54 protein-coding genes and 1 tRNA gene (2 of these 55 cut by a window edge) are annotated in these 57671 nt (G+C 62.0%); 11 read left to right on the top strand and 44 right to left on the bottom strand.

Translation table 11 applies throughout. The features are described 5' to 3' along the window. The 4 genes from AC23D6_RS02220 to AC23D6_RS02205 all read right to left on the bottom strand — a co-directional run. Positions 1-480, bottom strand: the 5' portion of a protein-coding gene (locus AC23D6_RS02220) for a TetR/AcrR family transcriptional regulator (protein ID WP_487751216.1). Its footprint begins 123 nt before the window's first position; 480 of the gene's 603 nt are visible here — the first part of the coding sequence; it begins with the start codon at positions 478-480; the stop codon falls past the left edge of the window. Then, positions 480-974 carry a hypothetical protein gene (locus tag AC23D6_RS02215; protein WP_487751215.1) on the bottom strand — a complete coding sequence of 165 codons (495 nt, stop codon included), beginning with the start codon at positions 972-974 and terminating at the stop codon, positions 480-482. The genes AC23D6_RS02220 and AC23D6_RS02215 overlap by 1 nt, the downstream gene beginning before the upstream one ends. 75 nt (positions 975-1049) lie before the next feature. Next, positions 1050-2567 carry an MFS transporter gene (locus AC23D6_RS02210; RefSeq protein ID WP_487751214.1) on the bottom strand — a complete coding sequence of 506 codons (1518 nt, stop codon included), beginning with the start codon at positions 2565-2567 and terminating at the stop codon, positions 1050-1052. A 26-nt stretch (positions 2568-2593) separates the two neighbouring features. After that, positions 2594-3340 carry an SDR family oxidoreductase gene (locus tag AC23D6_RS02205; protein ID WP_487751213.1) on the bottom strand — a complete coding sequence of 249 codons (747 nt, stop codon included), beginning with the start codon at positions 3338-3340 and terminating at the stop codon, positions 2594-2596. Positions 3341-3556: 216 nt separating this feature from the next. Here AC23D6_RS02205 and AC23D6_RS02200 point away from each other — a divergent pair, with 216 nt between their 5' ends. Beyond that, positions 3557-4426: a LysR family transcriptional regulator gene (locus tag AC23D6_RS02200; RefSeq protein WP_487751212.1), complete on the top strand. Its 870-nt coding sequence runs from the start codon at positions 3557-3559 to the stop codon at positions 4424-4426. 73 nt (positions 4427-4499) lie between these two features. Here the strand turns inward: AC23D6_RS02200 and AC23D6_RS02195 are convergent, their stop codons facing one another. From AC23D6_RS02195 to AC23D6_RS02160, 8 genes are all read right to left on the bottom strand, one after another. Beyond that, entirely contained in the window at positions 4500-6101 is a 1602-nt protein-coding gene (locus tag AC23D6_RS02195) for a serine hydrolase (RefSeq protein WP_487751211.1), read from the bottom strand. Beyond that, positions 6098-7237: a YkvI family membrane protein gene (locus AC23D6_RS02190; RefSeq protein ID WP_487751210.1), complete on the bottom strand. Its 1140-nt coding sequence runs from the start codon at positions 7235-7237 to the stop codon at positions 6098-6100. The genes AC23D6_RS02195 and AC23D6_RS02190 overlap by 4 nt, the downstream gene beginning before the upstream one ends. Before the next feature lie 4 nt (positions 7238-7241). After that, positions 7242-8294: an N-acetyltransferase DgcN family protein gene (locus tag AC23D6_RS02185; protein WP_487751209.1), complete on the bottom strand. Its 1053-nt coding sequence runs from the start codon at positions 8292-8294 to the stop codon at positions 7242-7244. A gap of 60 nt (positions 8295-8354) precedes the next feature. Next, entirely contained in the window at positions 8355-10682 is a 2328-nt protein-coding gene (locus tag AC23D6_RS02180) for a TonB-dependent receptor (RefSeq protein WP_487751208.1), read from the bottom strand. Positions 10683-10817: 135 nt separating this feature from the next. Further along, complete coding sequence (locus tag AC23D6_RS02175; protein ID WP_487751207.1) at positions 10818-12515, bottom strand: N-acyl-D-amino-acid deacylase family protein; 1698 nt, start codon at positions 12513-12515, stop codon at positions 10818-10820. A 16-nt stretch (positions 12516-12531) separates the two neighbouring features. Further along, on the bottom strand, positions 12532-13812 hold the full coding sequence (locus AC23D6_RS02170; RefSeq protein WP_487751206.1) for a peptide MFS transporter: 1281 nt from the start codon (positions 13810-13812) through the stop codon (positions 12532-12534). Further along, positions 13809-14822, bottom strand: a complete 1014-nt coding sequence (locus AC23D6_RS02165) for a dipeptide epimerase (RefSeq protein WP_487751205.1) — start codon at positions 14820-14822, stop codon at positions 13809-13811. The genes AC23D6_RS02170 and AC23D6_RS02165 overlap by 4 nt, the downstream gene beginning before the upstream one ends. A 64-nt stretch (positions 14823-14886) precedes the next feature. After that, a complete protein-coding gene (locus tag AC23D6_RS02160) occupies positions 14887-16911 on the bottom strand; it encodes a serine hydrolase domain-containing protein (RefSeq protein WP_487751204.1) in 2025 nt (674 codons plus the stop codon). A 242-nt stretch (positions 16912-17153) separates the two neighbouring features. Here AC23D6_RS02160 and AC23D6_RS02155 point away from each other — a divergent pair, with 242 nt between their 5' ends. Next, positions 17154-17873: a helix-turn-helix domain-containing protein gene (locus AC23D6_RS02155; protein ID WP_487751203.1), complete on the top strand. Its 720-nt coding sequence runs from the start codon at positions 17154-17156 to the stop codon at positions 17871-17873. A 232-nt stretch (positions 17874-18105) separates the two neighbouring features. On the opposite strand, the gene AC23D6_RS02150 is transcribed toward AC23D6_RS02155, so the two are convergent. From AC23D6_RS02150 to AC23D6_RS02140, 3 genes are all read right to left on the bottom strand, one after another. After that, positions 18106-18181 (bottom strand) — tRNA-Ile (locus tag AC23D6_RS02150). Next, complete coding sequence (locus AC23D6_RS02145) at positions 18144-18842, bottom strand: tyrosine-type recombinase/integrase (protein WP_487752547.1); 699 nt, start codon at positions 18840-18842, stop codon at positions 18144-18146. The genes AC23D6_RS02150 and AC23D6_RS02145 overlap by 38 nt, the downstream gene beginning before the upstream one ends. Positions 18843-19333: 491 nt before the next feature. Further along, positions 19334-19873 (bottom strand): hypothetical protein, encoded by a 540-nt coding sequence (locus AC23D6_RS02140; protein WP_487751202.1) that lies wholly within the window; start codon positions 19871-19873, stop codon positions 19334-19336. A gap of 87 nt (positions 19874-19960) precedes the next feature. Between AC23D6_RS02140 and AC23D6_RS02135 the strand changes: the two genes are divergently transcribed. Beyond that, positions 19961-20425 carry a hypothetical protein gene (locus tag AC23D6_RS02135; protein ID WP_487752692.1) on the top strand — a complete coding sequence of 155 codons (465 nt, stop codon included), beginning with the start codon at positions 19961-19963 and terminating at the stop codon, positions 20423-20425. Beyond that, on the top strand, positions 20341-20661 hold the full coding sequence (locus AC23D6_RS02130) for a helix-turn-helix transcriptional regulator (RefSeq protein WP_487751201.1): 321 nt from the start codon (positions 20341-20343) through the stop codon (positions 20659-20661). The genes AC23D6_RS02135 and AC23D6_RS02130 overlap by 85 nt, the downstream gene beginning before the upstream one ends. 101 nt (positions 20662-20762) lie before the next feature. On the opposite strand, the gene AC23D6_RS02125 is transcribed toward AC23D6_RS02130, so the two are convergent. The 16 genes from AC23D6_RS02125 to AC23D6_RS02050 form a co-directional block, all read right to left on the bottom strand. Continuing rightward, the gene (locus tag AC23D6_RS02125; RefSeq protein ID WP_487751200.1) at positions 20763-22079 is read right to left on the bottom strand and encodes an amidohydrolase family protein; all 1317 of its coding nucleotides are present in this window, start codon (positions 22077-22079) and stop codon (positions 20763-20765) included. Positions 22080-22130: 51 nt separating this feature from the next. Then, a complete protein-coding gene (locus AC23D6_RS02120) occupies positions 22131-23402 on the bottom strand; it encodes a pyridoxal phosphate-dependent aminotransferase (RefSeq protein ID WP_487751199.1) in 1272 nt (423 codons plus the stop codon). A gap of 263 nt (positions 23403-23665) precedes the next feature. Then, positions 23666-25387 carry a hypothetical protein gene (locus AC23D6_RS02115; protein ID WP_487751198.1) on the bottom strand — a complete coding sequence of 574 codons (1722 nt, stop codon included), beginning with the start codon at positions 25385-25387 and terminating at the stop codon, positions 23666-23668. A 336-nt stretch (positions 25388-25723) separates the two neighbouring features. Next, positions 25724-25939, bottom strand: coding sequence for a hypothetical protein (locus AC23D6_RS02110; protein WP_487751197.1), 216 nt, complete (start codon positions 25937-25939; stop codon positions 25724-25726). Between the two features lie 546 nt (positions 25940-26485). Further along, a complete protein-coding gene (locus AC23D6_RS02105; RefSeq protein ID WP_487751196.1) occupies positions 26486-26983 on the bottom strand; it encodes an HNH endonuclease signature motif containing protein in 498 nt (165 codons plus the stop codon). Positions 26984-27384: 401 nt separating this feature from the next. Next, positions 27385-27936 (bottom strand): hypothetical protein, encoded by a 552-nt coding sequence (locus AC23D6_RS02100; protein ID WP_487751195.1) that lies wholly within the window; start codon positions 27934-27936, stop codon positions 27385-27387. 63 nt (positions 27937-27999) lie between these two features. Beyond that, positions 28000-28581 (bottom strand): hypothetical protein, encoded by a 582-nt coding sequence (locus AC23D6_RS02095; protein ID WP_487751194.1) that lies wholly within the window; start codon positions 28579-28581, stop codon positions 28000-28002. A 120-nt stretch (positions 28582-28701) separates the two neighbouring features. After that, positions 28702-29076: a hypothetical protein gene (locus AC23D6_RS02090; protein WP_487751193.1), complete on the bottom strand. Its 375-nt coding sequence runs from the start codon at positions 29074-29076 to the stop codon at positions 28702-28704. 73 nt (positions 29077-29149) lie between these two features. Beyond that, positions 29150-29542 (bottom strand): hypothetical protein, encoded by a 393-nt coding sequence (locus tag AC23D6_RS02085; protein WP_487751192.1) that lies wholly within the window; start codon positions 29540-29542, stop codon positions 29150-29152. A 333-nt stretch (positions 29543-29875) separates the two neighbouring features. Further along, the gene (locus tag AC23D6_RS02080) at positions 29876-30280 is read right to left on the bottom strand and encodes an SHOCT domain-containing protein (RefSeq protein WP_487751191.1); all 405 of its coding nucleotides are present in this window, start codon (positions 30278-30280) and stop codon (positions 29876-29878) included. Positions 30281-30375: 95 nt separating this feature from the next. Continuing rightward, the gene (locus AC23D6_RS02075; protein ID WP_487751190.1) at positions 30376-31047 is read right to left on the bottom strand and encodes a hypothetical protein; all 672 of its coding nucleotides are present in this window, start codon (positions 31045-31047) and stop codon (positions 30376-30378) included. 86 nt (positions 31048-31133) lie between these two features. Continuing rightward, the gene (locus AC23D6_RS02070) at positions 31134-34904 is read right to left on the bottom strand and encodes a CHAT domain-containing protein (protein WP_487751189.1); all 3771 of its coding nucleotides are present in this window, start codon (positions 34902-34904) and stop codon (positions 31134-31136) included. Positions 34905-35203: 299 nt separating this feature from the next. Beyond that, positions 35204-35602: an H-NS histone family protein gene (locus AC23D6_RS02065; protein ID WP_487751188.1), complete on the bottom strand. Its 399-nt coding sequence runs from the start codon at positions 35600-35602 to the stop codon at positions 35204-35206. A 228-nt stretch (positions 35603-35830) separates the two neighbouring features. Further along, a complete protein-coding gene (locus tag AC23D6_RS02060) occupies positions 35831-36160 on the bottom strand; it encodes a PIN domain-containing protein (protein ID WP_487751187.1) in 330 nt (109 codons plus the stop codon). Positions 36161-36267: 107 nt separating this feature from the next. Continuing rightward, on the bottom strand, positions 36268-36543 hold the full coding sequence (locus tag AC23D6_RS02055) for a helix-turn-helix domain-containing protein (protein WP_487751186.1): 276 nt from the start codon (positions 36541-36543) through the stop codon (positions 36268-36270). 125 nt (positions 36544-36668) lie between these two features. Further along, entirely contained in the window at positions 36669-36956 is a 288-nt protein-coding gene (locus AC23D6_RS02050) for a helix-turn-helix domain-containing protein (protein ID WP_487751185.1), read from the bottom strand. Between the two features lie 293 nt (positions 36957-37249). Between AC23D6_RS02050 and AC23D6_RS02045 the strand changes: the two genes are divergently transcribed. Continuing rightward, positions 37250-37702, top strand: a complete 453-nt coding sequence (locus AC23D6_RS02045) for a LysR family transcriptional regulator (RefSeq protein ID WP_487751184.1) — start codon at positions 37250-37252, stop codon at positions 37700-37702. 14 nt (positions 37703-37716) lie between these two features. Then, the gene (locus AC23D6_RS02040) at positions 37717-38139 is read left to right on the top strand and encodes a type 2 periplasmic-binding domain-containing protein (RefSeq protein WP_487751183.1); all 423 of its coding nucleotides are present in this window, start codon (positions 37717-37719) and stop codon (positions 38137-38139) included. A gap of 344 nt (positions 38140-38483) precedes the next feature. Here AC23D6_RS02040 and AC23D6_RS02035 read toward each other — a convergent pair whose 3' ends face one another. After that, on the bottom strand, positions 38484-40190 hold the full coding sequence (locus tag AC23D6_RS02035) for a hypothetical protein (protein WP_487751182.1): 1707 nt from the start codon (positions 40188-40190) through the stop codon (positions 38484-38486). A gap of 167 nt (positions 40191-40357) precedes the next feature. After that, positions 40358-40963: a hypothetical protein gene (locus tag AC23D6_RS02030; protein WP_487751181.1), complete on the bottom strand. Its 606-nt coding sequence runs from the start codon at positions 40961-40963 to the stop codon at positions 40358-40360. A gap of 124 nt (positions 40964-41087) precedes the next feature. Here AC23D6_RS02030 and AC23D6_RS02025 point away from each other — a divergent pair, with 124 nt between their 5' ends. Continuing rightward, on the top strand, positions 41088-41417 hold the full coding sequence (locus tag AC23D6_RS02025; RefSeq protein WP_487751180.1) for a helix-turn-helix domain-containing protein: 330 nt from the start codon (positions 41088-41090) through the stop codon (positions 41415-41417). Positions 41418-41458: 41 nt separating this feature from the next. Here AC23D6_RS02025 and AC23D6_RS02020 read toward each other — a convergent pair whose 3' ends face one another. The 4 genes from AC23D6_RS02020 to AC23D6_RS02005 form a co-directional block, all read right to left on the bottom strand. Beyond that, on the bottom strand, positions 41459-42385 hold the full coding sequence (locus AC23D6_RS02020; RefSeq protein WP_487751179.1) for a site-specific integrase: 927 nt from the start codon (positions 42383-42385) through the stop codon (positions 41459-41461). Between the two features lie 59 nt (positions 42386-42444). Next, entirely contained in the window at positions 42445-42957 is a 513-nt protein-coding gene (gene radC, locus AC23D6_RS02015) for a RadC family protein (RefSeq protein WP_487751178.1), read from the bottom strand. Between the two features lie 67 nt (positions 42958-43024). Next, on the bottom strand, positions 43025-44317 hold the full coding sequence (locus AC23D6_RS02010) for a hypothetical protein (RefSeq protein WP_487751177.1): 1293 nt from the start codon (positions 44315-44317) through the stop codon (positions 43025-43027). A gap of 190 nt (positions 44318-44507) precedes the next feature. Beyond that, positions 44508-45383: a hypothetical protein gene (locus AC23D6_RS02005; protein ID WP_487751176.1), complete on the bottom strand. Its 876-nt coding sequence runs from the start codon at positions 45381-45383 to the stop codon at positions 44508-44510. Positions 45384-45662: 279 nt separating this feature from the next. Between AC23D6_RS02005 and AC23D6_RS02000 the strand changes: the two genes are divergently transcribed. Further along, complete coding sequence (locus AC23D6_RS02000; protein ID WP_487751175.1) at positions 45663-45989, top strand: hypothetical protein; 327 nt, start codon at positions 45663-45665, stop codon at positions 45987-45989. Positions 45990-46019: 30 nt separating this feature from the next. On the opposite strand, the gene AC23D6_RS01995 is transcribed toward AC23D6_RS02000, so the two are convergent. From AC23D6_RS01995 to AC23D6_RS01980, 4 genes are all read right to left on the bottom strand, one after another. Beyond that, positions 46020-46574: a hypothetical protein gene (locus AC23D6_RS01995; protein WP_487751174.1), complete on the bottom strand. Its 555-nt coding sequence runs from the start codon at positions 46572-46574 to the stop codon at positions 46020-46022. A gap of 60 nt (positions 46575-46634) precedes the next feature. After that, complete coding sequence (locus AC23D6_RS01990) at positions 46635-47834, bottom strand: SHOCT domain-containing protein (protein WP_487751173.1); 1200 nt, start codon at positions 47832-47834, stop codon at positions 46635-46637. Between the two features lie 282 nt (positions 47835-48116). After that, complete coding sequence (locus tag AC23D6_RS01985; protein ID WP_487751172.1) at positions 48117-48980, bottom strand: DUF2971 domain-containing protein; 864 nt, start codon at positions 48978-48980, stop codon at positions 48117-48119. A 92-nt stretch (positions 48981-49072) separates the two neighbouring features. Next, positions 49073-49714 carry a hypothetical protein gene (locus AC23D6_RS01980; protein ID WP_487751171.1) on the bottom strand — a complete coding sequence of 214 codons (642 nt, stop codon included), beginning with the start codon at positions 49712-49714 and terminating at the stop codon, positions 49073-49075. 1233 nt (positions 49715-50947) lie between these two features. Here AC23D6_RS01980 and AC23D6_RS01975 point away from each other — a divergent pair. From AC23D6_RS01975 to AC23D6_RS01965, 3 genes are all read left to right on the top strand, one after another. Continuing rightward, positions 50948-51106 (top strand): hypothetical protein, encoded by a 159-nt coding sequence (locus AC23D6_RS01975; RefSeq protein ID WP_487751170.1) that lies wholly within the window; start codon positions 50948-50950, stop codon positions 51104-51106. Continuing rightward, the gene (locus tag AC23D6_RS01970) at positions 51103-51771 is read left to right on the top strand and encodes a hypothetical protein (protein WP_487751169.1); all 669 of its coding nucleotides are present in this window, start codon (positions 51103-51105) and stop codon (positions 51769-51771) included. The genes AC23D6_RS01975 and AC23D6_RS01970 overlap by 4 nt, the downstream gene beginning before the upstream one ends. Before the next feature lie 139 nt (positions 51772-51910). Next, a complete protein-coding gene (locus AC23D6_RS01965; protein ID WP_487751168.1) occupies positions 51911-52774 on the top strand; it encodes a hypothetical protein in 864 nt (287 codons plus the stop codon). A 160-nt stretch (positions 52775-52934) separates the two neighbouring features. Here the strand turns inward: AC23D6_RS01965 and AC23D6_RS01960 are convergent, their stop codons facing one another. The 3 genes from AC23D6_RS01960 to AC23D6_RS01950 form a co-directional block, all read right to left on the bottom strand. Beyond that, positions 52935-55073: a KAP family P-loop NTPase fold protein gene (locus tag AC23D6_RS01960; RefSeq protein WP_487751167.1), complete on the bottom strand. Its 2139-nt coding sequence runs from the start codon at positions 55071-55073 to the stop codon at positions 52935-52937. Between the two features lie 200 nt (positions 55074-55273). Next, positions 55274-55474: a hypothetical protein gene (locus AC23D6_RS01955; protein ID WP_487751166.1), complete on the bottom strand. Its 201-nt coding sequence runs from the start codon at positions 55472-55474 to the stop codon at positions 55274-55276. A gap of 1430 nt (positions 55475-56904) precedes the next feature. Then, positions 56905-57671, bottom strand: partial view of a hypothetical protein gene (locus AC23D6_RS01950; RefSeq protein ID WP_487751165.1) — the 3' portion only. 574 nt of this gene lie beyond the right edge of the window; 767 of the gene's 1341 nt are visible here — the last part of the coding sequence; its start codon lies off the right edge, out of view; it ends in the stop codon at positions 56905-56907.

Below are 57671 nucleotides of genomic sequence, written 5' to 3'. Positions count from 1 at the left end.
CGCCGCCGGCGCGTCGCTCAGGCGCATCACGCCCTTCGTCTCGCCCTCCACCAGGGTCTGGGCGAGCCAGGCCTGGAGATCGTCGAAGTGCCCCCTGACCTCCTCGGCGACCTCTGCCGGGATGCTGGGCAATTCGGCGGCGAGCAATGCGCAGATGCAGATCGGCGGATTCGACTCCTGAATGCAGTCGGCCCAGTACCGGCTGTAGGCGACCAGGCGCGCATAGGGATCAGGAATCGATTCCTTGAGTGACTGCAGTCCTTGCCGCATCGCCTGCCGGTGCTGGGCAACGGTCGCCTTGACCAAGTCCACCTTGGCCGGGAAATGGTGATGGATGCTCGCCTTCCTGACCTCCACCCGTTCCGCAATATCGGCGTAGCTGAAGCCGTTGTACCCACCCGAAGCCAGCAGCTCATTCGTCTGCTGGATGATCTCCTGGGCTTTGGGCGAATACGCGGGCCTGGCTTTTGCGGACGGCATCAACGGACTCCCTGCGCTGGATGGATGCGCTGCCTGTAGAGCGCTCGAACCTGCAACGGGATGCCCACGATCAGCGCCAGGAAGAGCGCGCCCTGGACACCCAGCAGCAGCGGATCCTTCAAGTCTGTCACCACCGGATCGCCGACCGGAAGCCTGCGCAGGGTCTCACTCACCGTGGGGACCATCAGCAGGAACACCGTGATGCTCAGCGACATCGTCTGGACGTACGCCCACAGTCGCTTCGCCGGCCGCCACAGCGCGATGCCATATCCGAGCACGAGAAACAGCAGGGTGATCGTCGCGATGATCGAGCTCACCGGCTGGTGCGCGATGGGATAGACGGTGAGGATGCCCAGCAGCATGAACCAGAAGTACGCGCGGCCGGGACCGGTCTCCGGAGCGATCCGGCCGTGCCTGACCAGCATGAAGACCGCAAGCGGGATCGCGGGGAGGCTTCCCAGCGTGTGAAGCCAACCGATTAGAGAGATGCCCATGAGATTTCCTTGCTAAAGTGAGGTGAGTCTACCTACTGGTAGGTATATAGTGCAATGGGGTGTCGTATGGACGACTCATGCCGACGAACGGGTCTTCTGTGCCGGGAGAGCCCGGCTTGCCGGCGGTGTCGCCGTTTGCGGTCGCTGTGCCATGCCAGACTCGCCTGCAGAGCCTGGCGCCCCGCTCGTGGTGGTCATCGCCAGCCTTCGGCCGAGAATGGCAGCAGTGGCCATCGCGCTGGCGATCATGAGGCAGGCGGCCGCGAAGCCGGATGCCACCTGTTCGACGCCTGCTCCGTCAGGCGCGAGCGAGAAGAAGACACCGCCCACCAAGGCGACCGAGAGCGCAGCGCCCAATTGCATCGCTGCGCTGACCATGCCCGCCGCCAAGCCCGCCCAACGGGGCGCCACGAGATCGACGTTCAGTCGCACCAGCGCCGGCAGCGCGATGCCCTGCCCGATCCCCACCACCAGCAAAGGAACCGGAAGCCAGGACGGTCGGCCGATCGCCACCGACCCGGCCGCCAGGACCAGGCCAAGGGCTTCCAGACTCATGCCGAAGGTCGCTGCGCTCGAACCCAGCCAACGCGAGAGGCGGAGGCCGCACGTCGGCCCCAACAGCTGCCCGATACCGAGTGGAAGAATCGCCAGGCCCGCTGCGAGCGCACCGCGACCCAGCCCGGCTTGTTGGTACACCGCGAACGTCAGGAAGAACGCCGCCAAGGCGTACAGCAGGACCGCCGCCAGCAGACCCAGAGCCAATCCACGAGTTGCCGAGATGACCGAGGGCGGAAGCAGCGTCGATGTACCCAAGTGCTCCCGATGCTTCTCGTAGCGCCAGAAGAGGACCAAAAGTGCTGGGCTCATTGCCAGCACGCCCAGGCTCCACCATGGCCACCCGTGTTCGCGACCTTCGATCAGCGGAACCACCAGCGCCAGCACGCCGAGGGCCAGCAGGATCGCGCCGCCGAAATCCATGCCGCACGCTTCCTCACCGCGGGTTTCGCGCACCAGGATCAACGCGGCCGGAATGGCCAGGGCGATGACCGGAAGATTGATCAGGAAGACGCTACGCCAGCCCATATCCCAGAGATCAGCGGAGACCAGCAGTCCACCCAGCAGCTGTCCGCCGATGGAGGCCAATCCGAATGTCGCCCCATAAAGACCGAGCGCTCGCCCCTTCTCGCTCATCGAAAACAGCGCGTGGATGGACGCCAGCGACTGCGGTGCCATGACCGCGGCCGAAATGCCCTGCAGCAATCTGCCGAAGATGAGCACACTGGGCGACGTGGCGAATCCACACAGAGCCGACGCCAGTCCAAACCCGAACATGCCGGCCACGAAGGTACGTCGGCGTCCATAGAGATCCCCGAGGCGACCGCCCAGGATGAGCGTGACCGCGTAGGCCATCGCATACACCGACACGACCAGCTGTGAGACATCCGCCGATGCCTGCAGATCGGACCGGATGCTGGGCAACGTCACGTTGACGATGAAAAAATCAAGCGGAGGCAACAGCGTGCCGGACAGGAGCACGGCCAAGGCAGGCCAGCGGCGCGGGTCCGCCGCGTTCGGAGTCGGATCGATGCTCAAGAGGTTCATCCTCGGCATACCGCAGGTCAACGCATGCCGCCCGAGCCGATGATGTGTTCCCCCGTGACCCAGCCTGCGTCGTGCGAGGCGAGGAACGAGACGATCGACGCGATGTCCGTCACCTGCCCGATTCGGCCGAGCGGTGTCTGCTGCTCGTTCCAGGCCTGGAACTCCGAGCCCATCACGCCGTTGGCGTGCGTACCGTCGGTCTCGATCAGTCCGGGGTTCACCGCGTTGACACGGATTCCCCGTGGACCCAGTTCCCGCGAGAGAACGCCGGTGATGGCGTCGATAGCGCCTTTCGTTCCACTGTAGATCGCGCTTTGGGTGGGCAGGATCCGGGTGACGAAGGAACTGACGTTGATGATGCTGCCGCCTTCGCCCAAGAAGGGCACGGCGGCCGCCGTGACGAGCAACGACCCGAGTACATTGAGGTCGAACTGCTGGCGATACAGATCCTCGGTGGTGTCCTCGATCCTTGCGAACTGGTACATGCCCGCGTTGTTGACCACGATGTCCAGCCGACCGAATCGGTCGACGGCCATGCGGACGAGCGCATCCGCCTCCGTCTTGCTGCGCACATCGGCGCGCGCGGCGACGGCGGTTCCGCCGGCGCCTTCGATCCCGGCCACCACCTTCTCCGCCTCGTATGCGCTCGAAGCGTAATTGACGACCACCTTGGCGCCATCGCTCGCCAGCCGACGCGCGATGCCCGCGCCGATACCTTTCGACGCGCCGGTAACGAGCGCCACTTTCCCGCTCAACTTGCCCATGTCGTTCGACTCCAGATGAGGCTGACCCGGGATGGGCCAACCCGCCAGGACGGCGTTTACCCGTCTACCGAGATCTCACGGGCTTCGCCGGGGATGCCCACGCGTCGCAGACGCCAGACCATCGATACAGGGGCGGGCATGGTGGACTTAACTGGATTGTTTGTGGACTGCCATTCCTGCATATTCCGCGTACATTTTTGAACGAGTAGTCGCGGGATGGAATGGAGTGATATCCGGATATTCCTCGCGGTCGTCCGCGGCAGATCGCTCGGCGAGGCGGCGCGCAGCCTGGGCGTGAGCCACCCCACCATCGGTCGCCGGATCAAGGCGCTGGAAGATGAGGCCGAGCAACCGCTTTTCCGCAGGACGAAGGACGGCCTGGTGCTCACCGATGCCGGCGACGCGGTGCTGTCGCTCGCCGAATCCATGGAAGCGTCGGCGCTGTCCATGGAAAGGCGCCTGGCGGGCAACCATGAGCGGCTCGAAGGCCTCTTGCGGATTTCCTCGGCGGACTGGTTCGCCGCCTATGTCCTGGCGCCGGTCTTTGTCGAGCTGGGGCGCCTTCACCCCGCCGTCGTGCCCGAGGTCATCGCGAGCTACCGTCTGCTCGACCTCTCCCGTCGCGAAGCCGATGTGGCCTTCCGCATCGTCCCGTTCAGTGAGCCGGACATCGTCCAGCGTCGACTGATGACCATGCCCTACGGACTCTACGGATCGGCGGCGACGGTGCACGCAGTGGCCAACGACCCCCGGTCGGTGAGTCTGATTCTCATGAACTCGGCCCAGGCCCACTTTCCGGATGTCGCCTGGCTGCTCGACCGATTCCCGCGCTCGCGGCGTGCCTTCGCCAGCACCAGCCGGAGCGTCCAGGCCCAGATGTGCCGTCGCGGCCTTGGCGTAGCGGTATTGCCGAGGCCCCTGGGTGAGGGCGTGGACGGGCTACATCGCATCGATCTGTTCGGCGAGCCTCCGAGCAGGGACGTTTGGGTGGGTTATCACCAGGACCTTCGCCACATGGATCGGCTGCGGGCGCTGCTCGAGCTCGCCGACAGGACGCTAGCGCATTCTGCGGCGCCTCCCGCGTGAGCAGACCGATCTGGGTCCCGGCCGAACGAGAGGATGGGCAAGCCGGCCAGATCGTTCGATCGAGAAAAGAGGACTAGCGGTGTGCCGTCTTCAAGGGCTCGAAGGTCAGGTCCTGATAGTCGTAGCTGAAGTCCGCCAGCGGCGACACCGCCTTCACCGTGATGCGCGCCACTCGACCGTCCGCGTCGAGCGCGAACGTCATGTAGGCGGGCTCGATGGAGGCATCGTCCCAATCGACACGGAAGGTGTCGTATTGCCAGTGATTGAGGGTGCCGGCCATGTTGGGTGTCTGGCTGAAGTCGACCCGCAAGGTGCCGGCTCGTTCCGCGACGGTGATCGGGCCGTACCACGCATCAGCGTAGGCACCGGCATAGCCGGCAGCTTTGAGCGATGGTCGCGATGCGGCATTGCGCGCCGCGCCCTTCGCATCTTCCAGGGCCCTCAAACCGTTCGCCAACCGCTCGCGGTTCCAGGTAGAGAATGCCCCGACCCAATCGCGCGCCTCCAACCCCAGATAGTGGTCGAGCAGTTCATAGCCCAGGCCGCGCATCACTTCGACATCCTCGGCATTGATCTGCAGCGCGATGCCCAGGTTGCGCTCCGGCACCAGCACGACGAAGGCCAGCACGCCGAACACCGCACCGCCGTGCTGCACGACCTTGACGCCGCGGTAGTCCTGCACGTTCCAGCCGTAGCCGTAGCCGGAGAACTGTGGCGTGATGTCGGTGATCGGCGCGGGAAACGGGCGGATCGGCATCGGCACCTGCGGCGTCCACATCGCGCGCGCGGACGCTTCGCTGTACAGACGTCCCTTGCCGTCCGGCAGTGCGCCCAGCGCGAGCTGCACCTGCATCCAGCGCGCGAAATCCCTCGCACTCCACGACAGTCCTCCGGCAGGCGCGCCCACCTGGCCGAGGCCTTCGCGTTCGGGCAGCACCTGCTGCGGACCGAGGCCGCGCAGCCTGCTGTCCAGTCGCGCATGCGGCTGCACGCGATTCGGGTTGGCGAAGCGATCCTTCTCGTCACTGACCGCCGTCGTCATGCCGAGCGGCTGGAAGATGCGCGTGCGCACGAAGTCTTCCCATGGCTGCCCACTGACCTGCGTGACCAGCTCACCGGCGACGATATAGAGGATGTTGTCGTACGCGTAACCGCTTCGGAAACTGGTGGCGGGCTTGATGTGTCGTAGCGCACGCACGATGTCGGTACGGCTGCGCGAGGTACGCGGAATGAACAGCAGGTCGCCGGCGCCCAGGCCGAGGCCGCTGCGATGGAGCAGCAGGTCGCCGACCGTCATCTCGCGCGTGACCCAGGCGTCGTACATGCGGAAGTCGGGCAGATGGTCGGCGACCCGGTCGTCCCAGGACAGCTTGCCGTCGTCGATCAGGATGGCCAGGGCCGCCGCCGTCACCGCTTTGCCGGTCGAGCCGGTGGGGAAGATCGTGTCCGCATCCACCGGCTCGCTGCCGCCCAGTCTGCGCACGCCATAACCTTTTGCATGCACGATCTTTCCGTCCTTGACGATGGAAATCGCCATCCCGGGTACATCGCGCGAACGCATGGCCTGTTCGACGCGTGCGTCGAATCCGGCCGGCACCTGCGCATGGGCCTGCGCCATGACGCAGAGCAACGCCAGCAGGACGGCGCCGCATCGACTCTTGAGGGCAACGATCATCGGGAGTCTCCTGACAAGGTGGGCGCAGGCGGTGCGAGCGCGGCGGCGTCGCGCCTCAGCCGCCACACGCCGACGGTCAGCAACGGCAGCACGTACACCGCGAGGAACAGGTACGCCAGCCCGCGATAGCCCTGGGCGATCAACGCCACCAGGCCGACGCGTTCGGCGATGAAGATCGATCCGACCAGCAGCACGCTGGCGATCGCCAAGCGGACGCGCTTGCCCGGGGTAGCGCCACGACGGCTGCGCCACGCATGCGCGATGCGCTCGTTGGACGCGTGCACGACGGCGGTACCGCTTTCCAGCAGCGCGCTGAAGATCATCACCTGGAACAGGACCTGGAAGACCGGCATGTCGAGCTGGCGCAGGATGAAGTCCGACGGCAGCGCTTCCGCGCCGATCTGCGGATACCACGCCAGCATGCACAGGAAGAACAGCAGACCCGGCAGCATCGCCAGCGGGCCGGACAGCACGCCGGCGATCATCGCGTCGCGCCGGTCGAGGAAGTGGCGCACCAGCGGCAACACGATCACCGCGCCGACGATGTTGTAGCCGGCATAGGTCAGGCCGCCCTGCAGCCAGCCGGTCGTCGGCCGCGGTGTGGACAAGGCGGCCAGCGCACGGTCCCCAAAGTCCGCCAGCACGATCAGCACGAACACGGCATAGATGCCATACAGGAACACCGACACCCATTTGAACAGGGCTTCGACGGTCGCATTGCCGTACGCCGTAAAGACGCCGATGCCCACCATCAGCAGCAGCGTGCCCATCAGCTTCGGCCAACCCAGCAGCGCCGCGAAGATCTCACCCGCCGCGGCGCCGAAGACCGCCAGGATCAGCACCATGAACACCAGGTACGCGAGTTCGAACACGAAAGCGAACCGCCCGAGCAGCACGACGAAGAAGCTGCGGTAATCGAAGCTGCGCGCGGCATGGGCCAAGGCGAAGGTCAGCGCGCAGACCAGGCTCCAGCAGGCCATCGCCGTCAGGATCGCCAGCATGCCGCCCTGCGGTCCGCTCGGGATGAAGTACTCCGCCAGTTCGCGCCCGGTCGCGTAGCCGCCGCCGATCACCGCGGCCTTGAAGGCGAGGCCGGGCAGCACCCAACGCTGGAACCGCGTCGAGGTCGCACTCATGCGATCACCGGGCGCCACGGCCGAGACAGCTTTCGACCAGCACGGTGAACGCCTCGCCGCCGCGGATCGGGTCAGCCACCGGCAGGCCGAGGCGCTCGGCCATCTCCCCCATGACGCGATGCGCGGCCTCGGCATCGAGTCCGGCCGTGTTGACGCTGACGCCAGCGCAACGGATCGCGGGATTGGTGCGCGCCCCCAGCGTCAGCGCGAGCGCGATCGTTTCCTCGATCGACGGCAGCCGATAGTGCGGGTAGCCGAGCACGCGCTCGCGCCCGTGTTCGTGGCAGATCACGATCACATCCGGCTGGCTGCCGTGCAGCAATGCCAGCGAAACACCTGCATAGGCAGGGTGCGACAGCGAGCCCTGCCCTTCGATGATGTCCCAGTGCGCGGCGTCCGCGTCCGGCGACAGCATCTCGGCGGCGCCGGCGGCGAAGTCCGCCACCACCGCATCCATGGGAATACCGGCGCCGGCGATCAGGATGCCGGTCTGGCCGGTGGCGCGGAAATCGGCATCGACGCCGCGTGACCGGAATGCGCGTGTGAGCGCGAGCGCGGTGTACTTCTTGCCGAGCGCGCAATCGGTGCCGACGGTCAGCAGACGATGGCCGGTGCGCTTGGTACCCGTCGCCACGGGAAGATGCCCAGGGGGTTCACGCACATCGATCAGCTGTCGCCCCAGCGCGCGCGCGGCATTGCGCAGCGGTTCGATGGCCGACAGCCTGGTGTGCATGCCGCCGATCAGGTCCAGGCCCGCCTCCAGCGCCTGGATCAGCAGCGGGATCCAGCCCGACGGAATGCGTCCGCCCGGATTGGCGACGCCGATGACCATCGCCCGCGCACCCGCCTGACGTGCCTGGGCGGGCGAAAGGAACGGCAGGCCAGTGGTGACCTCGACCGTGTCGCAGGCGAATTCGCCGACACAGCGGTCGCGCGCCCAGTCGCGCAGGCCGAACGCGGTCTTCGCATAGCTGGGTTCGACGGTGTCGCCGAGGAACAGCAGGTACGGCTGCGGAAGCGCGTCGACGTCGGACGACGCAGGAAGAGCGGTCTGCATGTGCGGGGTCCGGATCGCGGAACAAGCGGTCGCCGCCCGCGTCGGGCGGACGGCGTCGGGTCAGAAGCGGATGTCGAGTTCCACGCCGAACGTGCGCGGCTGGATCGGCACCCCGGTCACGTGCGACCGGGCGCCGGACAACGCGCCATCCATCGGCGTCAGTGTCGACCACGCCTGTTCGCCGGTGACATTGTTGGCGTAGGCGCGCAGTTCCCAGTTTTCCTTGCCGATGCCGGCATACAGGTCGAGCGCGTGGTAGCTGTCGAGTTCCAGGGGCACGGTGATGTCGTCCGGCAACAACAGCGTGTCCGGATCGCCCGCGGCCGTGACGCGCTGGCGTTCGGTGGTGTCGTTGAGACGATCGCCGACGAAGCGCAGCGCACCGCCGACCTGCCCGTTGAGGCCGCCCACCGAGAATGCGTATTCGGCGGTCGCCGTCCACGACACTTTCGGCGTATAGGGCATGCGATCTCCGGCCAGGCCGGTCCATAGGATCACGTCGAACGCGCCCTGCGGGATCACCGTCGGCTCGAAATCGTTCTTGATGCTCGCGTCGGTATATGCGCCATTGAAACCGAGCGTCAGCGCATCGGTGACGCGGAACTGCGACGACAGTTCGAGGCCCTCGCTGGTCGCCTTGCCGCCGTTGACCAGGCCGCCGACGCCGTTGAACGACGACGCGACCTGGATGTCCTCCCAGTCGATGCGGAACGCGGACACATCCAGCGTGACCCGGCGATCGGCGAACTGCGACTTCAGGCCGACCTCGTAGCTGTCGAGCATCGAGGAGTCGACCTGGGGCGGAACACCGGCGAGCGCGACGTTCGGACCACCCGGCTGGTAGCCGGTGGCCACGCGCGCGTACAGCATGACGTTGTCGGACAGGGTGAACTGCGGCGCCACGCTCCAGGTGAACACGTCTTCGCTGGATTCGCCCGGCGTGTCGGCGATCGGCGCCAGGATGCCCGCCGGTACGTTCTGGCTGAACCACTGTTCGTTGCGTGCCTGGCGCACACCGGCATCGAGCTTGAAGCGCTCGCCGAACCGCCACGAGCCATTGGCGAACAACGCATATTCCTTGTAGGTGCTCGGCAGGTCGATGATCGCCAGCGTGCCGAACATGTCGTCGAACGGCGCGGGCAGCGCCGTGCCGTCGCGCTGCCCCAGCCAGGCGAACTGGCTCTGCAGCGCATCTTCCTTGGTGTAGAACGCGCCGACCATCCATTCGAAGGTGCCGCCGCCCTTCGATTGCAGGCGGAACTCCTGCGTGATTTTCTCCATGTCGTAGGTGTAGCGCACGAAGGAACTGCCGGGCTCCGGCAAGCCCAACAGCAGGTCGGCCACTTCGCCGAACTGCACGGTCGAATCGATCTGGTCGAGGGTGTCGGTCTGCGACCAGCCGGTCGCCGAAATGAAATTGCCCCAGCCAAGGTCCCGGTCGAGGCTGAGCGAGACCAGCGTCAGGTCCTTGGAGAACGGCCGTGGCTGCCACGCCAGGTCGTCGTCGTCGCCGAACAGGGGCGCCAGCGTATCGCCCTCCAGCGCCACGCCGGCACGGTCGTCGCTGCGGATGCGCTGGTGAAGCACGGCCAGGCCCAGGTCGAAGGCTTCACCATCCCAGCTCAGCGCGGTACGCGCCCCGATCTGTTCGCCGTCGTTGATGTCCTCGCGCCCATCCACGGCGTTGTCGGTGAAGCCGGCAAGGCCGCTGCGCGCGAAACTCATGCGCAGCCCAAGGCGATCCTCCTTCAGCGGCAGGCTGACGCCGAAGCGCGCATTCCAGGCCTGACCGCCGTCCTGCACGCTGCGCATGCCGAGGCCGACGCGCGCTTCTTCCTCGAGCGTATCCGGCGCGCGGGTCACGTACTTGAGCAGGCCACCGACGGCGCCCGCGCCGTACAGGGTGCCTTGCGGGCCGCGCAATACTTCGACCCGGCTGATGTCGTAGGGCAGCAGATCGAGCATCAGCGTACTGGCGCCTTGGTAGATGCCGCTGGAACCGACCGGCACGTCGTCGATGTAGGTGGATACCGTCGCACCCGAAGACAGCGCCGCGACGCCACGCAGCGACACGCGGGTCAGCCCCGGGCTGCCCTCGTTCTGCACTTGCAGCCCGGGGATGTAGGCGGCGTAGTCGGACAGCGAGACGGCGCCGGTGTTCTCCAGTTGCCGCTCGCCGATCACGCTGATGGAGGCGGCCACGTCGCGGATGTTCTCGACGCGCTTGTTGGCGGTGACGACCACCGTATCGAGATCGGTGGCGGACGCGTCGCCCGCGGGCTCGGCCATCTGGGCGAGCGCCGGGACAGCACAACAGGCAAGTGCGCCTGCGATCGCCAGGGAGAGTTGCTTGCGGTACCACGGCCTTGCGGACTGGAACGGATGCATGCCTACTCTCCCGGCGATGAAGGTTGATTGGCGATCTGCGCTCCGGCAGGGCCGGTACGCGGGAATATCCTGATTAGGGATAATGATCCTAATCAGAGAATTGTCAACACAAACGGAAAACTCCCGCTGGCGGGCCTATTCAGCCGGCGGGACCCAGCCAGGACCCCGCACGACCCGACCCGGCGTGGCGCCGGTGTGCTCGCCGTCGCGCAGCACCTGCACGCCGTTCACGAAGACCTCGCTGACCCCGGTCGCGTATTGCTGGGGCTTGTCGTAGGTCGCGCGGTCGGCGATGGCGGCCGGATCGAACACGACGAGGTCGGCATAACAGCCCTCCCGGAGACAGCCGCGATCCTTCAGCTTCCAGTTCGCGGCCGGCAGGCCGGTCAGGCGATGGATGCCCTCTTCCAACGGCATCAGGCCGCGGTCGCGCACGTAGTGGCCCAGGAAGCGCGCGACGTTGCCATAGGCACGCGGATGCGTGCTGGATTTCAGGAACACGCCTTCCGGCGCCGAGGATTCCGCATCCGATCCGAGGCTGACCCAAGGCTGCTTCAGGCCGAGCTCGATGTTGTCCTCGCTCATCAGGAAGTACGCCGTGCCGATGCGGTAGTTGTCCTCGACGATCAGATCGATGGCCGTGTCTTCCGGCGATGTGCCGCGTTCGCGCGCGATGGCCGCCAGCGTCTTGCCTGCAAGCGGCTTCAGCGCGTCGCTCTTGAATTCGATCAGCAGCAGCCGCTCATCCGAGCCGGCGAGCAGGCGCAGGTTCTCCCATGGCACGTCCGGCTTGCGCATCTCTGCAACGACACGCGCACGGATGGCGGGATCCTTGAGGCGCCGGATCATCGCGTCGTGGCCCCCGGCCTGCACCCAGGGCGGCAGGCTGGCGGTCAGTCCGGTCGCACCGGCCGTGTACACGTACATGTCGGCACTGACCTGGACGCCATCGGCGCGCGCCGCGGCGATGCGATCGATGGCCTGCTGCATCTTCGGCCAGTTCTTTTCGCCTGCCGCCTTCAGGTGGTAGGCCTCGGCGCGCTGGCCGGTGGCGCGTGCGATCGAGATCGTTTCATCGATGGCCTCCAGGAAGCGGTCTGCTTCGCTGCGCATGTGCGAAATGTAACCGCCGCCGGATTCGCCGGCGGCCTTCGCCAGCGCGATCAGTTCGGGCGTGTCAGCGAATGCGGCGGGCGGATAGATCAGCGAGCTGCCGACGCCCAGCGCGCCTTCGCGCATCGCCTGCCGCACCACATCCTGCATGCGTACCAGCTGCTCTGGCGTGGGATCGACATCGTCCTCCCCCAGTTCGTGGATGCGCACGGTCGTCGCGCCGATGAAAGACGCCACGTTCGGCGTGACACCTCGCTGTTCCAGATGCTCCAGATAGCCGCCCAGGGTGGTCCAGGGAATGTCGTAGCGGATGTCGCCCTGCTGCTTGAGCGCGTCGGCCTTCATGCGTGCGTTGACCGGCCCCATCGACCAGCCTTCGCCGAAGATTTCCAGCGTTACGCCCTGCTTGGTATCGCTGACGCCGCGGCCATCGGCGATCAGTGATTCGGTTGCCCAGCTCAATACATTGATGAACCCCGGCGCCACCGCCCTGCCCTTCGCATCCAGTATCTGTGTGGCCTCGGCCTGTTGCCCGGGAGGCAACAACGCCACGATGCGGTCGCCACGCACGGCCACGTCGGCGCGTTGCGGCGCGCCGCCACTGCCGTCGTAGACCAGGCCGTTGCGGATCAGCAGGTCGTAGCGTTCGGCAGGCGCCGCCATCGCCGGACTGCAACTGCAAAGGGCAAGGAACAGCAGGGCGGGCTTGAAGCGCGGCATGGGCATCTCCGTCAGGTCAGTGCAGTGAGCGGATCGGGCGGTCCAGACGCCAGAGCAGGATCGCGGCAACCACGGCAAGGCCGGCGAGCAGCAGGAAGAATCCGGCATGGCTGGTCTTCGACCACAACGTCCCCACCAGGCCGGCTAGCAGGCTGCCAGTGAAGACGGCGAGGAACCAGGACGCCACGGTGGTCGCGCCTAGCCGCGGCGGCGCCAGTTTGGCGAACAAGCCCAGGCCCGTCGGCAGGATGTAAAGCTCTCCCAGCGTGAGCACCACGAAGAACACCACCAGCCATCCCCAGGCGATGCGTGCATCGCCGGCCCAGGCGCTCAGCGCAGCCAGCATGATGTAAGCGCCCGCCACGATCACTGCACCGATCGCCATCCGCCGCGCGGGCGATGTGTCGCGCCCCGCGTCGGCACGATGGCGCCAGTGCAGCAGCAACAGCGGCGTCATGCTGATCACCAGCAGCGGGTTGAGCGACTGGAACCACGTCATCGGGAGGGTGAAACCGGCGACCACACGGTCCACGCCCGTATCGATCAGCAAGGGCAGCGTGTTGCCGACCTGCTCGTAGGCGCCACGAAAGATCGTCGCCGCGATGCCGACGCCGAGCAGCAGCCACCACACCCGGTGCGCGTCGCCGGTGCGCGCATCCGTCCGCATGTCGGCGACAGGTGCCTGCGGCACGCGCGGCGGTTCCGGGGGAAGGTACCCGCGACCGAACACGTAGATCATCAGGCCGAGGAACATGCCGATGCCCGCCGCGCCGAACCCGTAGTGCCAGCCGTACAGTTCGCCCAGCGTGCCGCACACCAGCGGCGCCAGGAAGCCACCGATGTTCAGACCCACGTAGTACACGTTGTACGCTCTGCCGCGACGCGGATCGTCGGCGGCGTAGAGATCGTTGATCTGGCTGGGCAGGCTGGGCAGGAACAGGCCGTTACCCAGCGCGATGGTGGCCAGCGCCACGTAGAACATCGGCTCGAATGCCATCACGAAATGGCCGAACGCCATGATGGTGCCGCCGAGGACCACCGCATTGCGCTTGCCCAGCCAGCGGTCCGCGATCACGCCACCGATGATCGGCGTGAAGTACGCCATCGCGGTATACGTGCCGTAGATGAAGGATGCCTTCTCCTGCGCGAACAACAACTGCTTGGTCATGTAGTAGACCAGCAGCGTGCGCATGCCGTAGTAGGAGAACAGCTCCCACATGTTGGTCAGGAACAGGATGGTAAGCCCGCGTGGCTGGCCGAACCAGGTCTTGTCCGACAGGCCGATGGTCGCGTTCATGCGGCGACCCGTGGCCCCCAGACTTCATCGCCACAGCGGATGCAGCCGTCTTCGTAGTGCACCGAGGGCGTGCGGTCCTGGACCAGGAACGTGGGGCCGTCGAGATCGACGATATCGCAGAACTGACCGAGCACATACGCCGGCGCCGCCGCCAGGCTGGTGCCGCACATGTTGCCCACCATCACCTGTTTGCCCAGTTCGCGTGCGCGCCGCGCCATCATCAGCCCCTCGGTCAGGCCACCGCATTTGTCCAGCTTGATGTTGATGACATCGAAGCCGGCGTGACGCGCTTCCAGTTCGGCGAGGTCGAGGATGCTTTCGTCCGCAGCGAAGGGCAACGCGCGGGCGATGCCATCCAGTTCGTGTTCGCGGCCGCGCACGCAGGGCTGTTCCAGCAACGACACGCGCGCCTGGACCAGCGTGGGAATCAGGTCCGGCAAGGTCGTGCCGTCATAACCCTGGTTGGCATCCACACCGATCCATGCCGCCTCGCACCGCGCGCGCACCGCACGCACGCGTGCGGCATCCAGCGCCGCCTCGCCGGTGAGCTTCAGCTTGACGGCGCGCGCCTGCATCGGGCCCTGCACGTACGCGGCGGCGCGATCGGCCATCACCTCAGGTGTGTCGGCACCGACCGTGAAGGTGGTCAGGAGGGAGCGCACGCCCTCTAGGCCGGCCAGTCGCCACACCGGCATGCCGGCACGCTGCGCCTCGAGCTCCCACAGCGCGCAGTCGAGCGCGTTGCGGGCGCCGCCGGAGGGCAGCAGCTCGCGCAGCGACGTGCGGTCGAGGCCGGCTTCGATGCGCGGACGCAGCGCTTCGAGCGTGGCGAGCATCGTGTCCGGATGGTCGTTGTTGTAATAGACGCCCGCCGCTTCGCCACGACCGATGCGATCGTCCTCGCGCAGCGTGACGACCGTGGCCGGCATCGCCTCGAACACGTGCCCGGCGATACGGAACGGCGCCGACATCGGCAGCGGTTCGTTGTGCAGTTCCAGTCGAAGGGACACGCCGGCCTCGTGCAGGAAGAAGGGACGCAGGGACGGCCGGCGGGGAATCGCCGGCCGAGGTGGATCAGTAGTTCGCGCCGAAGCCGATCACGTGATGGGCGAAGCCGATCCACAGCAGGAACAGGCAGGCCAGCGCCAGCAGCACCGCCCACAGCTTTGCAAGCCACTTGCGGCGTCCGCGCAGTACATGCCATGCGTTCCAGGCCGTGAAGCCCGCGCCGAGCGGAAGCGCGACGGTGGCGAACAGACGCATAGCGATGATCAGGCCATCCGTACGCGGGCTGGTCATCTCCAGCCGGCTCAGCATGCCGACGACCAGGCCGAGCGCCGCTGCGGTCGCCAGCAGCGACAGCAAGGCGCCGATCCTCGCCAGCCGATGGGTACGCGCGTCGATGCCGACGAGTGCGTAGCGCACGCCGTAGTAGCGACGCACCAGCGCCGACACGGGCCAGGCGATGACGGTCAGCAGCACGATCGCCAGGCTGGCGACCAGCAGCGGCATCGACAGTGCGCGCCAAGTCGACAGCCGTTCGAACACCATGATCGGCGCGTACGGTTCCATGCTGAAGCGGGAGACCTTGCCGTCGACGACATCGGCGGCCAGGCGGTCGGTGCTGCTGGTGTCCTGCCACACGTAGGGCGCGATTTCGCGCCACTTCTTCGGCGCACCGCCGGGGCCCACCGCCGCGGTCACACTGATGGTTCCGTCCTCGTTCGCAACGACCTTGATCGGCCCCAGCAGGTTGGCCAGCGACACGAAGTTGCTGTCGGGACGGCGGCTGCTGGTGTAGGTGCCCGCGAGCTGCGCGGCATGCTGCTGGGCGTCTTCCTTCGACACTCCCGCGGGCTTGGCGGGCGCGCCGGGAAGGTAACGGTCGGCGAAGCCGCGCGACAGCGCGTTGCGGATATGGCCCGTGGCACCGTCGCGGCCCGAGCTGTTCATCGACACGAACAGGCCGATGCCATCATCCAGAAACAACTGCAGGTCGCTATGGAACCACTGCGTGTCGCCACCGTGCGAGATCGCGCGATGCCCATTCACCGACGTCTCGTAAAAGCCGAGCATCATCCGGTTCAGTGGCCCGACCGAAGCCTGTCCGGTCGAATGCATCGTTTCCGCAGTGGCGGCATCGAGAATACGCGCATCGCCGAACACGCCGTTCTGCAGATGCGCGATCATGAAGCGCGCCATGTCCGGACCGGTCGCGGCCAGGCTGCCCGCCGGCGCCAGGCTGATGAACTCGTAGTCCTTGGCTTCGCCTTCCGATGCCTTCGCGTACCCCTTCGACATGTTGGCCAGCAGCGCCGGCGGCAGCGGCTGGCGGAAGCTGGAATGGCTCATGCCCAATGGTTTGAAGATATGGGCATCGATGTAATCGTCGAACGACTGCCCGGACACACGCTCGACGATGTAGCCGGCCAGCGCGGTGGCGTAGTTCGAGTAGGCGGGCGTGGCGCCGGGTACGTGGATGCGTTCGGGCGTCCAGTGCTTCAGCGCTTTGCCCAGCGGCGCGATCTCATCCTGCCGGGCGGTGATAAGCCCGCGGATCTGCTCTTCCATCCCGGTGGTGTGCGTCATCACCTGGCGCAGCGTCACCGGCTTGCCATCGCGGGCAGGAATATCGAAGTCGATGTACTGGTTGACGTCTGCGTCTAGGTCCAGCTTGCCCGCCTGTACCAGCTGCATCACCGCGGTCCAGGTGAACAGCTTGGAGACCGAACCGGGGCGGAAGAGCGTCGTATCCGGGTCGACCGGCGTGCGCTTCGCCAGGTCGGCATAGCCGTATCCCTTCTTCAGCAGGACCTGTCCATCCTTGACCACCACCACCACGGCACCGGCAATGTCGCCACTGGCCAGCGCATACGGCAGGAAGCCGTCGAGCCAGGCGCCGACGTCCTCGCGCGTCAGGACCGGGGCTCCCGCCGGCGTCTCCGGCGAGTCCGCTGCGGTGGCCGGCGTCGCCGAGGTCGCGGTGGCTGGCGCAGGCGGTATCGCCGTGGGCGGCGCGGCAGCATTCTGCGCCAGCAATGGCAAGGCCCACAGCGCGGTCAGCATGGCGCCGCACAGGATCTGATGAATCGCACGCATCGAACGATCTCCCGACTGGAACGAGGGAACGGAGGCCGGTCCACGCCGGAGCGGCGCGCTGGCGGATGTATCCTGATTCGGCGATAATGATCCTAATCGGAGAATTGTCAACCCGTGCCGAAAGTTGGTCTACTGCGACGCTTGGACCGATCGCCCCTTCCCGCGACCCTGCCGGAAAGCGATCATGCCGCCGTGCTGGATACCCCAGCAGAAGCGCACGGGCCCCAGGAGATCCCGCAAGGATGACGTCACAACACCCCACCATCGGCGGCCTGCTCCGCTCCCTGCGCGCCCGCAAGGGATGGACGCTCAAGCAGATGAGCGAGCACGCCGGCATCCCATTGTCGACGCTGTCCAAGGTCGAACACGATCGGCTGACGCTCACCTATGACAAGCTGCTGCAGCTGGCGCAGCGGCTGCAGCTGCGGATGTCGGAACTGTTCGCTGAGGACGTGGAGACCGTGGAGCCGCCGGTGACGGCGCGTCGAAGCATCGGCCGCATCGAGGATGCGATCCGCGTCACCACGCCCAACTACGACTACTTTTACCTGTGCCCGGAATTGCGCCGCAAGCGCATGATCCCGGTGCTCACCCGCGTTCGGGCAAAGACGATCGAGGAGTTCGGCGAGCTGGTCCACCACTCCGGCGAGGAATACATCCACGTGCTCGAAGGCCGGATGGAAGTACATACCGAGTTCTACGACCCGATCGTGCTGGAGACCGGCCAGTCGGTCTACATCGACTCCAACATGGGGCACGCCTACATTGCCGCCGAGGGCTGCGACGAAGTCCTGCTGCTCGGCGTCTGCTCGAGCGCGGACGAACAGCTGATGGAGTCGCTGATGACGCTGCACGGTGAAGAGAGCGCCGCGCAGCAGCGCAAGGCACCGAGGCTGTCGCCACCTGCCGCCACGACCGCAAAGACGCCGCGCAAGAAGACGGCTGCGAAGAAGAAATCCTGAAATCAGGGCTCAAGGCAGAGCCGGTGTCCCGGCACGTCGCTGATCGGAGGAAGGACCGCGTCTACGCGGTTTGGCACGGGGCGCCTTGCTTTGATCGAAAGCGGCGTCAGAGTCGATGCTGCGTAATGCTCGTCGCCTCTTCTACCGTGTGGCCGCTTCATTCATGAGATAGACCGTCAATTCTTCCGGCTGCCCCGCGGGAAGGCCTCTTTCAGGAATTCGAGGAAGCATATGGTGGGCCCACCAGGACTCGAACCTGGAACCAAAGGATTATGAGTCCTCTGCTCTAACCATTGAGCTATAGGCCCGGTAAGGCTTTGCGGGAAGCTCCCGCACCTTCGTGTGTAATTTGCGTGTAATTCGGACCCCGGTGAGACGCCGTTGTAGGGCATCCATCGCGTCCTGCATAGAAGCGGCGTGAGTATAGCGTTCGGCCATCGCCCTCGTCTTCCAGCCCCCCATGGCTTGGATGGTAGCCGCATCCAGGTCCGCATGGGCCGCATTGGTGGCGGCCGTATGTCGAAGGGTGTGGGGGGTGACGTGTTTGGTGATGCCTGCCCGCTCGACGCACCTGGCGAAGACGGTGTTCATTTGGTGCACCCGGCCCGTGCTCGACTTGCTCGAGCCGAACAGCAACTGCTCTGGTCCCAGATCCCGAATGAAGTCCGACAGGTAGTCCGCGAGCACCTGGGGCATCGGCTGCTCGCGCCTGCCGGCCTTGTCCTTGCCTATCCAGAGGATCCGCCGGGCCGGATCCACGTCGCCAGCTCGCAAGTTCAAGATCGGACTGTGCCGAAGGCCGGTGAACAAACCGATCATCACGAACGGGAGTGCGTGAGGCGAGGCGTCGTACTTCGCTGCATCCACCAGGCGCTGACTCTCTTCGGGCAGCAGGTAGGTCAGCTTGCCGGCCGGCTCCCTCTGCCGGGCCAGCAACGGGACCGCCTGGATCTGCTTGCGCCGTCGCATCGTATTGAACATATGTAGCAGGGCCGATCGCTCGCGATTGATCGTTGCAGGGCTGGCCCCTTCCTTCTTGCGGCGATCTACATAGCCAAGCCAGTGATCGTCGCTGAACTTGTCGACCTGGATAAGGCCAAGGTGAGGCAACAGATGCTCCCGGAACCGCATCTGTTTGGAAGTGATGTCCTTGCCGTCGTGCGACTGCAGGTACACCAAGTACTCCTCAGCCGCTTGGGTAAGACGCAGCAGCGAACGCTTTCTTGGTGCGGAGGTGTCTATTCCGGCCCTAAGGCGTGCGATCGCGTCCTCGGGCTGCTTGCGGGTATAGCCAGCGGATTCCAAGCCAATGGTGCGATGGTGTCGCTGGCGATCAATCATGACGTTGATCGACCAACGACCGTCGTTAGCGAGCTTTGTGTAGACGATCCCGTGCTCGCTGGCCGACTCTCCAGGCTTTAGTGCCTTGAGCTTCTGACGAACCAGGCGCACGAAAGCACTCATGAGTTGGAAGCGGCCTTAAAGATGGGAAGCCAGTCGTCCACGAGCTGCTTCGGGCTGATACCACGACGCTGAGCCGTCACGCAGGCATCCATCAGCTGGCGAGCCTCAGGAGGATCCAGTGCAAGGCTTAGCGAAACACCGCTGCGCTTCTCGATCTGGGTGAGGACGTTGGCAAACAGCGCCTCTGAAGGACTCAGTAGCGATGCGGGCAGTTTCATCACCATGTAGGTCGGTGAGTTCAAGATCGCCTCGGCCACCCTTTCCCGCTGAAGTGGCGGTGATGTGTCCGATAGATCTATGCCGCCCAAAGAGGTAATGAGATCCGGCACCGCGCTCCCGGCCACCTGTTGGGATTCGATTGCGCTGGCGAAGATCCGGTCTACGGCCTCGCTTAAGGACAAATGGTGCTCACGTGCCACCAACTCCAACCCAAGCCGGAGCGTCGGGGTAAGTCTGATGGTGAGCTGCCTTAGCTTCTCGCCGGGATCCTTAGGTTTGCGACCCCTTTTGGCGGGGTGAGCTTTGGGCTTTGTCATGAACTAAGCATAGACCATTTATGCGAGTCTTGCAATTCGGGTATTTAAGGTAGATCCTGCCTCCCCCTAATCGCGGAGTTGCCCGCCATGAGTCTCGAAACGTTCCTCTCTTTGATCCTGACCCCGGACGCACCACCCCCAGGTGAGCGTTTTCTCTCACGTGACGACTCCGCCGACAAATACGTGATCCCTGGCGATGTGTCAGGGGCCGCCGAGCTCCTCAGCGGATCATTGATTTCCCTTCCGGGAAAGGAGTGCTTGGAGGGGGTAGACCTGAGCGATCTCGAGGCGGTGCAAGGCGAACTCGGCAAAGCATGGGTGGGAGGTTATGTCAACGGGCGCGAGTGGGCGATGCAAAACATGATGAGCCTGCTCATGGTTTATCTGGAGCGCTTGGACGACCCCATGATCCGGGGCCTTGCTGCCTACGATTGGGATGAGGATGCGTCGCAGCCGGAGGTTCTTGAATGGTTCTCTCAGGTAGCGACCGCCATGAACTGCGCTCGGAGTATGGAAGACGTAGCCGCGAAGTCGACAACAAGCGCTACATGAGCGAGCTGGCTTCTCGTCAGTTACTGACGACAGCACAAGCAGCTGCCTATCTACACCTCTCGCCTTCGACGTTGGAGAAGATGAGGTGCTATGGACGAGGACCTAAGTACCTGAAGGTGGGGGGCCGGGTGCTGTATCGCACTGCCGACCTTGAGGCCTTTCTGGAAGCCTGTGTCGTAGAAACGCCGGGCGAAGGTTCAAAGGTAAGGCTAGGCGCCGCGCCAGCGTCGGACTGAGAGTGCAGACGCTACGAGGCCTGGCTTGCTCACATTGGCCACGCCGCTCAGTTGTCCACGAAATCCGGGCAATTCCAGTGTCTTAACTGAACTTCAGCTTCCTAACGGCTAACTGCTTCCAATCCAAGGCCCTGACACCTCGCCCAATCACCTCTAACTGGCCACGATCTGGGCCAGAGGCTTCCGCTTGGCCATGTGACAGTCGTCCCGCGTCGAATCACCCGCGAGATGTCGTCCGTGTTGTAAACGCTTTCGAGGGGATTGGAATTGAGGATAACGAAATCTGCGTCCATTCCCTTCGCAAGGGATCCTATGCGGTCTTGGAGGTTAAGTTTCGCGGCACCGTTGACTGTTGCCGCGCGCAATACATCTATCGGCGTAGCACCACCCAGAGCCAACAGCCACATCTCCCAGTGACTACCAATACCCTGAGGAAGATCGTGAGCTCCGATGGTGATCATCGCGCCCTCTCGCAAGAGCTTTGCGTACTCGACTACTGACGAGTCAGCCGCATTACTCCCAAACTCCCCACTTCTCTCAACGATTCCAATCAAGTCAGAGATGTCTTTTCCAGTGGGGTCTTCAGCTACGCACTCAAATCGCTCGTTGCGCTTCGTCATACCTACAACACGACCTAAACGTAGAGGATTAGCGCCACCAGAATCTGCTAGCGTAGGAGTAATCGAAATTTGGCTTTCGACAAGAAGATGGCGGACGTCGCCGTAGAACTTATCCTGGCCCATTAACATCTCGTGTTCGATGCCAGTGAAGCCGTCAATCACAAGCGTCAGCTGCGTACGGAGATCATTCCGCTCATGTGCGACTATCCCAATCCCGCTATTGCGAGCGGCTTCAGCCAGCCACCTGCGCCTCTCCCTCGAAGGCTGTAGGTAATCCTTGATGGCTGGCGAGCGGAACAAGGACATTCGCTTCACTAGCCTTAGTGCATCGTCATAAGACTCAATGCGTGAGCTAATGGTGTGCCCGGCATCTCCATGGTGACCCATGCCGCTCGCGTAGAAGCTTGAGCCGTTGTAAGTATCGCTATCGCTTATCTCCGACAAATAGCTCGCCTCCACGGTCGAGATCTGTGGGTCGTAGACAGTTGTCACGCCATAGGCCGCATTGGCGAAGAGGTGATAGCGTGGCGCGCCCTCAGCAACCTCGTAGTTGCCAGGGTCATAGGAGTTCCAATGTCTGTGAACATCGACTAGGCCGGGAATTATGGTTTTCCCAACCACGTCGACCATCTCGTAGCCTGCTGGAATGACCGCCTCACCCAGAGATCCTACAAATTCGATTTTGGAACCGTCTGTAAGAATTGCGCCTTTCTCAATGACGCCGCTGCTTGTCATTGTGATGATGCGGCCACCAACATAGGCCACTTTCCGTCCCTGATCCTTCTTCAGGCTAGGCAAAGTGGCTGACGCCGCTTCTTCCGAAATGAAGTCCGACGCTTTGGCCCCGACCTAGGATGCCAGCCTCGTCACGTCAGAGGGAATGCGACGCTCGCCGCTACCTAGGCGCTCCAGCATCCGATCGATGCGTGCGAAGACTTCGCGCATCGTCGCCGCTTCCGGCAGCAGGGTGACGCGGAAGTGGTGGCGGTAGGGGACGTTGAAGCTGGAGCCTGGCACGACCAGCACGCCCTCGGTCTCCATCAGTTCCAGCGCGAACGTGTGGTCGTCGAAGCCCTTGGCGGCGTCGCCGACGACGGCGGGGAACGCGTACAGCGCGCCGGCCGGGTTCACCAGCGCCAGGTGCGGGCTGGCGTCGCAGGCCTCGATCACCGCGCGGCGGGTTTCGTACAGGCGGCCACCCGGCGCGCACAGCGCGCTGATCGTGTCCGGGCCGTTGACCGCGGCTTCGATGGCGTACTGGCCCGGTACGTTGGCGCACAGGCGCAGTGCGCTGAGCAGGTCCATCGCATGCAGGAAATCGCGCACCACGTCGCCGTGGCCGGACACCACGCCCCAGCCCACGCGCCAACCGCAGGCGCGGTGCACCTTGCTCAGGCCGCTGAAGGTGATGCACGGCACGTCGCCTGCGAGCGGGGCGACCGGCACGAAGCTCGCGCCGTCATACAGCACCTGGTCGTAGATCTCGTCGACCATCAGCAGCAGGCGGTGCTTGGTCGCGATGGCGACGATGCGCTCCAGCAGCTCGCGCGGGTACGTCGCGCCGGTGGGATTGTTGGGGTTGATCAGCACGATGGCGCGGGTGCGCGAACTGACCAGTTGCTCGATCTCGACCGGATCGGGCAGGAAATCGTTGTCCGGATCGCAGCGGTAGTACACCGGGCGGCCGTCGTTGAGGATGGTGGCCGCCGACCACAGCGGGTAGTCGGGCGAGGGCACCAGCACTTCGTCGCCCGGATTCAGTAGCGCGCGCAGCGACAGTTCGATCAGTTCCGACACGCCGTTGCCGACGAATACGCGGTCCGGGTGCGCATCCGGCGTGCCGCGCTGGGCGTACGCCGCGGCGATCGCATCGCGCGCCGAGGGCAGGCCCTGCTGGTGCGTGTACGGATCGGTGCGGCCCATGTCGTCGGCGATCGCGCGCTGCAGGTGTTCCGGCGCACGGAAACCGAACGCGCCCGGGTTGCCGATGTTGAGCTTGATCAGCTTCTGCCCCTGCGCCTCCAGCTCCCTGGCTCGCCGTGCCAGTTCGCCCCGGATCTCGTAGCGGACTTCGGACAGGCGTTCGCGCGTGGCGAGCGGTTTGACGGGCGGGGTGGACATGGCGGCGAGAGCGGCGAGGGTCACCCTTAAACGCAGAACTGCGCCCCTACCCTACCTCTGGTGGGGCGCAGTACATCTGATGCAATTGATTGCACGACCGAGGGTCGCAGCCCCAGCACGCGACCTGAGCAGAACCCCAGTAGTAGCGGTAATCGGGTATTACCCGCTCGTCCTCCCACGCGTTTGCACGCTTGCCGGCCCTCATCCCGTGTCCAATGGCCACCCGCTAGGACGGCGCGGTGGAGGCCCGTATGAGCGCTACCTCATTCCCCTTCAGCACTACTGACCGGCGCCGCTACCACGTCTGGCAGTGCGTCCGGGTCAATCTCAAACTGCGCACGAATCGCTACGTCATTCTTCATACCTGGCATCAAGATCTGAGTATAACGGGGGCGCGTTGCGGCTTTCAGATGCCTCACCTGCGGCGGATCGGCAAGATAGGCGCTCAGCGTTTCCTCGGCCTCCTGCGCACTCGCATAGAACGTCCTCTCCTCGCTAGACTCAATACTTCCGCCCGCGGATACGATCGCTCGCCACTGCATTGAACCTTCGAAGAACATCTCCAGGATTCGTAGGTCAATAATGGGGACCTCCTTCACCACTCTTCCCGCCCCAATGGCGTGGTTGAGCACGACAACGGGGAGGGGAACGAAGTCGGCGGGAATCGTGATGCCATACTGTTTTGCACGATCCCGGAACGCCTTTGGATCCTTCCGCACGGCATTCAGTTTCCTCATCACTTGCTCAGAGGCTTCGACAATCTTCTCGCGGTGATTCCGGCGGTCGACAGGTGAAACCGGCTCAAGAAAGCATTTGACCTCACCGACTATCACCCTGGTTCCCACCACGATGACGAGGTCGATTTCCTCTTCTCTTCCTCCTGGCGGCGTAAAGAAGAACGAATCGGCGTGAACTTGCGTGAAAGGAGCCAGCGCAGACTGCTTGGCAGCCTCCTGCATGCTCTGCCGGACGAATACCTCAAAGTGCGCCCCTCTAAAATCCAGAGGGAATCCCATTTGCTTCAACCAGACATCGATCAACCAGCGAAGATTCGCGCTTGTTAGCGGATGCACACAGGCGATCAGGTGATCTGCACCATGGCGAACAAAGGGCGTAGACCAGAGCTCGCTTAACTCTCCCTTCTCTGCGCCGAATGTCATGAAATCCAGAAGATCCTGCGCCTCCGCAGGAGAGATGCTGAGCGCCGCCTCCAAGGCCGCCTTTACCCCCTTGGCGAGGATCAAAGGCGTGAACACCTTCAGATCAGGCTCGGCATCACCTGTACCAGCTGCTTTCCGCTCCCCTTGAATGACCTTCATCATCGGCTCTGCGAGCCTTTGGGCCAGACTCATCATCAGAAAATGTGCATCAAGCACCTTCTCCAGGGTGAGCGTTGATCCGTTTGGAGCCGGAGCAGAGAGAATGGGCCGATAGTACTTTGGAAGCAATGTCGCATTGGCAGCGCTGACGTACGCGAGCAGATCCTGGTCGGCCTCCACTAGTCCGATCGCAATACTTCCTCCGTCGTCTTGCAGGCTCACCTGCTTCCTTTGGTCCGGGGCTGCAAAAATCCCCTCTGCAATCGCCTTTCTTAACCGTGCAAACCGAATATTGAAGGATTGCGCGGTCGTCATCAGATGCCGATGCTGTGTCACGGCACTTGCGGTCGACTCCGCCTCATCGCCAGGAACGAACGCCGTCAACTTGCCTCGCAGCAGCTCTACATCGTTCCAAACAATGTCGAGCCAAAGGTCCTCAACCGTGAGGTAGGCGTTTGCGATGTTGAAGTCGCGTGCGATGTTGTTTATCGGAGGGTTTTCAAACTCTGTCGATTGACCATCAGGCTCAGGACACATCCGTAGCAACCTACCGACCCCGTCTACCGCTGTCTGGCAAATCTCGCCTGGAGCGAAATCACCCGACGGCAGATTGATTCGGATGAGCGCCACATGATCCATTGATACCGTGCGGTCTGCAGACGCCATTCCGTTCGCCTGCTCAAGCGCCACGCACTCGGCTACGATGCACTCTCGGTTCGCAAGCCCTACGAGGGCGCGTCGCTTCGTGTCGGGCGGGATGGACCCATCATTGACGTAGCTAAGTCGCCCGCGGAGTTTGTCCAGGGCCCCATAGACAAGTACCCCAATGGCGATGACCTCCAAATCTTGGAGACCGATACCGGGGGCCTTGCCAAGCGTGAGCCAATCAATCAGCGAGAACCTAGGTGACGCCGGACTGGGGATTGCCTGTTTTCTGAGGTCGTCAATTACGCCCATGCCATCCATCTATCATGAAGAAGAGGGCTCTGTATCCTAGGTTGCTCAGTAAAAGTCGTATCCGGAGAAGTCAAAGATCACGCTGCCTTGAGAGTTGGAGGCGATGACCTTGAGATCGTTGGGATCCAAGCGTTCTGGTGACTTCAGAATGATCTTTGCGCCGGCGCTGCTAGCACGGGACGCCAAGACCTTGAGATCACTCGGGCTCAGTTTTCGAGCGTCAATTACGACACCACCGCCATTGCTGACGATGACTTTCAAGTCATTGATTGATAGAGGCACGGAGTTCTCTCCTTGTAAGGCACACTGCCTATTGGCCGGACCCCTGGATCCGGTTCTTCGCCTGATTCACAGCACACGTAGGGTGGGCCATCCTCTCGACGAAAATCGATCTTAGGACGGCGGGGGCCGGCCAACAAGCCGTTGTATAGCTGCGGCCGGAAACCGGGCCACGTGCACGATCGCCGGGTGCCGGCTCTGAGTCAGAAACAGAAGTATGAGGCGCGCGGGTTGCTGGCTACATCGAATCGAGCCCCCAGCCATCACGAAATCGGGGTAGTTACTTCGACGCCGTCGCTGACCACTACCCTACTGCGACCGGCATTCTTGGCATCGTAGAGCGCTCGATCAGCCAACTTGATGAGCCCGAGTGCGCTACCCTCAGGCATTGCCCAACTAGTGCAGCTAGAAAACGCCAATGAGCCCGATCAACGCGACGGATATTGTGTCCGACATGCGAAGCCTCCTTCTGTGGTCTAACGTCAAAAATTCACCGTGCCACGAAGTAGTGTCGGCGTGACTGAAGTGCTAGACGTTATCCCGGTCACCCTTGGAACTGTTGTGAGGCAAACATAGGAAGCGTAGGTTTGTGAGTTCATCTGTGCCGCCGCGCGACAGAGCCTTGATGTGATCTACCGTTAGACCATCCGTGATCTCGCATTCGGGTACCGCGCAGATATGCGGGACGCCCGCGTTGAGCATTGCAAGAACGAGTTCAGATCGCCGACCATTGAACTCGCGCCGCCTAATCTGAGTATGCCGCTTCTTTGCTGCGGCACCAACCTTAGAAATCTCTATCTCTCGCAGAAGTTCAATGTACTGCGCAAAATCCAAGTTCTGATAGATGGCCAGAGGCCCACTGCCGCCGCAGCATGCTGCCGCTAGCGGCGGATCATTGAGGTGGGAGTAGGCAACCCGAACCGCAGCTGCTAGCTCTTCTGGCTCTACCGAAAGTGCTTTCTCGTGAACCATTACGCCGAAGTTGGTGGCGAACGAAACCAGGTCATCAATGTTCACGATCGGCATGCGGACATCTCGATATGAGACCAAACTGCTTTATAGCCAAATCCATGAGTCCGGTTACACGGCTTGCCCAAGGGGCACCGCATGCTTGGCTATCCACTCAGTACGGCTCGATCTTAGGGTAGCCACGTCCGGCTAACAAGCCAACTTATAGCCGGATCCACCTGGCTTACTAAGGTGCGTCCCACGAGCCACGGATGAGCATTTAAGGATATCCGCTTTGGGTCGGACGCCGACGTTCTCGCCCCTAGGGTCTACTCCGGCTTAAGGGGCGCCGGCTTCGCAGCAGATTGCGCGCCAGAGATGGCGTTCAGCAGTCGCTTTCAACTACCTCGAGACGCGTACAGAGACCCAACCCACCGCTTCTGGGCACGCCCAGAAGCGGCGCAGACGTCAATCCCTTGCTAAGCGCCGTCACGTGGCCCGATGGTCAGCATCCGGGCGTCCGAGGCGATAAGGTCATAGCGTTCGACAAAGGAGTCAATCTTGGAGCGGTCTTTGTCATACGTTTCTATCCAACGGCCACAAGCCTCCCCGAACTCGAGGATCAGCGCACGAAGGTCGTAGTAGCCCGTGTGGGTCTGATCAAGCTTCACTTTTGGGTCAAGCTCCCCCACGTAAGCCACCAACGAGCGAACCGAACCGGCGCGGACCTTACGCGACGAGAGGTTGCTCATATGCAGCAGCGAGTTGCGCTGCTCCCATAGCTCCTCTGGCGTAATACCTAGCTTATCCAGGCGCGCGTAGGTAGTGAGCCATTTGATGAAGGATGCTGGCATATCGCCGTACTCGATGTGGGCGACTGAGTCGATCGCCACCACCAAGAGCTTGGTCGAGGAAACGTAGTGCTGCTCTTGAAACAAGATGCGCACGGGCTGAAAGAAGTCTGCGTTTATCAGACCTCCAAAATCGAAGCCCTCATCCGTGAAGAATCGTCCAAAATAGTCGACAGACATGAAGTAGCGGCCTAGTGCCTGAGTTAGGGGGACCGGCGAAGCCGACTCGGAGGGAATGACCGGCTACGCGTAGCCGTGGTGCCTCGACAGTGCGACCGCTTTCGCTTGTATTTCAGCGGATGAGGCATGCAGGGATTGCCAGAATGCAAGCGTACTAGAGCCACCGAACTTGAGATCAACGTGACTGAAGGATTTTCCCTTGGTCGACTCGGGATACTTCAACGCCTCATACCAACTATCGATCTGAATGGAGTTGGATGCCAGGAATCGGCCAAGAGGAGAATCGGCGCCCGTATGCGGGAGCGACGCCCTCACCGCCTCGCCAAGATCGGTATCCGGAAAGGCGCTTTCAAAGTCGCGAAGCAAGTGGGTCAGCCGGTGATGTGTGGCACCCGCTCCCGTGGCGACAAGAAATCCTTTGAGGATCAGTTCTATGCCATGGAAATAGCAGAAGAGAACGCCGATGCCCACGCTGTGATCAGACCAACGAACCGCCCGGTTGAAGGCGGATGGCAGAATCGGCTTATCGCTCACCACCATGAACTTGTTGCCTGCGTTCACAATCTCGACGCAGCTCTCATGGGCCAGGCGCAGGAACTGCGCGCCTAGCGTCCAGTAGGAGAGAGATGAGGTATTGGGGTGCATAGCGGTTCACTGTCCCTTGTGTTGGACTGGACTATTGCTCACAACCCGCCGCGTGAAGCACCAGCTCCATCATCCTTCAGCCCGACGGACGAATAGATGGCTAGGCCGCTCTAGGCAACCTCAGCCACGACGTACGCCCAGGTTATGCATCATCTGCTCAAGCGCACGATTGAGGTTGCTCGCGATACTCTCCATGCGCACATGATCCGGGGCCATCTCCGACCAATCCACCGACATGTCCAGTATTCTCGTGATGAGGTTGATGGACCCATGACTAGGCGCGTCTTCGCCTGATTCCATCATTTGCTTGATCATGATGGCGTAGCGCATCGCGACGACGCGATAGAGGATCGCCGTCTCGGCTTCAACCGACATGCCCTTCCCGCCGGTGAGGCGCTCAAAGCCGTCTGTGACCGTTTCGCTGTCCGGTATGGACGCCAGCGTGATGCCCGTCTCGACCTCAAGGTTCTCGAACGGTGTCTTTGCTATGTACATGCCCAATTCTCATCCTGCGGTCTGACGCCGTGGCGGAAGCCGACTCGCGAAACAGATACGGCTCGACTGGCTCTCAGCCGGGACTGCCACTGGCCGGGGTGATCACCCCCTGCCAAGTGTCCATCTTGCACTTCGGCGAGTCTTTCTCATCCTTCTGCGTGGCGATCTCGCAGTCAAGCGCTTCTCCAAAATAGATCATCGGATCGACTGGCTTCTGGCGAGGCGGACACTTGTTCTGCGCCATCAGCGTGAGATTCATCTCCACCAGCGCAAGACTGTTGGATATCCGTAGCTCTCGGAGCGTCGCGCGAGGGGCGCTGTTATCGGTTATGCCTTCGGCAGAGCTCGAAGCTGCCTTCTTGAGCTGAAACTCGACAGCCTTACTGAGATCTGCACAGGCCGCCTGCGCGAGCACCGAAGGACTGGCGATCGCCAGACAGGCGCCGACAAGCATGTTCCACACCATGGATCTTCTCCCGTTAGAAGCACACCCCTGATAACCCATGCCGGGGCCACGGCATTCGCACTTTCCTCGCCCATCGTCAGGCAAACCACCCCTGGCACATCTCGATCTTAGAGCCGCTACAGCGGGCCAACAAGCGCAGGTCGACGGCGGATCGTGTGTCGGGTTCTTGCTAAGCATTGCTTCCCTCCTTGGTAACGGCCGGCTGCAATCAATTGCATGGCGCGAGCTCCTACTTAACGGTCTCGCCTGAGAGTGCGAAGTATCGATAATTGTGTATTACCCGATAGTTCTGGCCCCTGCGGCAGCACGCAGGCTCTACCTGACGGTTTTACGTTAGATCTGACCTAAGATCTCGCGCTTGCGGGTCTGGTAGTCATCGTCGCTGATCAGTCCGGTGTCACGAAGGGACTGGAGCTTTGTGAGCCGCTCTTCAATCGAGAAGCTAGCCTCGATGCGCGCCATATCCGGCTGGGCATGTGCATTGGCGCACGCCGCATTGATGTCATTCATCAGGGCCACCTCATCGAAGGTGGTGTTGCCCTTATTGTCGCGCACCAGGTTGGCATAGCTGCGGCCTGTGGCCAGCGCTTGCTGCCTGAGATCGCTACTGCTGGGATTCTTCTTCAGCTTCTCCAGCGCTTCGAGATAGGCCAATCGTGCGGCTTCTTTGGCTTTCTCATTGCCGGACGCCATGACGATAACGACAAGAACAACAAAGATGACAAAGGCCCAGAACATGGTGCACCCCTCTCCCCCGAGATCAGAGCATCGTCCTCGCATGTCCGGGCGGAATCAAGAGGCTGACGGGCGCCGCGCGGCGACTCCCCGGCGCGCTACTCCGCCCCTTCTGCCGCCACCGGTTTGGTCTCGGCTTCCGCCGGAGTCTTGGCACTCTTTATCGGGTTATAGACCTGCTCCGCCGCCTCGGCGGCATCACGAATCAGCTCGGCGATTTCGAGGTAGCTGAGCGAGTAGGGTCGGGATACCAGCCCGGCGTTGGAAAGCCATAGCGGCAGCGTATCCCCCTCGTCATGAGCGCCACTGTTTATGGCTTTACCCCAGTGCTTGACAAGGTTCGCCATATCGTAAGCACGCTGCAGTACCGAGCCATCCGCCGGCACGTACATCCTTTTTCCCGACAGCTTGGTCACTACCTCCGTCAGTACCTGGAGATTGATCAGGCATGCCTCCCACGTTCTCACAGCCCGGTAGTACGTCAGTAGGCGAGGACTGTGCAGGCTGCTCTTGGCGATGAACTCCATCGTCGTGTCGCGCGCCTGGTGATACAGCTCGAAGCAGGCATGCCCACGAAACACGATGTTGGACACGAACTGGCGCGCGTTGCCTTTGTACTCGGACTGCAGCGCCGAGACCATGAACAGCGTGGAGATCCAGCTCGATGCACGCTCGAACTCCGGTGCCAGGTCCGGAATCTCGCACGCCGTAAAGTCTGCGATGCCGGGTGCGATGTGCCGGTTCAGAAGATCGGGATGCCATTGCGCCATCGTTATTGCTCCGTGGTGATGGGGAACGCCCGCGCGCCCGTCCAGAGGTCTGCGGGCCATAGCACCGCAGACCTCTCACGCAGCCGCTATACAGCCGGCGGCTTGGTCAGCATCACATCGCCATACGCGGTCATCGCCATGGCGTACTGCGGCACGTGCCCGAACCTCGCATCGACCGCAGCGTTGGCCGCAAACGTCGCATCCAACGCGGTCTGTCCCCGATCCCACTCGGCCATGAACGTCTCGAGCCAGCAACCCGAGATTATCGGCGTTATCGGCCACGGCGAGGCAATGACCACGCGCGAGCCGGCCATCAACAGGAGCTTGGGCAGGCCGATCGCCGTGTTGGCCTGCGGATCCCTATCGACGCGCCCACCGCTGCAGATGAACAGGATCACCAGTTCCGTGCCTGCCAACGCTTGGGTCAGCACCCGCGGTGAAATCACCAGCTCTTTCTCATCGGTGACCCGATGCAAAAAGCGGCCATCGGTACCCACGCTGCCATGCGCGGCGATCACCGCAATTTGCGCGTTGACCAGGTTGTTGGGCAGCGACCCGCTGGTGTTGACCTCAAAGTCATGCGCCTGAAATGCCGCGTCCGTGCGCTGGATGACCGCGACCAAGGCACTGCTATCCGCGACATCGCCCGGATCGGAGATCCACGCCACACGCCGGGTAGGGGTATTCCTCGGGCGCGCACGGGTGGAGTGCAGCCACGTCAGCGAAGGCACATAGCCAATGGCCTGGCTTTGGCCCGCGAACGCATTCCCCTTGGGCACGAGATTAAGCGGAATCTGCAGCAATGCCGGTTCGCCGACCACGACAAGCTTGGGCGCCTCCGGCAGAGGTATCGCCACCGATGCCATGCTACCGAAGAACTCATTGTTACCTTCTTCGCGCTCAATCTTCCCGTACCGCAACGGGTAGTCCTCGTTCCACTTCGACAGCGCCTGGCCGAAAGATTCGGCCGCACGAGTTAGCCGCTCAACCGTATCGCCCTGCTCGGTTGAGGTCAGTAGCGTCAGGTCGCCCTCGAGGTCCAAGCCCATCATGATGGCCGCGCCTGCCGGGGGTCGGATCTCATGCAGGTACTGCGAGGGCCAAGTCACGTCCAGGACGCGCTCGATCGCCGCCGGATCCAACTCGCGATCAGCCAGCAGCTCGATCGCCGTTGCTGCATGCTCGGCAGACAACGCCGGCTCGGACAGGATTCGTCGGGCAGCAAGCTCGGCGGCCAGAAGATCGCCCGGCGCATCGTCCGCGTGTCGCGCCACTTCCACGCGATTGTGCAGACGGGCCGCCCCTTCGATGGTCGGATGGGCGGCCGAGATCGCCTCCAAATAGGCCCGATCTTCGGGTGTCACCTGCTCCATCGCCGCCGCTCTGATCTTCTTGACGTGCTCAGGCACCACGCCGCCTACGCCTTCGAGCAGCCCCATCGATTGCACCAGCAACGCAAGTGACGGAATCAGCTCATCGTTCATGCCCTTGACCGAGACGCAGTGATCGGCCGCTTCACTGACAAACTGCTCGAGCAAGGCCGGGGTACGGTCCTGCCTATCCAGCAACCGCACTCCCAGCTCCAGCGATCGCATGCGCGCGCGTCCTTTCGGGTTGTCAGCGACCACTTCCTGCAGGCGCTGGAGCGGCACCAGCAGCTCGCGCGCGAAGGGGAACAGGCCTACGTCTCTCAGACTACGGAACAGCGTGTAGGTCTCCCACCACAGCGTCGGCGCATCGACTCGTACATCGATCGCGAACGCTGACGAGAGCCCAATCAGCGCATCCAACGGATGCCGAGAGCGCTGATAGAGGTCTGCATACGCGCCCCACGCCAGCCGCCCTCGGATCTTGGACGTGCCGGCAAGCTCAAGAATCTGTTCGGCCAGATCGCGGCTGCGTTGGACCTTACCGTCCATCGCTCTTCGGCTGGCGATCAGCCGGAGTATCTGGATGTCGATGAGCGTGTCCGGCACCTTTCTGGCGAGCATCGCCCCGACAAAGGCCACATTTTCTACATTGGCTGCCTTGTCAGGCTCCCACGTCTCGATCAGGTAGTCGACCGCCGATGACAGCGCCTCCAGCAGCTCGCCCGGGTCGTCATCGCCGATGACAGCGTCAGGCAGTACCGTGCTGCTCACGTCAATGGCACGTGCTTGACCCATCCACTGATCAGCGCGCTGCATGAACGCACCAAATTGCTGGGGCGAGGCGACCTTCACCACCGGCGGATCGATGGTCACAGCCACGGCACGGGTGGCCAGATCCATCGTCTGCTTGACCAGTAACGCAAGCCCCCAGCTACCACTGGTCTCGACACTGAACAGCCCCCGGAAGTCTTCCCGCAACTCCGGGTCATCCGGGTGAGCGGCGACATAGTCGCGCAGCCGAGGGAACACCTCGTTGTAGAAGCCTTCGTCGTGTGCTCCCTCTTTCTCCAGCAGCACGCGCTTGAGCGCGGTGATCAGCAGCCAATTGATACGTCGCGCATGGGCACCATCTTTGGACGTCTGCATCGCTAGCGCAATGGTCTTGTCTGCCTCATTGAGGGCCAGCAGCCTATTCGCGCCGCATAGCCTTGCAAAATCGCGTTGGTCGGCCGGCCAAGGCTGGCTCAGCTCGACTAAGGCCTCTACTCCGGTAGCAGAGAGATCGCGCAACGCGTTGGCAATGCGTTCGTCGTGCCCGGTCAAGGTGATGTTGGCGATCACATGGCCAACCCGATCACCGGATATCTCCCGACTCCAGCGCAGCAGCAAGCGCGCCCGGTAGTCGATCAGATCCTTACTCTCCGGATACAGCCCTCGTAGGCGCTCGTACACACGCACCTCCAGCTCGCTGTCATCCAGCTTTGTGCACGCTCCCAAGGCGCGCGCGAGGTGGGACTTCTCGCTCACGTCCTCTATCCCCTGCCTGATGAGCGTCTTCGCTGAAGCGGCATCGCCACCCTCCTGCGCCATCCACCCAAACCGGACCGCGTTTTCGGGCGGTATCTTCACGCCACTGGCGAGCAGCACGCGAATTTCCTCGGCCGCCCGCTCCCGCTCCTTCCCCCGAAAAAGCACCTGGATCCTGAGTTGCCGCTTTATGCCTGCGCTCAGATCAGACGCCTCGATCTGTGCCAACGCCTCGTTCGCTCGCCCCATCTCCGCCAGGACGGCCCATTGCTGCATATTCTCTGCAACAAAAGCGTTCTGCTGCACCTCTCCCTCATAACCAAAGTTGGCAACGAGCAGGCCTTCGATCGCGTCAATGGCGGCCTCGTTCGTGTCACGTGTTATCAGCTGACCAGGAATACTAAACAGGATCACGCTCTCGTTTTTGCCCACGTGCGCAATGCACTCTGGCAGCCACGTCGCCACATGCGGCACCCAGATGTCCTCTGCCAACAACGCAGTGGCGCGCCCGTGCGGCGCACCGGCCACTGCTCTGGCATCCCGATAGATCTCTGCCATCGGCACCATGAGGAAATCACCGTCAGCGTTCGCCACGTGAGCGAGCAACGAGGCAGCGTTCACGTCTTCGCAGCGCACGATCGTCACGCGCTGCTCGATGACGTTCACTTCCTTGGGCAGCAGCGCTGAGCCTCGCAGCTCACCACCGCCTTGCGCGATCAACGCGATGATCTCCTCATCGGTCTTTGCCCACGCGGCCACTGGTGGTGCGATCACGACCACGCGTGGGAAGGCAAGCTTACCGTCTCCGGATTCGCACATCAGGATAAGCGCCGTCGTCCTGCCTACCGCCGTATCGGTATCGACACCGATCAATAAGGTGGCGCGCTCAGCGCTTTCCCCGTAAATCGCAACAGGATCAAATCCCATCACGCGCGATGGGGGAATGGGACTGGACGTCATGCGACTTCTCCTTGTGGGTGACGATGGTGTGGTGAGGGATCGGGTTACCGAGCTAAGCGCTTAGGTGGGACAGCACGATCAGCGCCCTGCTCATCAAGCAGTACGGGACGGGGATGAGGGATACATACCGTCAAACGGCGCAGACGCCCAACGAGCGACAGCCGGCCGCTTGCCGCCGTTTTATACATCCCCTCCCCAGACGATGGATAAACGCGGCAGATTCACTGACGCGCTGAGGCGTCAGTGGGATCTCGCTACTACGCAAGGCGGCGCAGGTGCACGCCCCGCTTCGTCGTTACTTACCCCGGAAACTTCGGGAACTTCTCAGTCGGGTGCTTGGCCTTCCATTCCTTGTACGCCGCCGTGCCTTCCCAGGCGGCGAACGCGCGCGGGGGACGACCCCGGCCGGTCCAGGTCTCGCCGGAGTGCGGCAGCCAGTATTTCGGGGCTACTTCCTTGCCGGTTTTCGCCGCCTTCTTGGCGCGGCTCGGCGTACTGGTGCCTGCGGCGGCGGCGATGTCTGCCTTCTGCTTGGCGCTAAACAGACTGCCGTACTGCGTTAACAACCCCATGATCTCGGAGAACGCATCGGCCGACTGTTGCTGCCGCAATTGCACTTCCTGCTCTTCCAACTTGCGCAGCTCTTCGGCCAGCTTGGCTTTTGCCGCCGCCAAGGAGTCCAACGTAGGCTTGGTCATTCCATCAACACCTTAAGAACGCGCAGGGCAAGCGCAGTGCATTTATGTTACTGGATTTAGTTATCCGCCCGTGGCGGGCAGGCACGATGTCGAGGCAGGCCAGCGCGATCGATATAAGCTCAGACGTGTAGCGACGTACTCGCGATAGGCGTCCTACGCGCCGCCGATCAGCCTGCGCTTCGACGCCAGCGTTCGAGTTGCGCCTCTACCTGTTCCCACGGCAGACGACTATTGTGCCCGCATGGCCTCATACGCTGCCTGCGCGCGCTCCACGGTGATCAGGCCCGCATCCCACATCGCTTCCATCACCCATAAGGTGCCGTGGACTTCCACGTGCTCCACGCCCGCGGCCTCACGCAGCGCGCGATCTCCGGTTAAGAGCGGACACCCCATGTCGCGGGCCAAGGCCAGCGCAAACAAGTCATTGGTACTCGGCCGGGCGTACTGGCGGCGCAGCCGCTCCACGTACTCGGTTGCCAACGACGACTGGCTGCGCACCTGCAGGCCCAGCCCGAGCAGCTGCGCATACTGATCGCTCAGCTCTTCCTCGTACAGCACATCCGGAACAAAGAACGTTACCTCCGGAAGTCAATACTGCTGCACGCCCCGATAATCCCGAGGTTTTGCCGTGATCTAACCTCAGTCCGTTTCGCGCACCGCCCGCGTTACGCGGGCCCGTCGCAAGGATCGCGTGCCTCCACCAGAGCGGCCTCATGCAGCGTGCGATCGATCAGATCCGCAGCCTCGCAGCCGAGCCCCTGCGCCAGCGCAACCAACTCCTCCAGCGTCGGCACATGCGCGCCGGCCTCCATCGCCATCACACCCTCGTGGGTCAGGCCGCACCGCTGCACTAACTGCTCGCGCGTGATGCCACGCTCAGTACGCATCGTGGTCAGCGCGTGCGCAAATGCGGTCAGTAACAGGGGCGGTGACAGGGACATGCGCTAACAGTGCCGGGAAGCGCCCCGGTCAAGAACAGGGACGCCCGGCGGTGTGCAGGACTGCATGCGCGGCCGCGATCGTCGACATGACGCGGCGATGTCTGTCGCCGCTGTCGGCGCGTAGGTTACTTGCTCAGGCGAGACAACTTCGGCTTGAGCGTGGCTGAAGACAGCGTGGCCGCCACGGTCTGCCTGACCAGGTCCGCCGGATCGACGTTGAGGGCGGTGCCCAGCACGACCAGCGTGGTCAGCGTGGGCTGGCGCAGGCCCCGCTCCAGCAACGAGATGTAGGTGCGGTCAAGATCGCACTCCAACGCGAGTGCGCCCTGCGAGATCTCGCGCTCGGTCCGCAGCCGACGCAGCACCCGGCCAAAACTCAGCTGCAGCGGTGTCGGGTCGGCGGCCTGGGTCATTGCCCGAGACCATACGAGCGTGTCGACTCAGGGTCGACGGACTATAGTCTGCCCACATCCCAAGCACGCGGCGCTGTGCCGTCGCGTCCGACCCGCCAAAACATGCGCAGACGTATCGATGTTGCACCCTGCAAGGGAGCGCGCCGCGCGCACGCGTGGCGGGTAGGGTTTGCGGTATCCCTCGCGTCTTCTGCTCTAGACGTGTCTAACGCACGCCCTGCGCTACCTCGCACTCTCAGATGGATCCCCTCTCTCGCCCCTGCCCCCAGGGGCGGCTTTTTTTTGAGGCCCCTATGTCCGCTGCACTCCCCCGCCGCCCGTCTGGTCGGGAACGTCTAGAACTTAAAGACCTGCGTAATTTCATGGTCGTGGCCGAACAGCTGAGCATCACGCGCGCGGCCAAGCGTCTGGGTATGCAGCAGTCCCCACTCTCGCGCTCCCTCAAGCGCCTACAAACCGATCTCGGGTTTTCATTGCTCGGCACCACCGGCAATCGCGTCCTGCTCACCCCCGAGGGCCAGCACATGGCCATCGAGGCCCGTCGCTTGCTGCAGCAGGTCGCCGATCTCCATGTCAGGACCACCCACCAAGGCGAGGGCCTGCGGCTGCGCCTGAGTTTCACCTTCTCTGCCGGCGGCCAGCTGCCGCACCTACTCGCCCTCAACCGGCAGATGCCGACCCCGGCCGTGCGGGGGCTCTCGCCCGTGCCCCCGCACGAGCCTCCCCCACCGATGGCCAGGTACTGATCGCCCCCGCCCGTTTGCCGCTGCCCGGCACCCTGCAGCATCCGCTGTGGGAAGAGCCGTTGCTGGCCGCCTTGCCCAGCCAAGACGACTACGGCGATCGCTCGCATGTGCTGCTCTGGGAGCTGGCGTTGCTGGGCCCGATCTATATCCCCTCGGATCTGAGCCGCACGCTGGATCAGGTACCGCGGCGCGTACGCTTTCGGGACGTGGCCTATCTGGATGCCCCCACGCTGCGCTGCCTCTTGCTCGCCGGGCATTGCAGCGCCCTGCTGCCCGCCTCCCTCGCACCGTCCCTGGCAGATGCCGGCATCACACTCACGCCCGTCAGCGATCTGGCACCGGTCTTGTTTTGTGCGCACATCGCGCAGACGAGTACGCCAGGCTTAGCCGCCTGGGTGGCCGCCTTGGTCGACCGCCTCAATCCACCGCTGGGCTAACCCCTCGCGCGGGCACCGCGAGACCCTCGTTCGCATGTTGCTTGGCATGCGAGAGGCGGACGTCATGGTCGGCCCTGCCCTCCCCGTGCGCGCGGCAGGCCGCGTGCGCGGACCGTGACTCAAGACGCATGCCCCACGATCCGAGCACGCGCGCACTCCCTGCGAGGATGGTCCTCCTCGGTGGCCGTACGGGTAACCGATCACGCACGGCGCGGACGACCTGCGTGCGATCCGACATCCCGCCCGTCGCCGACGTGTCCTTATCGGCCGGGCCGATGATCGCGCGCATCGACCCTGCCCCTCACGCTTATGTTCCGCCCACGGCCCGCATGATGCAGCCGGGGCTACTGCGGCCTGCGCGCCGCCAGCACCCCGATCATCGACCGACGCGCCTGGCGCTTCTCGACCAGCTCGCCCACCTTGGCCTGTCCCACCCCGACCGCCGCGCCCACCACGGAGCCCACGGCGGCCACTGACGGGAGCGTGGCACCCAGCAGCGGCGAGAGCATCGGCATCATCGTCACGAGCCCCGCGGTGCCCACCCCTGCGATGCCGGCCGCGATCACGGCGACCTTGCCGGGCGCGTACTTCTTCTGGATCTCGTTCATCACCGCCTGCTGCTTCTGCACCATCGCCGCCAGCCCATGATTAACCTCACGCACCATCGCATCGGCATCGATCGGTGACTGCATCGCCACCCGCTCGGTGTGCGCATTCATCTCTTCCCTAAACCAGCGGTGCTCATTGTTGGCGATCAAGTCTCGGAGGGTGTCCATGGGGATATCGGCCAGCCATCCCATGCTGTCGTCCTGAATGGCCCGCAGCGTCTGATATGACTGCTCGGAGAGCACATTCGTGCGCACCAACGCTTGCGCGCTCGCCCTGGCCGACATCTCGAAGTAATGCCAATGCGCTGCTTGCGATAGCAGCGGCTGCGCGTTCATCTCGTCCGCGTTCTCAAGCAGGTGATAGTGCGGGAACAAGCGCTCCATGATGCCGTTGACAATCAGCGCAGACGCAGGCCACCGCTTCAGCTCCTCTACCTCGTCCTGGGCCCTAATCCCCGTCAACTCCCCCAGATAGGCCTCGCGCGCCTGCGCAACGCTGAGCAACTGCCCAGGCGTACCGTTGGGCGGGACGAAGAGCCTGGCATTGAGCAAGTCTTGCGCAAACGTATCGTCTTGCCGCCTTACGTACGCGGCCAGATCATCCAGCGACTCGATCGTGCCCTTGCAATGGGGACCGATCACGCTAACGATCAGCTTCTCGATGCCCAACTTGGTATGCGCATCGCCCTCTTGCAAGCTGCGCTCGAAGCTCGGAAACACAAACACAGGCGGCACCGGCAGGCGCGCATCGACCAAGGGCCTGAGCTTCAACATATGAAACAGCGCGATCGCCATCTGCAGGTGCACGGCGTTGAGCTTGAGGTCGCCCTCCAAGAACGGATAGATCGGATCGGGGATCAGCTGCGTGTCGGCATACAGCGCGGTGAGCCGGAGCGAGGTCAGCGCCGACCCTTCAAATTTACGTTGCCCACCCGACAACAGCCGCATGCCCCCCAACTGTTGCGCGCGCCTAAACAGCTCGATCGTATTGGCATCGTAAAACGACGCCAGCGCGTCCAACACCTCGTTGGTCCTGCTCCTAAAGTCCTCGGTGTCGTGGCGGACGCGCCACACCATCAGGTCCCTGATCTCTTCCTCGTTGTTGACCAGCTCGACCGCGCGCCCCGTCAGCGCCCCAAACAGCTGAGCAAACAACGCAAACAGCGTTTCCTGCATATCCGCCGAGGACATCGTCGACGGCGCGGGCGCGGCCTCATGCTTCCCATGCTGTACGGCCAACCCGGACATGCGGGCCAGCATCAGCGCCTCTGACGACAGCGCCGTCGTATCGACCAGGCCGTTGGCCAGCAAGGGCGCCTGCTTGATCTCCTGCGCCAAGGCGTCCATGTGCGGCGGCACATGAAGCTTGCCGTCTTGCAGGGCCTTCCGTGCCATCAGCACCCGTTGCGCCGTGTCGGCATCAGGTTGCGCCTGGGGTTCCATAAGCCTAGCTCTCGTGGACGGTAAGCCGGCATTCTCGCGGAGCGCCGATGCCGGGTCAAAATGGCGTCCACAGGCCGGTGCGCGTGACGTCGCGCTTGTGGGGCTGCCGGTCGCTATGGCCCATGCAATTAATTGCACCGCCTGCACGGCGCGCCGACGACCCGGGATCAGAGCGTGCGCTTCTGCGCGCTGCGCTGGATCTCCTCCTCAAGCTCCTGCGCGGCCTTGGCCTGATCCCGACGCGCCTGCTCCGCCGTGGTCAGCGACACCAGCACAAAGCTCTCCACATCCATGTAGCCGACGACGGCATCCTGGTAAGTCCATCGCCAGGTGTTGCGGTAGCGGGGCAGAACCGCTGCGTCCTGGTAGTCGGGCAGACCAAACTTGCTGATCATCATGCTCAGCGTCGCCTCCGCCATCGCAGGCTGGGTCAATGCACTCACCGATTGCACCTTGCCTTGTGCATCCCAAGTGACGCTCAGCGTCGGCCGATCCATCACCTCGGCCACCTCGCTGGCCTGCAGCTCAATGCCCTCCTTGCTCGTGCAACTGGGCTTAGGCTCTGCCTCAAACGCATCACAGGGCGGCAGGTCGGTGGGCTTATTGAGGTCTACGCCGAATAGCGTGCTGCTCGGACTGGGCGTTTGTGCACGTCGCGCCGTATCCACTTCGGTCAAATGCCGGGGATTTTGTACGGGCGCTTGCGTGCACCCAGAGGCGGCGAGCACGCCCGCCACCACAGCACTGATCACCATTACGCGGGATAACACCATCGAGATGTCCTCGGCACAGAGCCATAGATGCGCATGCCATCGCGCAGGTCGTCGCTACAAATAATGTAGCATACAGAGCCAATCAAAGACGCCACCCTGACGCGGAGCACCATGACCGCTTTGGATGGCCACTCCGCAGCCAAAACTCCGCGATACCTTTGCCAAACGCCTCAAGCAGGCGCGTTTGGAAGCAGGGCTGTCGCAGCGAGAACTCGGCCGACGCATCGGGCTTGCCGAAGATGTGGTCTCCAGTCGCGTCACCCGCTATGAGCGCGGAACCTCCGAGCCGGACTTCACCACCGCCCACCGGTTGGCCCAAGAGCTCAACCTGCCGCTGTCCAGCTTGCTGGCCGAGACCGACGTGCTGGCCGAGCTGATCCGGGTGATCGCCACCTTGACCGTGACCGAGCAGAAGCGCCTGTTGGCCAGCCTTCGTAGCGACCGCACCGGTTGACGCGCGCGCACGCGTGATGCGCGTGTTTGCATGAAGGCCCCTCATCGATCGTCCTGCGTGATCGGCAGCGCCATCGCCGCATGGGCATTGCAGACAAACGGGTCCAGCTCGCGGATATAGCGGGCCAGCATGTCCAGCGAAGCATGACCGGTCTGGCGCTGTATCGACACCAAGCTGGCGCCTGCCCGCACCGCACTGGTCACAAAGCCCGCGCGCAGGCTGTGCCCGGAGATGCGCTCTGCCGGCAAGCCGATCGCTGCGGCGTAGCGTTTGATCAGCAGCGCGACCGATTGATCCGACAACCGCGCCCCGCGCCTGCCCGAGACCAGGATGCGGGTAAACAGCGCACCTTCGTTTACGCCACCGGCCTGCAACCACACCTTTACCGCCGCGATCGCCACCCGACCTCCCGCCTGCTCCGGGATACCGATCAATCGCGAGCGTCCGTAAGGATCGGTCTTGCTTCGGCGCAGCCGCACCGTCAGACCGCTGCGCTCAAAGCTCAGATCTTCGACCTGCAGGGCCACGATCTCTGAGCGTCGCAACGCCGCTGCAAAGCCCAGCCACATCAATGCCCGATCCCGAAGCTCAGGCAGGCTCTGCGCGGCCTCAAACATGCGCGCCAAGTCTGCCTCGGTGATCGGTACTGCCCGTCGCTGTGCCACGCCATGCACGCGCTGCACCCCGCGTAGCACTTTACGAATCAGCGGTGAGCGGGTCGGATCCGGCACACCGGCCATCACATGCGCCATGCCGATCCCTGTCAGGCGACGTCTCAGCGTGGAGATGCGCAGGTTCTGCGCGCGCTCACTGACATACGCCAGGATGTCTTGCGGCTGGCCCGGAAAGGTACCGCCCCAGCGCAGGTAGTCGCGAAGATCCCCCGCATAGGCGCGTTGGGTCGCGTCCGACAAGCACGCTGCCAGATACGCCCCGGTCTGCTGCGACAGATCATCCGCCGGCACCACCTGCCCCTCCACAGCGGAATGATGGAGTAAGAACCTGTTATCGCTAGTAGGGCCTGCGGTCATACCCACCCCAGCGCCGCCATGCTGGTGTAGCACTCGTAGCTCACCACCAGGTGATCCAGCAGTCGGATGTCGACCAGGGCCAGCGCCTGCTTCAGGCGCTGGGTGATGGCCCGGTCTGCTGCGGAAGGCGTTGTGTCGCCCGAGGGATGGTTGTGCGAGACGATGACGGCGGCGGCGTTGGCTTTGAGGGCCAGTTTGACGACCTCACGCGGATGGATCTCGGCCGAGTCGATCGTGCCGGTGAACAGCACCTCGCCATGGAGCACGCGGTGGCGCGTGTCGAGGCACAGGACGTAGAACACTTCCTTGTCCTGATGACCGATGTGGGCTTTAAGAAACTCCGCCACCACCTCGGGGCTGCCCATATCGCCTTGGCGGCGCATACGGCGCTCTATGATCTTGGAGGCTTGGGCGAGGACGTGCTCTTCTTCTACATCGGCTTTGCTGGGATCGGGCTTCAGGCTGGTGATCCATTGGCGGGGCGTTCGGGGGGATTGAGGTTGGGCCATCGCGGTTCCTGCGTTTTGCGAGTGGTGGAGTGGTTGGGGTGTGGCGTTGGGGAGACCTGACACGCCCTTACGAGGTATCCAAATCTTCGACATGACCGGAGGGCTTGGCTCCAAGACCACTCCCCAAATGCGGGCCAGACTTCGTTGCATGGGGGGTAGGCAAGCTCTGACGGAAAGTCGCACCGCGATGTAGAGGCCCGTAGAGACGCCGAGCCTCCTCAACATGGCCGGGAGGCGACGTATCCAAAGGACTGGTGGTGACCAGACGCGCTTGGTCGGCGCGACAAACCTGTGATCGGTGCTCAAAGAGCGTCGGCAGCTGAGCGATCACCTGACGCCGTAGCTCGCCTTGTACGGACAGACCCGTGCCATAGCGAAGGAGCGTCGCCTGCTCATAACGATGACGAATCATTTGTGCGTGTCCTACCTGCAGGACATCGCGGCAGTAGGCACCCTCGACCTGAAAGACACTATGTCCGACCGACCTAAGGGGGTCGGTGATACCGGCCTGGCGACAGAAGTGACCTAGCTCGCCTTGCAGCAGCCGACGTAATGCAGCTCGGCCAGGTCGTGAGAACAAGCAGTACGCGTAGGAAGGCAGTGCACCCACCCGACGCGAAGACTCAGGTAGTCGGTCGAGCATGCGCAGTCGATCGGCCCGATGCTTAGACAGGTAATACACCGGCACCAGCAGCGTGTTGAGGGCATCGGTACTGCTACCCCGCCTGACAATGAACTCGACCAAGGGCGGACAGCAGGATTGCTCGAGCAGCTCATCTCGGCGCCGAAGATCTCCCGCTACCAGCTGCGCCCAGCGCCCTTGCACGTAGCCCGAGCGTGCGGTGATGGAGAGCCAGGCATGTGCCTGTTGCAAGGCTGTCAGGAGCGGCGCAGGTGTTCCTGGGGGTAACGGGGGGAGCGGTGCAATACCACCGGTACTGGGCACTCCCACCCACATCAGCAGGTCACAGGCGGTGCGGCATTTATCTGCGCTTGCCAACCGACCGGTCAGGTGCAGCGCCAAGGCAAGATCCCCCAGCTTCTGACGTACGACCTGCTTGCCGGCGATGGCCAGGACCTGCCCCACCAACTCGAGGTCGGCGACGGACACTTCCTCCAGCGCGATGCCTCGCAGTCGGCGCCAGATATAGCCAGGATCCCTGCCGTGCAGGCTGATAACCGCGTGCTGCGCGGTCTCGACATCGCCTCGGCGGATCGCCTTCTGCCAGCCACTAGAGAGCAGTGAATGGTCTAGCGCGTCGAGGGGCGCTTGCTGAGGGTGTCGTGGTGCTTCTTCAAACCGGATTATCAATCTGTCTAGCAGATCGCGCTCAAGCGAGGCGAGCCTACGCTCGGTCACCGGATTGAAGTAGAGAGGTCATGGAACGAGCGTAACGGAGGACGTCACCATGTAAAGAGGTTTTGCTAAGAAAGCTCGGCTGTATCGCAACTTATCCGCTTCTACGAACGCTCCGCTTCATCGTTTGATCAACGAGGTCGCGGCGCAATTGATTGCACGCTTTTCAGTTGCAAGACAAGAACCGCTACACTTAGGCCAGTAGCGCATGGACCCAATCAAACGTCTCGGGATACGACTTCCAGATATCACTGGGTCGCCACCACGACGGCGCGACCGCGGGAAGTGCCTCGAAAGCGGCCTTGCGCTCACCGCCCTTGTGCCATGCCAAGCACCCCACCGGCGTCAAGCCCTGGGCGATACCGGTCTTGATCTTGTTGAGGGCAGCAAGCTCCGAGGCTGCCAGCCGCTCCCGGTCGATGACATGCACCGGTAAGAAGGGGTTATGGACCTGAAGCATCTCCCCGAAACGATGCTGCTTGGGCTTGAGAATGGTCGCCTCGATGCGAAGCAAGGGATGACCCAGATCGATGCCGGCAACCTCAATGCGCTCCTTGCGCTTGTCGTAGATGCGCAGGTGCCGTGCGCCCTTCATCGCACCGAGATAGCGCGTGCCGTGGTTGTCCTCGACCTGCAGCACCTGATCTACGTATAGGTAGTCCTCTACGTTGGCCTGTACGTCGCAGGCGATATCCAGTCGCGCCAGGTCACCGTGATCCCACAGCGTCTGCCACCCCTGCTGAAACAGCATATCCATGTAGGCACGCAGCTCGGCATAGTCGATCGACGTCAGGCGAGACGGATTAAAGGTCAGCCACGACCATTGGCGCTTACTGCAGTAGCCATAGCGGATGCTCAGCGTTGAGCCGCCCTTGAGGCTGATCGACAGGTTCGTCATCGCGTGCTTGCTGGACGCCCACGCCTGACCGGGATTACCTAGGTCACCTGCGATCAGGGACTTCTTGAAGGCATTGAGCTGGAGCCGCTCTTCATGACCTTGCTCTGTGAGCGGGTACGCATACCTCACCCCCACTTTATCGATCGACAGACTTACGTTGTGCGAGAGCATCGTAGAAGCAGGACTATTTACTACCCATAGATATGGCGTCGTCTGCGTGACACACAAGACGAGCGATTATCGGTTGGCTACGTGCGGCACAGCACGGCGCACGTGCACGCGATACGACGCAGGAACACAGACAAGGGCGTGCGGTGCGGCTTTGCGCTCTGGCCTAAGGACATTCCTCTTTCAGAGGCAGGTGGGGTTTTCGCGCTCGAGAACGTCTTACCTTGGCTCAACTCTCCCACTTGCCAGGCGCCCATGTCTCAGTCGCACCAACAAGCCATGATGAACCGATCCCTCGAACTGGCCCGCGGTGCCGACCCCGACTACGTACCGATCGGCTTGCACTACGTGGGCGGCTTGGACATAGCAACCACCCACCGAGCGATGCACGCCTTTAGGAACGTAGAGACCGCGGCCTGGGCGAGGGCCGAGTACTGTCTGGTCCGGGACATCGTCAGTCTACTCCAACGCGATCCGGCCGCACTGGATCGGTGGGCACTGGTGCCTGCACCGCACGAGTCCACCCTGTTGCAGACCAAGTACCAGTTGATGGCCTACTTGGCGAAAGGGGTTCACCAAGCCAGTCTGATCACGCTCGAAGGCGACTGACTCGGTCACGACGACACCATTGTTCGTTTATCAAGCGATGTAGAGCGTAACCAAAGTCACCGCAGCCACTACCAGGAGCGCTACGACACCAAGAGAGACCCATTTGGTGAATCGATAGATCCGCTCACCTTGCTTCACTCGCCGCCACTCGTGCCTGAGCATGGCCTGGCTTTCCGCAACGAAAGCGTCGAGCATCTCGTCTCGCTCATTCTCGTCCCCGCGAAGGACCTCGGGGGAGACTAATACGCCAATCTTAGAAATCAACTCGCTATGTTCGTCAGGGTTGAGACTGAGCAGAATTCTTGCTCTCTCGCTCTCCAGTTGAAGCATCTCGGACTTCACTGATCTGGCCCACGCGTTGAGGTCGTCATCCAGGATGAATGGCGAGCCTGCCATATCAGTAATTACCGTGTATGTCCCCACGAAATCAGCAAGATCATTCCGGAGATGATCGATCCACGCCTGCCTGAGCTCAGATGTTTTCGACTCCTTGGAAAGCACGCTAGCCAAGAAGGCCACACTCGCCGCGATCAGTGCACCCAGCACGGGCCCGAGTACAGGGATGAGTTCTTTTGGGAAGATCATGATGTCATCTACCCCCTATCAAGTTCAGATCCAACTTCAGATTGCGCTCGATGCATGCCTTCAGGGCTTGGCAGACGTGTTCAAGAGACGCTGCTTGGCGGCTTGGAACTCAGCCTCCGTCAGTGCGCCGCTCTGCTTCAGCTCTACCAACTTCTTCAGCTCGTCGGCGAGGGACCCGCCCACGCTCGGGTTAGCACCACCCGTCCGATCTGAGCTGAACTCCGGCGGCGCGGGCGGCAGCAGCTTGACTGAGTTGGCGCATTGAGATGACAGCAAGTCAAAATCCTTCCCTGAGCCAAGCTCGACGTACTGAAGGACGCCGACCGGGCTCACCACCGCGACGAAAGAGGTTCTCCCGGTATAGCCTCCCATCCGATTCTTCGCGTTCACGAGTCCACACGTCCAATAGCCGTCTATCTTCTTTTGGAAGGCGGGCTTCCAACTACCACTCAAGAACCCGAATGGAAACTCGATGCGGGCCGAATCTGGATCGATAAGTCGTGAGCGAACAGCCTGTTCGGCCACCTGACGGAACATCGCCATATCCGGCTCCGAGCGCACGTACATGTCTTCGCCGCCCGGCCATTCTTTGGTAGCGTCTATGAGCTGTTGGAACCGCGCTTCACCAAGCTGGCGGGCGATCAAACCTTCCGCCTGGCGAAGTCCGGCGACGACCGCGGGTCGGGAGTTGGGCGCCCAGTTGGCCTCCGACACGGCCTGTCTCGCCGCTTCATAAGCCATATTTGCAAGGCTCAGTTCATTCTGATTCTTAGCGAATGCTGCGCATTGGAGCTTCATTCCAGCGCCGAACGCCCCTAAGTCGCTCCGCCGGCCGAATGCGCTCACGCAATCCTCAAACTTGCCGCGCGCCACGGCATCGAGGCCTATCAGGATGGTCTCTATAACGGGCCGAGCGTTCTCGCATTCCAAGGTGATCGTTGATCGTTCCGCCTTACGCTCCAACTCGATCTCAATAGACGTGCCGGGCGCTATCCCCCGCAGTACGCTCACAGCTTGGCCTGCGGGCTTTTCTGCCACGTTCACCTTGTTGATCGTTAACAACCGATCTCCAAGCTGGAGCGGCGTCCTACCATCGACGGTAGTGACAACGGCGCCGTCCGCTAGTCGCGCCCCTAGCGAGCAGCGATCCATCGGCTCGCCCGCCTGACGAAGCTCATCAGCCATCGTCTTCGCTTGGCTTCTCAGTTGGCCTTTATCTTGAGCCACACACGTGAACGACACGGCCAGCGCGCTTGCCATCGTAGCAACCCGCTTAAAACCTATCCCAAGCATCTCCGACCCCCGAAAGAATGTTCCAACGAATAATCCCCACGCGGAGCGTCGTGAAATGGCTTATGCCCTTACGCCCTCTACGTCACAAATCCGCACTTAGGATGCAATGCCCCTTGCATGTTGAAACGCCAGCCGTTCTTCGTCCAGCAATCAGCTAACGAAAGCCTGGTCGGGTAACGTCCACACTGAATCTTCGAACTGCACGAGACCTCAGATTCTGAAGACATTAGGTGCCCCCCCCTCATCTCCTCATTCGATTGCGTCGAATCTCACTCCAAACGGCTCTCGCTTGTTAGCCTGCCAGAGTTTAGCGAACGGGTATCGGGCCCTCACCAGCGGCTCCAACTCTTCCCTCAGGTTTCCTGCTCGCATCCCGAAATAGACGCCTACAAACTCACCCGTGGCAAAGCCCGCATACTCGACTGCATCTTGCGGGAGCCGGCCCTCACCTGTAACAAGGCGCCACTCGTTCTCATACTGCCACTCAGGCGACTTAATGAACATTAGGAGATCGGCAAGATCTGGCGTGAGGCTCAACCCGCCCGAGAGGAAGCGCGCCAACTCTTCTGTCTCTAGAATCGGCGGAGGTTTGCTCGTGTATTGAACTGGCTTTGCCAACCTATACACGCTATCTAGCTCATCGATAGTGGCGAACTCCAACACGACTCCCGCATGGTTCTCGGCGTAGTGAGACCACATAGTAGTGCTGTCATTGATGCTTGAGAGGCAGAGGACCTTTAGTGTTTCAAAGTGTTCAATTACTTCAATACTGAACTTGGCAACTATGTCAGGCAATCGGGAGAGGCTTCCGTCGATTCCCGGCGTCATCTCGCGAGTGAACGTCTCGCGACCCATGACCAAGAAGGGGACTCGCATGACCTCTAAGAGTTGTCCCAGCACATTGGTAATCGGTTGGCTGCCAGGATGCATGATCCTGTGCCACATCAGATCCAGCGCACGATCTCGTACCGCCGGCGCATCGATCTCGGTTGAATAGCCGACCTGCAGGTCAAACGGATCATTGAACCCTGAACGTCGTGACCACCTCAGCGTCCGATTCTGCAAAACAGCGCGAGCTGCTAGCGGACTCAGGTACTTGAACAGATTCTGCATTGCACCCCTATCACTCATGCCAAGGGTGATGACCGGACTGGACAGCTTGAGCCAAGCAACCTCCCGCATTCCACTTTACAACCGGCGTCAGATCACTCCACGTACTTGCAGCTAGAGCACTCCCAGTCCCCGCCAGCAAGCTCGTTGAACGGTGATGGGATTGGACTCAAGAACATCTTTCGGCCGGATGTCGAACAGTTTGGGCATGCCGGCTTTCCGGGAGGCGGTGCGATGACCTGCTTGTCTATTACTCGGTTTCCGTTCTTAGACTCGCAGTTCTTTTTCCACTGCTGGAGCGATCCATTGATCGACTCATCCATCGACCAGGCCGGACGCGTCATGTCTACTGAGTGAACAAAGGCGTTGAGAACGCCTCTGTCAAATATTCCCCTAGATACCGTTTCGTGCTTTATCAGAAGGATAGGCAGCCCCAGGGAGTACGCGAGCGCTGCTTCCAGGTGATTCCATTCCGTGGCTAGGTCAAAGGCCTCCGTGATGGCGCTACCTTTCACTGCCCTTGCGCGCACTGAGATCTGAGGCACTCCGAGGATGATCGCCCCAGCACATCCCTCCATAAGGTCTATCACCTCATCGAGTGGCGCCTTGCTCGGATAGTCGCTAACGCCTAGGGTCCGCGGCACTACACCAAAGTTACCAAGCTGAGTTCCTAGCGTCTTCAACCCTAGGGCAAAGCTTTCATGGACCCAAGTAGGTCTACTTAGAAATATATTCATGAGCTTCCCTGCACCTTCTGTCGCCTGAAATAGCCGCCAACTTCTTGCAGTCGGGCCGTACTCCACGCCAGGCGTATACGCACGATCTTAGGGGCGGAAGGGTCGACTCACAAGCAGGGGGGTTAGCCCATATTGATCCTATTCGATCTGCCGGTCTTGTTGACGAACTAGTGCTCGGCCGCCTGTCGCCCCGAATGCAAGAAAGTCCAAGTCCCGCCAAAGGCGAGAGCGATCGCAGATGCCCTTCGACGCCTTGCAAGTCTAAGCTCAGACGACTTCAGTCTGAGCGAGGGGCCTAGCTCCCCAAATGATAAAAGAGCTGCCGCCGCACACACCGACCGGCCGTTCGCGTGTGCGACGACGGCCTAGCCATCGACCCACGCGAGTATCCCGGCGAAAACCGGTGTCGGCCCCTATCGCCACTTTTGCACGGGTTGACCGGCGTCCGGAGGTTCTGACAACAACAGTAGCGAACAAGAAACCAAGATTTACCTTCCCGCCGCGTCCGCTCCGCCAGCGGCTTGTCCTACCAGACCAGGCTCTTTGGCACCAACGAGAGGTTGTTAGCGTACTCGAGACGCGCCGCTCGCCCGGCAGAAGACAAGCTCACGAACTCGTCCGGCATTCCCCTACTGATGAGCCCGTCATCTGCAAACGGGTAGCCACACCGTCCGTTCCTTGTCGTGCAAGAATGGGACGGTCGGATCAGGCGCCGACGCATGCTGGTCATGCCCAGCGTGGGCTATTAGGGCACTCGTCCCGCCACGTTATGCGCCATCACTGGGATTGGTGGCGCCAGGCAGCGCCATTGTGTGGCACTGTGCACAGCACCACATAATGGCCCCCTGTTCGTTCGGCGGATTGCTTGACCGGGGTCGACAGTGCGCGGCTCCGAACCGAAGCAGACATCCGCAATTTGTCCAGCACACGGGCGCCGCCTGCATCTCACCGTGGACGCTGCTAACTGGAGGACTGCGGTTGCCTTCACCCTCCTCCCTGGGGCTGCCCGCGCCCACCCTGTCAAGGCGGACTGCGAGGGCAACATGGTTCATGGCGTGGGTACAAATGGGGCTCGCCATTTACCATGTTAGTCGGCCCTTCTTGAGGGTGGTATCGGCGTATATTCAATACTTTAGTACCGCCTTGCGCTACCCTCTAGGCTGTAGCTCTATCTAGATGTTGGAGCGGGAGAAAACAAAACTTGCCACACCAGTTCTCGCTGAGCTTCGCTCCATGGCAATTCTTCAGTCACTCCTCGACTTCTTTGCGCGTATGGCCACCCAGACCGATCCCGTCGTGACCGCCGTCTTTTTGATCGCCGTGATGGCTTTGCTCCTCGTGGGCATGGCCTTATACGTACTTCACGCCGCCATCCGGGGGCGCAAGGAATGAGCACGCCTTGGGGTAGCTTTCCTAAAGATGTCGTGCCGTCCGCCCGGTTGGCTGCGCTTACGGGCGCAGGAAACCAGGTAGGAACACACATCGCGGCCCACAAGGTCTATTTCGCGCTGGCGCTTGAGGTGAACTTCGTGACTCGCGAGGTCGAGATGGGCATGTCGTTCCTACAAGATCGAACAAAGCTCTCAAGGCCGATGCTAGCCAAAGCCACAAGTGCATTGGAGGCCGCGGGAGTACTGAAGGTTGACCGAGATGGCTACCGGAACCGCTACACGCAGCTAATGAATGCTCCGAATTCGTTCCGACAAGTGCCTCGCTTCGCTACGCGCCAAGCGCTCCAGATGAAGCTCAGTCGCGGCATCTCAGTGCTGGCGGCTTGGAAGCTGTATCCGGTGCTGCTCTATTTGCGCAATGGGCAGACTGGGGATGCTTTGGCCACGCATGAAACTTTGCAGCGATATTCCCACGTGCGCCCAGAGCATGTGAGCGCCGGCGTGTCGCAGCTGGTGGAGTGGGGCTTGGTACGACACCGACCTACAGAAAGCAATCGCAACGGGCATCCCAGCTTCGTCTATCGCCTCGCCGGCACGTTCAGTGGGATGGTTCAAGATGTTGTACCAGCTACACCCGTTCTGAAACCATCGAAAGTACCGTTCTAGCGCGTCAAGTCACAAGTGAAATTGACCCGCGAAGCGGACATCGAGGAGGAGCGATGGTCGATAGCCGAGCCCGGCCAAGTGGTAGCGCCCGGGCGGTGCCAAATTCCGCTTGCGATCACGATCATGCAGGGGAGCACAGATGGAAGGACGATTCTGGATGCGGCGCGCAGCGCTCGCGCCGCAGATAATGGTTTCAATCGACGCTGATCGATACCATGCACTTTCCCAAGCACGCGAGACGCTCGTAGATATCGGAGCGTTTGAGCATCGGTACGAACTACTGCTCGGCAACCACCTGGCCTTGGAGCAATTCTGCGCGGAGTGGGCACTGCGACGCGAGGTCGAGATGGACCATCGTTACGAGACGGGAGCAAGAGTCATCATCGAGGCGAGTCGCCACGTCATGAATCTGCTCTCCGCGGCACGCGCCTATGCTGACCACGTCGTCCGCGACTTCGAGCATCTTGGGCTCTCGCCGCCGTTCAAAGAGCAGGCGGAAACGCTGATGAGTGAGGCGTACGACCGGAACCCTTCGTATCGGATCGCGTGTGCGCTTCGAAACTATGTTCAGCACTGCGCCACACCCGTTCACGGGGTCACCGGAAAGAAGAGCGAGTGCTGGGCTGATGCGCTGGTGATCTACTGCCAGAAGCGAACCCTCCTGGAGGAGGGCAAGTTCAAGGCCTCGGTCCTTGCGGAGATGGAAGACAAGACCGATCTGAAGCAGGTTGCGCGCGAGTACATGCATGGCGTGAGCAGCGTACACGTTAAGCTTCGTAAGCGCGTCGATGAGCACTGCCGAGAGGCAAGGCAGTTGCACGAGGAGGCCATCGCGCAGTTCGTGGCCGCGCAACCTGAGCCGGAGTCAGGCAAGCCTGGCATTGGGCTCACCGTCTGTCGAGAAGTCGATGGGAAGTTCGTAGACGCGCACCCGATCCTTCTCGACTGGGATGACGTTCGACAGCTACTCGCCGAGAAGAACCGGTTCGCTTACAAACTGTAGGCTCCGCGCCGCCAGAGACTATCATCGTGGCAGCCCTCTGGAAATCGCCATCCATCACGCCCATTACAGTGCAGCTTCCATTGGAACGCCGAACGTAGTCAGCGATCCTCAAGGTCGCCCGCATCACCTCTGCAGGTTAGGTGTTGCTGCTTTGCCGCATTCAATCAGTATCCCCAAACCCCTTCTTCCCCCACGCATCTAGGAACACTCTCACTGCCTCAATGTCTTCAGCGGGCTGCCGCTGCTCGCTGACGATGCGCTCCAGAGCCGCCCGGAACTTATCCTGGTCAAACAGATCAAAGTCGCTGTGGATGCTGGCACGGACATTTCTGCGGGATACGCGATCACCGAGGCCGCCAATCCCGCCTAGCCCCGTCGACCAAGACTCGCCAGTCAGTGCGCGAGCCATCCGCACGATGACATCGTCGCGCTGCATTCGGTCGGCAAGCCACGCTCGAACTTCTGCGCCGCCATCGCCGGCAAACTCCTTCCACCGGTACAGGCAGTGCATAAGGTCTGGCCGGTGCAGCAGTGAGTCGTCTTGGGCTGCTTGCCGTAGAGATCCTAGCGCGCGACCGACCAGGGTCGGCAAGGCTTCCTTCGTCGTCAGTGCTGTCGACAAATCTACTTCACGCGCTTCCCGGGGATAGTGGTCCGTATAGGCCGAAGAGACGAAATCGACCAGCCAGCCGAACGAGGCATTTTCAGTGGCGGCCAAGTAGATCGCGGATCTCTCCTCAAGAGAGAAGCGATCGTCGGTCACCCGGCGGATGAGCCAGTGGATCCGCAGCGAGGTCGTGCCCATAGCGAAACCACGTTCCTCATCCTCCTTGCGATTGATCGCATCGGCGATCTCGAAGATGGCCGAGAAGAATGTCGACACCTTCTCCTTGGAGACTTGGCGTCCATGGCTGGTCATCTCATCCAGCACCACAGGGACCATCGACTTTCCATCTCTGCGAACTTGCGTAGCCGCCCGCAGCAACCTTTCTTGGATGAACTCCTTCTCGCCCGCACGTTCCACTAGCTCCCGGATCTCCCTGCCCGACAATGCGTCATCGCTCAAGGACATTTTGAAATAGGTGTCGAAATGCTTAGCCAGACACACGCGGCGCTCCGATTCCCAACTCTCGCGAAAGCCCGAGTAGGTAACCTCCTCGAATGCAGGAAATAGGCGCTGCAGGACGATCTGCAATCGTTCATGCCGATCTTCCTTAACGCCTGCCAAGAACGGGTCGAAGCGCTTCTTGTCCCTGGATCCTCCCCGACTGGTGCTGGTCACGACGTCCCGGTGCTGCCGAATCGCTGTGAAGAGCGATGGCTCGTATAGGCGCAGGGTCTCCAATGCGAGGTAATCGGCGTGACTGATGTTGTTGGCTACGGGGGGCCAAGTCACGGTGATCGCGTTGATCAAGCGGGTGACATGCCTTGGTGTAATGAGGTAGGGCACCACGACGTCGTAGAACAAATTCATGAAGCGCACCTGATGTTCTTCCTCGGGCGTGCCGCACCGCTCTTGGAAGGCCATCAGAAGCGCGTTGTGTAGATCGTTCGGCGTAGGCGACGGCAGCTCGAAGCTCGCTTGGATGATCTTCTCGAGAAAGTGGGGGCCTTCAGAAGGAAACCGCACTTTGACCGCAGCCTCTGCCAGAGCTCGGTCGAACACCAACAGGTACATGACGTTGGGCAACTGACCGATAGATTTGACTAGTCGAAAAACCCCTAACGCTTCGTCCGGAGCCAATCGGTCAATGTCGTCAATGATGATAAGTACGCGCTTGTTCTGTTCCGCGAGCGTCTTGGAAAGCTTGCGAAAGGTCTTTTCCAAAGAAGGTTTCTCTGGGAAGAAGCGCTTGGCGAATGCTGCGGAGCCGGTAACCAGGGCGCCCCAGCCGCTAGTCGTGGCCAGTGCCACCGCACTCCCAAGCACAGGCCCGGCCTGAAGTACGTGGCGGCCCATTTCTGGAACGAGGCCTTTGACCTTGTCGCCCAACGAGCTTTTCAGCGCCGAATTGAGCTCTTGCAGAAATGCCAGTGCGATGGCTTCTTCGCCGCGATACCACCAGCATTTGAAGTCGAACACCGACAGCGTGTCATCCTTCCGGTCGAGAAGTTCCGCACGAATCAAGTTGACGGCACTGCTCTTGCCCGCGCCCCATGGAGCGGTAACTGCAATGGTGGTTCCAACGGGTTTGCCAATGCTGAGCAGGCTCGTCGCCAGCGCCTCGGCGAAGGCATGGATGCCGTAGCGATCGTCCTCCCGACGTTCAATGGGGCTGTCATTGAAGTACTGCGGCATCCCTTTCTCCTCGGCCTTGGGCTGTCCAGGCATTTTGCACTGGGGCCCCCCTCACCAGGAATCTGCCGGGTCGCGCACTCCGGTCGATGCCTCTTATCCGCTTCCGACCAGGGGCGGACATCGGCGCAGGTCTGAACTAAGCCGACCCACGAAACGGGCTCGGCTTAAACGAATTGTTAGAAGTCCTGCGCGACAAAGTATCAGCGCTCTATGTGACTGCGCAGGATTGTCTTGAGAACCTGATACTTGTCCGCGGATGCGCGAAAAGCGAGCAAATGCGGATTGTCTCGCTGCAAACGCCCATAAAAAGCGAGAATCTGGTCCTCGGTGCGCTGTCCGGCTGGTTGCTGCCGAAGCCACTCTTGCACGATCAAGGGCTCTAAATCAGATCGCTTCGCCATGACGCCTCCCCAAGAGTTCTAACGTCTGAGCTAAGCCAACCCGCGAAGCGGGTCGGCTTGAATGAATTGTTAGGCACCAACCGCTGCCCCTAAGAGATCACCATAAGCCCAGATTAGTGTTCCAGCCAACGCGAAGGCGATTCCGACTTGGCTCGCACGTGAGTCAATGCGCGACTGCCGAATCGCTTCGACCTCTTCTTGCGTCGGTGCGAAATGCCCACCATCAATCACGGACTGGTACTCAATCCATTCCACTAAGCCCATACGAACAAGTGGTCTTGCCCCCAAGACTACGCCGCAGATGGTCATTATTGAACCGGAGCGGCCAAACCAGTGCCACTCGTTGGAATAGCAACTCCAGATTCCTGAAATAACTACCGCGAGCACTCCGACCGCAGCGATTAAGTAGATGTTAGATGCTACAGTCCTCATCGAATTTCCATTGGCGGCAAACTACCTAATAGGCAGCCCGGGCTCCGGTTATACGACTCATCCGCAGTGCACCGGATGGTGAGCTACCTCGTTGATACGACTCGATCTTAGTGCGACTGGGTCCGGCCAACAAGCTAAGTGCAACCGGAGCCACAGAGGCTGCGTCTAAGGGGCTTTACCTGCGCTTGCACTAGCGGGTGCGACCCTTATCGGTGGGCGGGAACCGTCCGTTCTTGGGCCGAGAAGCCGCTCCCCAGATGTCCGCTTGCATCGAAACCGGACACTACAGCTACTGAAAGCGGCAGCAATCGTTCACACCCTGAGAGTCGGTGTGATCATAGCCACACAGGATGACCGATACAACTTCACGCCCTCACGTGCATCATGCAATTGATTGCAGGACCTAAGCTCAGACTTTCTTAAGGCGCCCCCCCGAATCAAGTATCGAGTTATTGCTTATAATTGGGCGAGAATAGCCTCAACGTACCGTTCACGGCTTCCTCTTCATCTCGCCCTGCTGCGGTGGAGGAGCGACCGGCATGTCGCCAGGCTTGCCTGGAGCGCCGCCCTTCAAGATGAAGTCGGCAATTTCGTCGGCGTGTCCGCGAAGTAGGCCACCAGCGGACCCTAACGCAGTCGCGTTGCCCGACTCGACATTGAGTCGCCCCAGCTCCTGACCCGTAGCCGGTCGAGGATGGACGAGTTCGGCGGAGCTGGAATGAGATGAACAAGTGGAGAGATTCGCTGACGCGGGTGTTCTTCCAAGATCGGACAATATAGATCCAGAGATACGCCTTCTGATCCCAACAATATCCACGCACTTGAGCCGAGCATGATTAGCTTCTTCATGGGCCATCGTGATCGCCAAAGCTCCACGTAGACAACGCGACTGTTCACTTAAAATGGCTGACGCGACGCCATGAGCGGTCAGACTTCCTTGTGTCTGACCGCTCTCATCCGAGCTCGCACAACAGAGGCAGAGAAGCGGCCATCGACCTCTAGGCAGCTTCCAAGCCCGCCTTTATGCCCGTAAGAATTCCCGCCCAGCCTAGGTGAGCCACTTCCGGGTGGACGATGTCACTGTGGGCACCTGAGAATCCGCCGCCCTTGGCGATGATCTCCTGCGACTTGATGTTATAGATCTTGCCGGGCTCGAACCCATAGTCCCCATCCACCCCCAAGATGTCCTTCTCGATGGCGAAGTTGGACCCGCCTTGCAGGCCGAATGCCCCGGTACCGCCGTACTTCGGATAATCGCCGTCGAGGTTGGCTTGCCTCGCGACGCGCGCAGCGATGGGGTAAAGGTTGCCTACTGCCTTGTCGTGAATAGACCACGTCGTCAGGATCGGTCCGGCCACCAGCTTCTTATCTACTATGCGACGGAAGTAGCCGTCTTGATCCCCAATCTTGGAGTACGACCAAAGCGAGAGTGCCCCCTGCACAAGGAAGAGCGACGAGACCGGCCTGAGCAGTGGATCATCCGGCTTGCCTGCTACCGCCGCCGATACAACGATGCACCCGAAGCTGTGACCCATGAGGTGAATACGTACACGCTTTGATGCAACCTGCATGTCCCTAAGGAATTTGGCAACGCCCGTCTCACCAACCTCGCGAGCTCGTGCCTTCATCGTCCAGAAGGATAGCTGACGAAGCGGCGCTAGCAGTGTGTCTTTGACAGAGCCGCCCAACAGCGCCGCATCCGCGTCCGGACGTTGCGCCGTGTCATACACACGCTGCGCCGTCCAGTCACCCTGCGTACCCTCGC

This window comes from Pseudoxanthomonas sp. G3, assembly GCF_057654715.1.
Note: the sequence above shows the minus strand (reverse complement) of the source record. Positions and strands in the feature narration are given on the sequence as shown.

Coding starts and splice junctions, on each gene's coding strand:
- AC23D6_RS02145 (WP_487752547.1), bottom strand. CDS start 18,842: ATGCGACGGCGCAAGCAGATCCAGGCGGTCCCGTTGCTGGCCCGGCAG.
- AC23D6_RS02215 (WP_487751215.1), bottom strand. CDS start 974: ATGGGCATCTCTCTAATCGGTTGGCTTCACACGCTGGGAAGCCTCCCC.
- AC23D6_RS02130 (WP_487751201.1), top strand. CDS start 20,341: ATGGTTCTCTCAGGTAGCGACCGCCATGAACTGCGCTCGGAGTATGGA.
- AC23D6_RS02180 (WP_487751208.1), bottom strand. CDS start 10,682: ATGCATCCGTTCCAGTCCGCAAGGCCGTGGTACCGCAAGCAACTCTCC.
- AC23D6_RS02050 (WP_487751185.1), bottom strand. CDS start 36,956: ATGACCCAGGCCGCCGACCCGACACCGCTGCAGCTGAGTTTTGGCCGG.
- AC23D6_RS02070 (WP_487751189.1), bottom strand. CDS start 34,904: ATGACGTCCAGTCCCATTCCCCCATCGCGCGTGATGGGATTTGATCCT.
- AC23D6_RS02185 (WP_487751209.1), bottom strand. CDS start 8,294: ATGCAGACCGCTCTTCCTGCGTCGTCCGACGTCGACGCGCTTCCGCAG.
- AC23D6_RS01975 (WP_487751170.1), top strand. CDS start 50,948: ATGGCAATTCTTCAGTCACTCCTCGACTTCTTTGCGCGTATGGCCACC.
- AC23D6_RS02195 (WP_487751211.1), bottom strand. CDS start 6,101: ATGATCGTTGCCCTCAAGAGTCGATGCGGCGCCGTCCTGCTGGCGTTG.
- AC23D6_RS02095 (WP_487751194.1), bottom strand. CDS start 28,581: ATGCACCCCAATACCTCATCTCTCTCCTACTGGACGCTAGGCGCGCAG.
- AC23D6_RS02000 (WP_487751175.1), top strand. CDS start 45,663: ATGAACCGATCCCTCGAACTGGCCCGCGGTGCCGACCCCGACTACGTA.
- AC23D6_RS01965 (WP_487751168.1), top strand. CDS start 51,911: ATGGAAGGACGATTCTGGATGCGGCGCGCAGCGCTCGCGCCGCAGATA.
- AC23D6_RS02100 (WP_487751195.1), bottom strand. CDS start 27,936: ATGTCTGTCGACTATTTTGGACGATTCTTCACGGATGAGGGCTTCGAT.
- AC23D6_RS02030 (WP_487751181.1), bottom strand. CDS start 40,963: ATGGTGTTATCCCGCGTAATGGTGATCAGTGCTGTGGTGGCGGGCGTG.
- AC23D6_RS02035 (WP_487751182.1), bottom strand. CDS start 40,190: ATGGAACCCCAGGCGCAACCTGATGCCGACACGGCGCAACGGGTGCTG.
- AC23D6_RS02120 (WP_487751199.1), bottom strand. CDS start 23,402: ATGTCCACCCCGCCCGTCAAACCGCTCGCCACGCGCGAACGCCTGTCC.
- AC23D6_RS02090 (WP_487751193.1), bottom strand. CDS start 29,076: ATGTACATAGCAAAGACACCGTTCGAGAACCTTGAGGTCGAGACGGGC.
- AC23D6_RS02170 (WP_487751206.1), bottom strand. CDS start 13,812: ATGAACGCGACCATCGGCCTGTCGGACAAGACCTGGTTCGGCCAGCCA.
- AC23D6_RS02025 (WP_487751180.1), top strand. CDS start 41,088: ATGGCCACTCCGCAGCCAAAACTCCGCGATACCTTTGCCAAACGCCTC.
- AC23D6_RS02175 (WP_487751207.1), bottom strand. CDS start 12,515: ATGCCGCGCTTCAAGCCCGCCCTGCTGTTCCTTGCCCTTTGCAGTTGC.
- AC23D6_RS02200 (WP_487751212.1), top strand. CDS start 3,557: ATGGAATGGAGTGATATCCGGATATTCCTCGCGGTCGTCCGCGGCAGA.
- AC23D6_RS01955 (WP_487751166.1), bottom strand. CDS start 55,474: ATGGCGAAGCGATCTGATTTAGAGCCCTTGATCGTGCAAGAGTGGCTT.
- AC23D6_RS02160 (WP_487751204.1), bottom strand. CDS start 16,911: ATGCGTGCGATTCATCAGATCCTGTGCGGCGCCATGCTGACCGCGCTG.
- AC23D6_RS02140 (WP_487751202.1), bottom strand. CDS start 19,873: ATGACAAAGCCCAAAGCTCACCCCGCCAAAAGGGGTCGCAAACCTAAG.
- AC23D6_RS01985 (WP_487751172.1), bottom strand. CDS start 48,980: ATGCAGAATCTGTTCAAGTACCTGAGTCCGCTAGCAGCTCGCGCTGTT.
- radC (WP_487751178.1), bottom strand. CDS start 42,957: ATGGCCCAACCTCAATCCCCCCGAACGCCCCGCCAATGGATCACCAGC.
- AC23D6_RS02085 (WP_487751192.1), bottom strand. CDS start 29,542: ATGGTGTGGAACATGCTTGTCGGCGCCTGTCTGGCGATCGCCAGTCCT.
- AC23D6_RS02055 (WP_487751186.1), bottom strand. CDS start 36,543: ATGTCCCTGTCACCGCCCCTGTTACTGACCGCATTTGCGCACGCGCTG.
- AC23D6_RS02105 (WP_487751196.1), bottom strand. CDS start 26,983: ATGCCGATCGTGAACATTGATGACCTGGTTTCGTTCGCCACCAACTTC.
- AC23D6_RS02080 (WP_487751191.1), bottom strand. CDS start 30,280: ATGTTCTGGGCCTTTGTCATCTTTGTTGTTCTTGTCGTTATCGTCATG.
- AC23D6_RS02115 (WP_487751198.1), bottom strand. CDS start 25,387: ATGGCGTCTGCAGACCGCACGGTATCAATGGATCATGTGGCGCTCATC.
- AC23D6_RS02135 (WP_487752692.1), top strand. CDS start 19,961: ATGAGTCTCGAAACGTTCCTCTCTTTGATCCTGACCCCGGACGCACCA.
- AC23D6_RS01970 (WP_487751169.1), top strand. CDS start 51,103: ATGAGCACGCCTTGGGGTAGCTTTCCTAAAGATGTCGTGCCGTCCGCC.
- AC23D6_RS01980 (WP_487751171.1), bottom strand. CDS start 49,714: ATGAATATATTTCTAAGTAGACCTACTTGGGTCCATGAAAGCTTTGCC.
- AC23D6_RS01960 (WP_487751167.1), bottom strand. CDS start 55,073: ATGCCGCAGTACTTCAATGACAGCCCCATTGAACGTCGGGAGGACGAT.
- AC23D6_RS02045 (WP_487751184.1), top strand. CDS start 37,250: ATGTCCGCTGCACTCCCCCGCCGCCCGTCTGGTCGGGAACGTCTAGAA.
- AC23D6_RS02075 (WP_487751190.1), bottom strand. CDS start 31,047: ATGGCGCAATGGCATCCCGATCTTCTGAACCGGCACATCGCACCCGGC.
- AC23D6_RS02155 (WP_487751203.1), top strand. CDS start 17,154: ATGACGTCACAACACCCCACCATCGGCGGCCTGCTCCGCTCCCTGCGC.
- AC23D6_RS01995 (WP_487751174.1), bottom strand. CDS start 46,574: ATGATCTTCCCAAAAGAACTCATCCCTGTACTCGGGCCCGTGCTGGGT.
- AC23D6_RS02065 (WP_487751188.1), bottom strand. CDS start 35,602: ATGACCAAGCCTACGTTGGACTCCTTGGCGGCGGCAAAAGCCAAGCTG.
- AC23D6_RS02205 (WP_487751213.1), bottom strand. CDS start 3,340: ATGGGCAAGTTGAGCGGGAAAGTGGCGCTCGTTACCGGCGCGTCGAAA.
- AC23D6_RS02005 (WP_487751176.1), bottom strand. CDS start 45,383: ATGCTCTCGCACAACGTAAGTCTGTCGATCGATAAAGTGGGGGTGAGG.
- AC23D6_RS01990 (WP_487751173.1), bottom strand. CDS start 47,834: ATGGCAAGCGCGCTGGCCGTGTCGTTCACGTGTGTGGCTCAAGATAAA.
- AC23D6_RS02190 (WP_487751210.1), bottom strand. CDS start 7,237: ATGAGTGCGACCTCGACGCGGTTCCAGCGTTGGGTGCTGCCCGGCCTC.